The organism is Mycobacterium kyogaense, assembly GCF_036946525.1.
GTDB classification, from domain to species: domain Bacteria; phylum Actinomycetota; class Actinomycetes; order Mycobacteriales; family Mycobacteriaceae; genus Mycobacterium; species Mycobacterium kyogaense_A.
This window is the reverse complement of record NZ_JAQIIY010000011.1, coordinates 56,438-114,108: the sequence shown is the minus strand read 5'-3', so window position 1 is coordinate 114,108 and position 57,671 is coordinate 56,438. Positions and strand designations below refer to the sequence as shown.

At 68.2% G+C, this 57,671-nt stretch carries 45 protein-coding genes, 1 tRNA gene and 1 pseudogene (2 of these 47 running past the window's edge); 21 read left to right on the top strand and 26 right to left on the bottom strand.

Annotated features, from left to right (window positions below; translation table 11 throughout):
- Positions 1 to 712 carry the end of an NADH-quinone oxidoreductase subunit NuoN gene (gene nuoN, locus PGN37_RS09935; protein ID WP_335330863.1) on the top strand. Its footprint begins 863 nt before the window's first position, so 712 of the gene's 1,575 nt are visible here — the last part of the coding sequence; its start codon lies off the left edge, out of view; the stop codon is at positions 710 to 712.
- A 71-nt stretch (positions 713 to 783) separates the two neighbouring features.
- Here nuoN and PGN37_RS09930 read toward each other — a convergent pair whose 3' ends face one another.
- Positions 784 to 1,386 (bottom strand): TetR/AcrR family transcriptional regulator, encoded by a 603-nt coding sequence (locus PGN37_RS09930; RefSeq protein ID WP_335330862.1) that lies wholly within the window; start codon positions 1,384 to 1,386, stop codon positions 784 to 786.
- A 135-nt stretch (positions 1,387 to 1,521) separates the two neighbouring features.
- On the opposite strand from PGN37_RS09930, the gene PGN37_RS09925 reads away from it, so the two are divergent.
- Entirely contained in the window at positions 1,522 to 2,601 is a 1,080-nt protein-coding gene (locus PGN37_RS09925) for a phosphotransferase family protein (protein WP_335330972.1), read from the top strand.
- A complete protein-coding gene (locus PGN37_RS09920; RefSeq protein ID WP_335330861.1) occupies positions 2,601 to 3,716 on the top strand; it encodes a hypothetical protein in 1,116 nt (371 codons plus the stop codon). Before PGN37_RS09925 ends, PGN37_RS09920 begins: the two co-directional genes overlap by 1 nt.
- A gap of 72 nt (positions 3,717 to 3,788) precedes the next feature.
- Here PGN37_RS09920 and PGN37_RS09915 read toward each other — a convergent pair whose 3' ends face one another.
- Complete coding sequence (locus PGN37_RS09915; RefSeq protein WP_335330860.1) at positions 3,789 to 5,258, bottom strand: flavin-containing monooxygenase; 1,470 nt, start codon at positions 5,256 to 5,258, stop codon at positions 3,789 to 3,791.
- Positions 5,259 to 5,455: 197 nt separating this feature from the next.
- Here PGN37_RS09915 and PGN37_RS09910 point away from each other — a divergent pair, with 197 nt between their 5' ends.
- Genes PGN37_RS09910 through PGN37_RS09900 form a run of 3 tightly spaced genes read left to right on the top strand, consistent with a single transcriptional unit; the run spans position 5,456 to position 9,212 of the window.
- Positions 5,456 to 6,652 carry an acyl-CoA dehydrogenase family protein gene (locus tag PGN37_RS09910; RefSeq protein WP_335330859.1) on the top strand — a complete coding sequence of 399 codons (1,197 nt, stop codon included), beginning with the start codon at positions 5,456 to 5,458 and terminating at the stop codon, positions 6,650 to 6,652.
- Positions 6,649 to 8,106, top strand: a complete 1,458-nt coding sequence (locus PGN37_RS09905) for an aldehyde dehydrogenase family protein (RefSeq protein WP_335330858.1) — start codon at positions 6,649 to 6,651, stop codon at positions 8,104 to 8,106. Before PGN37_RS09910 ends, PGN37_RS09905 begins: the two co-directional genes overlap by 4 nt.
- Positions 8,103 to 9,212 carry a CaiB/BaiF CoA transferase family protein gene (locus tag PGN37_RS09900; protein ID WP_335330857.1) on the top strand — a complete coding sequence of 370 codons (1,110 nt, stop codon included), beginning with the start codon at positions 8,103 to 8,105 and terminating at the stop codon, positions 9,210 to 9,212. The genes PGN37_RS09905 and PGN37_RS09900 overlap by 4 nt, the downstream gene beginning before the upstream one ends.
- Here PGN37_RS09900 and PGN37_RS09895 read toward each other — a convergent pair.
- Both PGN37_RS09895 and PGN37_RS09890 read right to left on the bottom strand, forming a co-directional pair.
- The gene (locus PGN37_RS09895; RefSeq protein ID WP_335330856.1) at positions 9,176 to 10,690 is read right to left on the bottom strand and encodes a PucR family transcriptional regulator; all 1,515 of its coding nucleotides are present in this window, start codon (positions 10,688 to 10,690) and stop codon (positions 9,176 to 9,178) included. The genes PGN37_RS09900 and PGN37_RS09895 overlap by 37 nt on opposite strands.
- Before the next feature lie 29 nt (positions 10,691 to 10,719).
- The gene (locus PGN37_RS09890) at positions 10,720 to 11,709 is read right to left on the bottom strand and encodes a TIGR03617 family F420-dependent LLM class oxidoreductase (RefSeq protein ID WP_335330855.1); all 990 of its coding nucleotides are present in this window, start codon (positions 11,707 to 11,709) and stop codon (positions 10,720 to 10,722) included.
- 45 nt (positions 11,710 to 11,754) lie between these two features.
- Here PGN37_RS09890 and PGN37_RS09885 point away from each other — a divergent pair, with 45 nt between their 5' ends.
- On the top strand, positions 11,755 to 13,131 hold the full coding sequence (locus PGN37_RS09885; protein ID WP_335330971.1) for a flavin monoamine oxidase family protein: 1,377 nt from the start codon (positions 11,755 to 11,757) through the stop codon (positions 13,129 to 13,131).
- Here PGN37_RS09885 and PGN37_RS09880 read toward each other — a convergent pair.
- The gene (locus tag PGN37_RS09880) at positions 13,107 to 14,072 is read right to left on the bottom strand and encodes an alpha/beta fold hydrolase (protein ID WP_335330854.1); all 966 of its coding nucleotides are present in this window, start codon (positions 14,070 to 14,072) and stop codon (positions 13,107 to 13,109) included. The genes PGN37_RS09885 and PGN37_RS09880 overlap by 25 nt on opposite strands.
- Positions 14,073 to 14,178: 106 nt before the next feature.
- On the opposite strand from PGN37_RS09880, the gene PGN37_RS09875 reads away from it, so the two are divergent.
- Together PGN37_RS09875 and PGN37_RS09870 are read left to right on the top strand one after the other, a co-directional pair.
- Positions 14,179 to 15,153 (top strand): NADPH:quinone oxidoreductase family protein, encoded by a 975-nt coding sequence (locus PGN37_RS09875; protein WP_335330853.1) that lies wholly within the window; start codon positions 14,179 to 14,181, stop codon positions 15,151 to 15,153.
- Positions 15,154 to 15,219: 66 nt separating this feature from the next.
- On the top strand, positions 15,220 to 17,976 hold the full coding sequence (locus PGN37_RS09870; RefSeq protein ID WP_335330852.1) for a helix-turn-helix transcriptional regulator: 2,757 nt from the start codon (positions 15,220 to 15,222) through the stop codon (positions 17,974 to 17,976).
- Here the strand turns inward: PGN37_RS09870 and PGN37_RS09865 are convergent.
- Positions 17,973 to 18,755, bottom strand: a complete 783-nt coding sequence (locus tag PGN37_RS09865) for a glucose 1-dehydrogenase (RefSeq protein WP_335330851.1) — start codon at positions 18,753 to 18,755, stop codon at positions 17,973 to 17,975. The two genes, PGN37_RS09870 and PGN37_RS09865, sit on opposite strands and share 4 nt — an antisense overlap.
- A 97-nt stretch (positions 18,756 to 18,852) precedes the next feature.
- Here PGN37_RS09865 and PGN37_RS09860 point away from each other — a divergent pair, with 97 nt between their 5' ends.
- The gene (locus PGN37_RS09860) at positions 18,853 to 19,632 is read left to right on the top strand and encodes an SDR family NAD(P)-dependent oxidoreductase (protein ID WP_335330850.1); all 780 of its coding nucleotides are present in this window, start codon (positions 18,853 to 18,855) and stop codon (positions 19,630 to 19,632) included.
- A 9-nt stretch (positions 19,633 to 19,641) separates the two neighbouring features.
- On the opposite strand, the gene PGN37_RS09855 is transcribed toward PGN37_RS09860, so the two are convergent.
- Both PGN37_RS09855 and PGN37_RS09850 read right to left on the bottom strand, forming a co-directional pair.
- Positions 19,642 to 19,995, bottom strand: coding sequence for a Fe-S protein (locus PGN37_RS09855; RefSeq protein ID WP_335330849.1), 354 nt, complete (start codon positions 19,993 to 19,995; stop codon positions 19,642 to 19,644).
- Positions 19,996 to 20,035: 40 nt separating this feature from the next.
- The gene (locus PGN37_RS09850) at positions 20,036 to 20,284 is read right to left on the bottom strand and encodes a CDGP domain-containing protein (RefSeq protein WP_335330848.1); all 249 of its coding nucleotides are present in this window, start codon (positions 20,282 to 20,284) and stop codon (positions 20,036 to 20,038) included.
- A gap of 230 nt (positions 20,285 to 20,514) precedes the next feature.
- Here PGN37_RS09850 and PGN37_RS09845 point away from each other — a divergent pair, with 230 nt between their 5' ends.
- The gene (locus tag PGN37_RS09845) at positions 20,515 to 22,464 is read left to right on the top strand and encodes a flavin-containing monooxygenase (protein ID WP_335330847.1); all 1,950 of its coding nucleotides are present in this window, start codon (positions 20,515 to 20,517) and stop codon (positions 22,462 to 22,464) included.
- Between the two features lies 1 nt (position 22,465).
- A complete protein-coding gene (locus PGN37_RS09840; RefSeq protein ID WP_335330846.1) occupies positions 22,466 to 23,491 on the top strand; it encodes an alcohol dehydrogenase catalytic domain-containing protein in 1,026 nt (341 codons plus the stop codon).
- Here PGN37_RS09840 and PGN37_RS09835 read toward each other — a convergent pair whose 3' ends face one another.
- From PGN37_RS09835 to PGN37_RS09810, 6 genes are all read right to left on the bottom strand, one after another.
- Entirely contained in the window at positions 23,492 to 25,210 is a 1,719-nt protein-coding gene (locus PGN37_RS09835; RefSeq protein WP_335330970.1) for a sensor histidine kinase, read from the bottom strand.
- A 21-nt stretch (positions 25,211 to 25,231) separates the two neighbouring features.
- On the bottom strand, positions 25,232 to 26,251 hold the full coding sequence (locus PGN37_RS09830; RefSeq protein WP_335330845.1) for an Acg family FMN-binding oxidoreductase: 1,020 nt from the start codon (positions 26,249 to 26,251) through the stop codon (positions 25,232 to 25,234).
- A gap of 70 nt (positions 26,252 to 26,321) precedes the next feature.
- On the bottom strand, positions 26,322 to 27,599 hold the full coding sequence (locus PGN37_RS09825; protein WP_442932904.1) for a serine hydrolase domain-containing protein: 1,278 nt from the start codon (positions 27,597 to 27,599) through the stop codon (positions 26,322 to 26,324).
- A gap of 98 nt (positions 27,600 to 27,697) precedes the next feature.
- Positions 27,698 to 28,018, bottom strand: coding sequence for an STAS domain-containing protein (locus PGN37_RS09820; protein ID WP_335330843.1), 321 nt, complete (start codon positions 28,016 to 28,018; stop codon positions 27,698 to 27,700).
- Positions 28,018 to 30,513, bottom strand: a complete 2,496-nt coding sequence (locus PGN37_RS09815; protein ID WP_335330842.1) for a SpoIIE family protein phosphatase — start codon at positions 30,511 to 30,513, stop codon at positions 28,018 to 28,020. The genes PGN37_RS09820 and PGN37_RS09815 overlap by 1 nt, the downstream gene beginning before the upstream one ends.
- 94 nt (positions 30,514 to 30,607) lie before the next feature.
- Positions 30,608 to 31,180, bottom strand: coding sequence for a TetR/AcrR family transcriptional regulator (locus PGN37_RS09810; RefSeq protein ID WP_335330841.1), 573 nt, complete (start codon positions 31,178 to 31,180; stop codon positions 30,608 to 30,610).
- Positions 31,181 to 31,248: 68 nt separating this feature from the next.
- Here PGN37_RS09810 and PGN37_RS09805 point away from each other — a divergent pair, with 68 nt between their 5' ends.
- The 5 genes from PGN37_RS09805 to PGN37_RS09785 all read left to right on the top strand — a co-directional run bounded on the left by PGN37_RS09805 (position 31,249) and on the right by PGN37_RS09785 (position 37,979).
- Positions 31,249 to 31,650: a GlcG/HbpS family heme-binding protein gene (locus tag PGN37_RS09805; RefSeq protein WP_335330840.1), complete on the top strand. Its 402-nt coding sequence runs from the start codon at positions 31,249 to 31,251 to the stop codon at positions 31,648 to 31,650.
- 539 nt (positions 31,651 to 32,189) lie between these two features.
- The gene (locus PGN37_RS09800) at positions 32,190 to 33,470 is read left to right on the top strand and encodes a PucR family transcriptional regulator (RefSeq protein ID WP_335330969.1); all 1,281 of its coding nucleotides are present in this window, start codon (positions 32,190 to 32,192) and stop codon (positions 33,468 to 33,470) included.
- Positions 33,471 to 33,598: 128 nt separating this feature from the next.
- Complete coding sequence (locus tag PGN37_RS09795; protein ID WP_335330839.1) at positions 33,599 to 34,639, top strand: glycosyltransferase family 4 protein; 1,041 nt, start codon at positions 33,599 to 33,601, stop codon at positions 34,637 to 34,639.
- A complete protein-coding gene (locus PGN37_RS09790; protein ID WP_335330838.1) occupies positions 34,626 to 36,797 on the top strand; it encodes an amylo-alpha-1,6-glucosidase in 2,172 nt (723 codons plus the stop codon). The genes PGN37_RS09795 and PGN37_RS09790 overlap by 14 nt, the downstream gene beginning before the upstream one ends.
- A 213-nt stretch (positions 36,798 to 37,010) precedes the next feature.
- Positions 37,011 to 37,979, top strand: a complete 969-nt coding sequence (locus PGN37_RS09785) for a hypothetical protein (RefSeq protein ID WP_335330837.1) — start codon at positions 37,011 to 37,013, stop codon at positions 37,977 to 37,979.
- A gap of 5 nt (positions 37,980 to 37,984) precedes the next feature.
- Here the strand turns inward: PGN37_RS09785 and PGN37_RS09780 are convergent, their stop codons facing one another.
- The 9 genes and pseudogenes from PGN37_RS09780 to PGN37_RS09740 all read right to left on the bottom strand — a co-directional run bounded on the left by PGN37_RS09780 (position 37,985) and on the right by PGN37_RS09740 (position 46,538).
- Positions 37,985 to 39,010 (bottom strand): hypothetical protein, encoded by a 1,026-nt coding sequence (locus PGN37_RS09780; RefSeq protein ID WP_335330836.1) that lies wholly within the window; start codon positions 39,008 to 39,010, stop codon positions 37,985 to 37,987.
- A gap of 191 nt (positions 39,011 to 39,201) precedes the next feature.
- A pseudogene (locus tag PGN37_RS09775) lies at positions 39,202 to 39,741 on the bottom strand (type 1 glutamine amidotransferase domain-containing protein); the annotation flags it as partial.
- 72 nt (positions 39,742 to 39,813) lie between these two features.
- The gene (locus tag PGN37_RS09770) at positions 39,814 to 40,968 is read right to left on the bottom strand and encodes a low temperature requirement protein A (RefSeq protein WP_335330835.1); all 1,155 of its coding nucleotides are present in this window, start codon (positions 40,966 to 40,968) and stop codon (positions 39,814 to 39,816) included.
- Between the two features lie 17 nt (positions 40,969 to 40,985).
- Positions 40,986 to 41,561, bottom strand: a complete 576-nt coding sequence (locus PGN37_RS09765; protein ID WP_335330834.1) for a hypothetical protein — start codon at positions 41,559 to 41,561, stop codon at positions 40,986 to 40,988.
- A gap of 20 nt (positions 41,562 to 41,581) precedes the next feature.
- Positions 41,582 to 42,730, bottom strand: a complete 1,149-nt coding sequence (locus PGN37_RS09760; RefSeq protein WP_335330833.1) for a zinc-dependent alcohol dehydrogenase — start codon at positions 42,728 to 42,730, stop codon at positions 41,582 to 41,584.
- Positions 42,731 to 43,070: 340 nt separating this feature from the next.
- Positions 43,071 to 44,246 carry a zinc-dependent alcohol dehydrogenase gene (locus PGN37_RS09755; protein ID WP_442932895.1) on the bottom strand — a complete coding sequence of 392 codons (1,176 nt, stop codon included), beginning with the start codon at positions 44,244 to 44,246 and terminating at the stop codon, positions 43,071 to 43,073.
- Positions 44,243 to 44,518: a hypothetical protein gene (locus PGN37_RS09750; protein ID WP_335330831.1), complete on the bottom strand. Its 276-nt coding sequence runs from the start codon at positions 44,516 to 44,518 to the stop codon at positions 44,243 to 44,245. Before PGN37_RS09750 ends, PGN37_RS09755 begins: the two co-directional genes overlap by 4 nt.
- Before the next feature lie 213 nt (positions 44,519 to 44,731).
- Positions 44,732 to 45,307 carry a type 1 glutamine amidotransferase domain-containing protein gene (locus tag PGN37_RS09745; protein WP_335330830.1) on the bottom strand — a complete coding sequence of 192 codons (576 nt, stop codon included), beginning with the start codon at positions 45,305 to 45,307 and terminating at the stop codon, positions 44,732 to 44,734.
- A 52-nt stretch (positions 45,308 to 45,359) separates the two neighbouring features.
- A complete protein-coding gene (locus PGN37_RS09740) occupies positions 45,360 to 46,538 on the bottom strand; it encodes a glutathione-independent formaldehyde dehydrogenase (protein ID WP_111510799.1) in 1,179 nt (392 codons plus the stop codon).
- Positions 46,539 to 46,931: 393 nt separating this feature from the next.
- On the opposite strand from PGN37_RS09740, the gene glnT reads away from it, so the two are divergent.
- The 4 genes from glnT (at position 46,932) to PGN37_RS09720 (ending at position 52,648) form a co-directional block, all read left to right on the top strand.
- The gene (gene glnT, locus PGN37_RS09735) at positions 46,932 to 48,314 is read left to right on the top strand and encodes a type III glutamate--ammonia ligase (protein WP_335330829.1); all 1,383 of its coding nucleotides are present in this window, start codon (positions 46,932 to 46,934) and stop codon (positions 48,312 to 48,314) included.
- Positions 48,311 to 49,072 carry a creatininase family protein gene (locus tag PGN37_RS09730; RefSeq protein WP_335330828.1) on the top strand — a complete coding sequence of 254 codons (762 nt, stop codon included), beginning with the start codon at positions 48,311 to 48,313 and terminating at the stop codon, positions 49,070 to 49,072. Before glnT ends, PGN37_RS09730 begins: the two co-directional genes overlap by 4 nt.
- A 19-nt stretch (positions 49,073 to 49,091) precedes the next feature.
- Positions 49,092 to 49,829: a TetR/AcrR family transcriptional regulator gene (locus PGN37_RS09725; protein ID WP_335330827.1), complete on the top strand. Its 738-nt coding sequence runs from the start codon at positions 49,092 to 49,094 to the stop codon at positions 49,827 to 49,829.
- 218 nt (positions 49,830 to 50,047) lie between these two features.
- Complete coding sequence (locus PGN37_RS09720) at positions 50,048 to 52,648, top strand: helix-turn-helix transcriptional regulator (protein ID WP_335330826.1); 2,601 nt, start codon at positions 50,048 to 50,050, stop codon at positions 52,646 to 52,648.
- Positions 52,649 to 52,817: 169 nt separating this feature from the next.
- On the opposite strand, the gene PGN37_RS09715 is transcribed toward PGN37_RS09720, so the two are convergent.
- The 3 genes from PGN37_RS09715 to PGN37_RS09705 all read right to left on the bottom strand — a co-directional run.
- A tRNA-Met gene (locus PGN37_RS09715) sits at positions 52,818 to 52,891 on the bottom strand.
- Between the two features lie 142 nt (positions 52,892 to 53,033).
- Positions 53,034 to 54,416, bottom strand: a complete 1,383-nt coding sequence (locus PGN37_RS09710) for an FAD-binding oxidoreductase (RefSeq protein ID WP_335330825.1) — start codon at positions 54,414 to 54,416, stop codon at positions 53,034 to 53,036.
- A gap of 144 nt (positions 54,417 to 54,560) precedes the next feature.
- Positions 54,561 to 57,671 carry the 3' portion of a BTAD domain-containing putative transcriptional regulator gene (locus tag PGN37_RS09705; protein WP_335330824.1) on the bottom strand. The gene runs 363 nt beyond the window's last position, so the window shows 3,111 of its 3,474 coding nt (coding positions 364-3,474); the start codon falls outside the window, past its right edge; it ends in the stop codon at positions 54,561 to 54,563.

Sequence of the window (57,671 nt, the reverse complement as noted above, 5' to 3'; positions counted from 1 at the left end):
CACCAAGATCGCCGCGTTCGGTGCGATGCTGCGGGTGTTCTCGGTGGCTCTGCCCGGGCTGCACGATGATTGGCGCCCGGTGCTGTGGGCGGTCGCGATCGCGACGATGGCGGTGGGCACCATCACCGCGGTCACGCAGAACGACGTGAAGCGCATCCTGGCGTACTCCGCGGTTGCACACAGCGGGTTCATCCTGACCGGTGTGGTCGCCGGTACCGAGTCGGGTCTGTCCGCGACGCTGTTCTATCTGTTCGCCTACGGGTTCTCCACCGTGGGCGCGTTCGCGGTGGTCGGTCTGGTGCGTGACGCCGACGGCGAGGAGGACACCGCGCTGGCCCGGTGGGCCGGGCTGGGCAAGCGGTATCCGTTGGTGGGCATCGTCTTCTCGCTGTTCCTGTTGGCGTTCGCGGGGATTCCGCTCACCAGCGGGTTCGTCAGCAAGTTCGCGGTGTTCAAGGCCGCCGGCGAGGGCGGCGCGGTCCCGTTGGTGGTGGTCGGTGTGATCGCCAGCGCGATCGCGGCGTACTTCTACGTGCGGGTGATCGTGCTGATGTTCTTCACCGACCGCCCGGACGATGCGCCGACCGTGGTGGCGCCCAGCGTGCTGACGACGGGCGTGGTCGCGGTGACCGCGATCGTGACGTTCCTGCTCGGCGCTCTGCCCCAACCGCTGCTCGACATCGTCGACGCGGCGGGCCGATTCCTGCCCTGACGGGCCGCGAGCGCGCGCGACCTGCCAGCTGTGGCGGCGCGTCTGCGTGCAAACCCGCTCGCTCGCCGGGGCTAGGCGACCACTCCGTGCAGCAGGATCGAGGTGGTGCTGTCCACCCACGCCGGGCTCGCCAGGTAGTCGGGGGCCTGCAGCATCGCCAACATCGTTGCGCCGCCGATCAAATGGACCAACCCGTCGGGGTCGACGTCTTCGCGGACCTCACCACGTTCCACGGCGTCGCGCAGTCGTGACCGCACCGCGTCGAACAGGCCCGTGAACCGGGCGCTGACGCGGCCCAGCAACGCAGGGTCGGCGGACACATCGGAGATCAGCCCGGGCAGCGCGGCCGCGACGACCGGGCTGGTGAACACGTCGCGCGCGGCCGTCACCATGGCTCGCAGATCGGCGGCGATGTCGCCCGGCGGCGTGTCGATCGCCGTGGGCGTCACCGGGAAGACCGCCTCGTGGATGAGCTCAGCCTTGCTCGACCACCGGCGGTAGAGCGCGGTCTTGGTGGTCCCTGCCCGTTCGGCGACTGCTGCCATCGTCACGTTGGGATAGCCGATTTCGACCAGCAGATCAGCGGTGGCGCGCAGAATGGCGGCGTCGATGCGGGGGTCGCGTGGACGTCCGGCGCTCGGGGGCTTGTCAGCCGAGGGCAGGTCTGCTTTCATAACGCTACCCACCGTAACGTATTCGGGGTGCCGCGGCGTCGGATCCGTGGCGGGAAGGACATTCTCGTGCCCAGCCAGAACGGCGGCGACCCCGCGGTTGAAGACGTCGACCGGCTCCAGCGGTCCAGCCGCGACATGGCGGACGTGCCGGCCACCCTGTCGCGATGGTTGTCGTCATTGATGCCCGACACCACGCCGGAGATCACCGTCGACAGCGGCATCGACGCCAACGGCATGTCGTCGGAAACCATCCTGCTGTCGGGCCGCTGGATGCAGGGCGGCACCCAGGTCGAGCAGAGCTGGGTTGCTCGCGTCGCCCCGTCGGAGGCCGATGTCCCGGTGTTCGAGCACTATCGGCTCGACCACCAGCACGAGGTCATTCGGCTGGTCGGTGAACTGACCGACGTGCCGGTGCCGCAGGTGCGCTGGCTCGAACCGACCGGAGACGTACTCGGACGGCCGTTCTTCCTGATGGACCGCGTCGACGGGATCGTGCCTCCCGACGTCATGCCCTACACGTTCGGGGGCAACTGGCTCTTCGACGCCGACCCGGCGCAGCAGCGCCGCCTCCAGGACGAAACCATCGCGGTGCTGGCGAAGCTGCATGCGATCCCGAACGCGCAGCAGACATTCGGCTTCCTGCAGGACGTGGACCCGCCCGGCGAGACGGCGCTGCACCGGCACTTCGGCTGGTTGAAGAACTGGTATGAGTTCAGCGTGCCCGACATCGGCCGCGCACCCCTGGTCGAACGCGCTCTGGCGTGGCTCGACGAGAACTTCCCCGACGACGTCGCAGCCGCGGAATCCGTTCTGGTGTGGGGTGATTCGCGTATCGGCAACGTGATGTACCGGGACTTCTCCCCCGTCGCCGTCCTCGACTGGGAGATGGCGACCGTGGGCCCCCGCGAGTTCGACGTCGCGTGGCTGTCGTTCGCGCACATGGTGTTCCAAGAACTCACCAAACTCGCCGGCCTGCCCGGAATGCCGGACTTCCTGGCAGACGACGACATCCGCGCCACCTATGCCGAACTGACCGGCGTCGAGATCGGTGACCTGCGGTGGTTCCACGTCTACTCCGCGGTGGTGTGGTGCTGCGTGTTCATGCGGACCGGGGCGCGGCGCGTGCACTTCGGCGAGATCGAGAAGCCCGCCGACGTCGAATCGCTGTTCTACCACGCGTCGTTGCTCAAAAGACTGTTAGGAGAGACCGTCTGATGCTCGGACCCATGGATGAATATCCGCTACACCAGGTTCCGCAGCCGATCGCGTGGCCCGGGTCGTCGGACCGCAACTTCTACGACCGGTCCTACTTCAACGCCCACGACCGCACCGGCGACATCTTCCTGATCAGCGGTATCGGCTACTACCCCAACCTCGGGGTGAAGGACGCTTTCTTCCTGGTGAGGCGCGGCGACACCCAGACGGCCGTCCACCTCTCCGACGCCATCGACCAGGATCGGCTCAACCAGAACGTCGGCGGCTATCGCGTCGAGGTGATCGAGCCGCTCCGCAAGCTCCGCATCGTCTGCGATGAAACCGAGGGCATCGCAGCCGATCTCACGTGGGAGGGACTGTTCGACGTCGTCCAGGAGCAGCCGCACATCATGCGCCGCGGCACCCGGGTCACGTTGGACGCGCAGCGCTTCGCTCAGGTGGGTACGTGGAGCGGGCAGCTGTCGATCGACGGTGAGGACATCACCGTCGATCCCGCGCGCTGGATCGGCACCCGCGACCGCTCCTGGGGCATCCGCCCCATCGGCGAAGCGGAGCCGGCGGGACGCCCCGACGACCCGCCGTTCGAAGGCATGTGGTGGCTCTACGTGCCGATGGCCTTCGACGACTTCGGGATCGTGATCATCATCCAGGAGGACCCGCAGGGCTACCGCTCGGTCAACGACTGCACGCGCATCTGGAAAGACGGGCGTGTAGAACAGCTCGGCTGGCCGCGCGTGAAGATCCACTACCGTTCGGGCACCCGCATCCCGACCGGCGCGACCATCGAGGCGACCGGACGTGACGGCAGGGCCGTCCATCTGGACGTCGAGTCGAAACTTCCGGTGCCGATCCACGTCGGCGGCGGCTACGGCGGTGACTCCGACTGGCTGCACGGCATGTGGAAGGGCGAACGCTTCACCGAACGGCTCACCTACGACATGACCGATCCGGCGATCATCGGCCGGGCCGGATTCGGGGTGATCGACCATGTCGGCAGGGCCGTGTGCCGGGACGCCGACGGCACCGAGCGCGAGGGATGGGGCCTGTTCGAACACGGCGCGCTCGGCCGCCACGACCCGTCCGGCTTCGCCGACTGGCTCTCCGTCGCGCCCTAGTCTGCGCCGAGACTGCATCCAGCGCGCTCCTGAGCCCCAAAAAGGCGCGCGGAATACAGTTTCGGCGAGAAGTCAGGCGGGGTGACGCTCGCGCACGGGCGCGCGGCCGAACACCATCGACTCCTCGATGCGGTCGAACCGGTGATCGATGACGTCGAGCACGTAGTTGTGCCGCACGTTCCACGGCCGGCGGGTGCCGGACCGAGGGAGGGCGTGCGGTGCGCGCTTGATGTAGCCGGCTTCCAGATCGAACGTCGGCTTCTCGGTGATCGGGGCGTTCCCGCGATGCGGATAGGCGTGCGTGTAGCCGTGAGTTCGCATGTGCGCGATGAGCTTTGCCACGGCCTTCGCGGTCATGTCGGCCCGCAGCGTCCACGACGCGTTCGTGTAGCCGATGCACCACGCCATGTTGGGCAGGTCCTCGAGCAGGTACTCCTTATAGACGAACCGTTCGGTCGGCTCGATCTGCGCACCGTCGACCAGCACCCGGATGCCGCCGAGCGCCTGCAGCTGCAGGCCGGTCGCGGTCACGATGATGTCGGCGTCGAGCCGCCTGCCGGAGCGCAACACGATGCCGGTCGCATCGACGTGGTCGATGGTGTCGGTGACCACCTCGGCCCGCCCCGCGCCGATGTTCTCGAACAGGTCGTGGTCGAGCACCAGACACATCCGCTGATCCCACGGGTTGTAGCGCGGCTTGAAGTGCACGTCGACGTCGTAGCCGGGTGGGAGTGCGGCCACCGTGCGGTTGCGGATCAGCCAGCGCCCGAATCGGGGCGCCTTGCGGAACATGAAGTACGTCAGCACGTGGAACAACGCGTTCCGGAATCGCACCACCGAGTGGGACAGGCGGCGCGGGAGGAGCTTGCGGATCGCGTCGACCATCGGATCGATCCGCGCCATCGACATCATGTAGGTGGGTGACCGCTGCAGCATCGTGACGTGCGCGGCCCTGTCGCTGAGCGCCGGGATCAGGCTGATCGCGGTGGCGCCGCTGCCGATGACCACCATCCGCTTGCCGGTCAGGTCGAGATCCTCGGGCCAGAACTGCGGGTGGATCACCGGCCCGCCGAAGGTGTCCAGGCCGGCAATGTCGGGCCGGTAGGGGTCGTCGTAGCTGTAGTAGCCGGTGCCGCAGAACAGGAACCGGCCGCGGAACACCCGCTCCTGCCCGTTCTGCTGGGCCCGGACCGTCCAGGTGTCGCTGCTGGAGTCCCACTCGACCGAGGTGACGTGGGTGTCGAACTGGATGTGCCGGTCGATGCCGTGCTTGCGGGCCGTCTCGGCGAGGTACTCCCTGATGTGCCCGCCGTCAGCCACGTTCTCCCGGCGGGTCCACGGCTCCCACGGGAACGACAGCGTGAAGATGTCGCTGTCGGAACGGATTCCGGGATAGCGGAACAGGTCCCATGTGCCGCCGATGCGGGAGCGTCGCTCGAGGATCGTGTACCGCACGCCCGGGTTGCGTTCCGCGACGCGATAGGCCGCGCCGATGCCGGAGATGCCGGCACCGATGATCACGACGTCGGAGAAATCCTCCACCCGTACCTCCTGTGGTCCGCAGGCGTACCACCCACTCTAGGAGATCCACACCACACCGCGGCGGCGATCTCCCGCGATCCCGTCGAGCCATCCTGTACAGGGTCATCTCGGTGGGTGTACATCCTGGACATGTACCACGACGGCCGCGGTGTCTACCGTGGAGTCGAGCGCGACCCTGAAGCCCGAACGGAGTCCTCATGACCACGACCGCCCCCGCAGCGAAGAAGAGCACCTACGCGCCGTTGGAGTTGTTTGACATCGCGCGCCTGCTCGACGACGAGGAGCGTGAGATCGCGGCGACGGTCCGCTCCTTCGTCGACAAGACGCTCCGGCCGGAGGTCGAGGACTGGTTCGAATCGGCCACGCTGCCCAAGGAGTTGGCCAAGGAGTTCGGCTCGCTCGGGCTGCTGGGCATGCATCTGGAGGGGTACGGCTGCGCGGGCACCAACGCCGTCAGTTACGGGCTGGCCTGCATGGAGCTCGAAGCCGGTGACAGTGGGTTCCGCAGCTTCGTCTCGGTGCAGGGGTCCCTGTCGATGTTCTCTATCCACCGGTACGGCTCCGACGAGCAGAAGGACGAGTGGCTGCCCCGGCTCGCGACCGGAGAGGCCGTGGGCTGCTTCGGCCTGACCGAACCGGACTTCGGCTCCAACCCCGCCGGCATGCGTACTCGTGCCCGCCGCGACGGTTCAGACTGGGTGCTCACCGGCACGAAGATGTGGATCACCAACGGCAACCTCGCCGACGTCGCGACAGTGTGGGCGCAGACCGACGACGGCATTCGCGGCTTCCTGGTGCCCACCGACACTCCCGGCTTCACCGCGAACGCCATCCACCGCAAGCTCTCGCTGCGCGCATCGGTCACCTCCGAGCTGGTGCTCGACGAGGTCCGTCTGCCCGCCTCGGCGCAGCTGCCGCACGCCAACGGTCTCGGCGCGCCGCTGTCGTGTCTCAACGAAGCCCGCTTCGGCATCGTGTTCGGTTCGCTCGGCGCGGCGCGCGACTGCCTGGAAACCACCATCGCCTACACCCAGTCGCGCGACGTGTTCGACAAGCCACTGTCGAGCTACCAGCTCACGCAGGAGAAGCTCGCCAACATGACCGTGGAACTCGGCAAGGGCATGCTGCTGGCTCTGCACCTGGGCCGGATCAAGGACAGCGACGGTGTCTCGCCCGAGCAGATCAGCCTGGGCAAGCTCAACAACGTGCGCGAGGCGTTGGCGATCGCACGGGAATGCCGAACCCTGTTGGGCGGCAGTGGAATCACGCTGGAGTACTCACCGCTGCGGCACGCCAACAACCTGGAATCGGTGCTCACCTACGAGGGCACCTCGGAGATGCACATGCTCTCGATCGGCAAGGCGCTCACCGGGCACGCCGCGTTCCGGTCATGACGGCAGCCATCCGGCATCTCATCGCCGGGCAGTGGGTGCCCGGCCGCGGTGAGAACATCCGCAGCGTGAACCCGGCCCGGCCGGACGTGGTGGTGGCCGACGGGGGCGCAGCCCTGATCGACGACGTCGACGCCGCCGTCGGCGCCGCCTCGGATGCCGCGAGAGCGTGGGCGGCGACACCGATCCATCAGCGCGGCGGGGTTCTGGTGGCCGCGGCCGACATCGTCGACGGCAACGCGGCAACGTGGGGCCTCGAACTGGCCGCCGAGGAAGGCAAGACCAAGGCCGAGGGCATCGGCGAGGTGCGCCGCGCGGCGCAGATCCTGCGCTACTACGGCGCCGAGGGCGACCGGCAGGCCGGCGAAATCTACGCGTCTCCACGCGCCGGGGAGCAGATCATGGTGACCCGCAAGCCGGTCGGCGTCGTCGCCTGTATCACGCCGTTCAACTTCCCCATCGCGATCCCGGCGTGGAAGATCGCTCCCGCGTTGGTGTTCGGCAACACGGTGGTGTGGAAGCCCGCGAGCACCGTGCCGCTGCTGGCGCTTCGACTGGCCGACGCGCTGAGCTCAGCCGGACTGCCGGACGGCGTACTCAACCTGCTCGTCGGCGAGTCTGACATCGGCGACGCACTGGTCAACCACCCTGACGTCGACGCGATCACGTTCACCGGCTCCACCGCGGTCGGGCGGCGGATCGCCGCGGCGGCGGCCGCACGCGGTGTCCCGGCACAGGCCGAGATGGGCGGCAAGAACGCCGCGATCGTGCTCGACGACGCCGACCTCGACCTCGCGGTGGAGCAGGTTCTGCTCGGCGCGTTCCGCTCGACCGGCCAGAAGTGCACCGCGACCTCGCGACTCATCGTGACCGCCGGCATCGCGGACCGCTTCGTCAGCGCGGTGTGTGAGCGCGCTGCGGCACTGCGGGTCGGCGATCCCACCGAGGACGACGTTGAGATGGGGCCCGTCATCAGTTTGCCTGCGCAGCAGAACATCTCAGCGGGTATCGCGACGGCCACCGAGCAGGGCGCCACGGTGCTGACCGGTGGCGCGCTCTACTCGGACGCCCGCGCCGACGGCTACTTCGTCGCCCCCACGGTCCTCGACCTGGGCGCCGCAGATGCCGACGTGTGGACCGAGGAGTTGTTCGGTCCCGTGCTCGCAGTCAAACGGGCCGCCGATGCAGAGGAGGCGTTCGCACTGGCCAACGACAGCGAGTTCGGACTCTCGGCAGCCGTGTTCACCCAGGATCTCACCCGGGCGCTGCACGCCGTCGAACACATCGATGTCGGCGTGCTGCACATCAATTCGGAGTCGGCGGGCGCCGATCCGCACGTGCCCTTCGGTGGGGCGAAGAAGAGCGGCCTCGGCCCCAAGGAACAGGGCACCGCCGCCCGCGACTTCTTCACCCACACCACCACCGTGTACCTCCGCGGCGGCAGGCCGCGCGCGTGACACCGGGCGCACTCGACGGCATCGTCGTCGTCGACTTCAGCCGCGTGTTGGCGGGCCCGTACGCGACCATGATGCTCGGCGACTTTGGCGCTGAAGTGATCAAGATCGAGCGGCCGCAGACCGGTGACGACACCCGCCACTGGGGGCCGCCCTACGACTCTGACGGCGTCGCCACCTATTACAACTCCGTCAACCGCAACAAGCGATCCGTGGCGCTCGATCTCACCGACCCCGCCGACGTACAGCGCGCCCGCGACCTCGTCAGCGGCGCCGACATCGTCGTCGAGAACTTCCGCGCCGGAACGATGGAGAAACTGGGGTTGGGCTACGACGACGTGCACGCGCTGCGCCGCGACGTCATCTACTGCTCCATCACCGGATTCGGACGCGGCCAGGGAGCCGACCTGCCGGGCTACGACCTGCTGCTGCAGGCCGTCGGCGGGCTGATGAGCGTCACCGGCACCGAGCCCGGCGATCCCACCAAAGTCGGTGTGGCGCTGGTCGACGTCCTCGCCGGCCTGCACGCGCTGAGCGGCATCCTGGCTGCCCTGGCCCACCGGGATCGCACCGGCGAGGGCCAGCGAGTGGACACCAACCTGCTGTCGGTTCTGTTGTCGTCCCTGGTGAATCAGGCCTCGGGATACGTGGGCGCCGGAGTGGTACCGGGCATGATGGGCAATCGCCACCCCAGCGTCGCGCCGTATCAGACGTTCGACACCGCCGACCGGCCCATCGCGGTGGCCGTCGGGAACGACAAGCAGTTCCGCGCCTTCGCCGCCGCGCTCGGTCAGGCGGACTGGGGTGAGGACCCACGGTTCGCCACCAACCCCGCGCGTGTACAGAACCGAGAGGTGTTGTGCGCGTTGATCGACAGCGAGATGCGCCGCTGCGGCGCCGACCACTGGTACGCCGAGCTGACCGCCGCGGGCGTACCGGCGGGGCCGATCAACGACGTGGCCGAAGCATTCGCGTTCGCCGAGAGGCTCGGCCTGCACGCAACGGTGGCGATGCCCGACGGCGGCGCGCCACAGGTCGCCAACCCGATCACGCTGTCGGCCACCCCGGTCAGTTATCGGTCGGGTCCGCCCCGGCTGGGTGGTGGATGAGGTCGGTCGGACAATAGCTGCCTGGCCCTGATCGAGAGCCACAGCCGTGTGCGGGTGTCGGCGTCGTCGAGGTCGTCGTCGAGGGCATCACCGATGCGCCGCATCCTGTGGCGCAACGTGTGGCGGTGCACGCCGGTGGCGGCCGCGGCGCCCTCGAGGTGGCCGTTGTGCCGCAGAAACGCCTCCAGTGTCGCCACCAGCTCCGCATTCAAGGCCGCCAAAGGCGCAGCGAACACGGCCAACTCGGCCGTGGTGCGCCCGGCGAGCAACACATCCAGGGGTCCCAGCTCGGCGAAGTCGGCAAAGCGCACTCCTCCGGCATGGCAGGCGATGCGGGCCTGCTCGAGGCCCACGGCGATGTCCCCCAGCGGCACCGGGCCGCTCGCCCCGCCCGCGGGTGCGCGGACGAGGTCCGCCCCGATCTCGGCGATGCGGGCACCGGCCGCGCGGGGCACCACGATCGCGAGTTCCGAGCCCGTCGTCGTCAGGTGGGCCATCAGGTAAGGCCCGGCCGCACCGAGTCGCCGGGCCCAGTCCTGCTGCGCGGCCAGCATCGGCCCGACATCGTTGAGCAGCACCACGACCACCTCGTCGTGCGGCGCGAACCCGAAGTACCGCAGCACTCCATCGTCGATGAGACCGGACCCCTGTAGCAGCTGGCGTGTCACGGCGCTGCGCAGGCGCTGCTCGGCCTCGACGACACCCGCCGGCTTTTCCAGCGCGATCGAGATCAATGAGACGGCATGGCCGACGAGCAACCGGTCCGGGTTCGACAGCGGGGCGGTCGAGCGCACCGCCAACCGACCCCGATGAGGTTGTGCCGCAGAAAGATTCTGCACAGTGACGTACGCGTCGGCGTCCCCGGTGACATAGGCACCCCGCCGCGCCGCGGGCGTATTGTCGGTGAGCGCGGCGAGCAACCGGGTCCGCTGCGGTCCCGCCGCCGCCAGCACGCTGCGATGTGCGTCTAGCACGACCACTGTCGCTGCCAGCCGGTCGGCCAGCGCGTCGACCACCCCCGGGATGCCGCCTGTGACCGTAGCCCGGGCGAGCACCTCCTGGCCCTCGACCACCTGCTGCACCGCACGCAGTTCGTCGTCGGCCAGCGCGTCGATCACCGTCTTGGTGATCGCGATGAAGGGCGTCGACGGAGGGACCTCGAGCACGGGCAGGCCGGCGGAGCTGCCGGCAGCGAGCACACCGGCTGGGATCTCGGTCAACGTCGTGCCGGTGTCCACGGCCAGCGCGGCGCTGCCCGCTGCGGCCAGCCGCGCGACGTACGCGGACTGAGCCACGGCGTCGGCACCAATGTTGATCCCGGTGGTCATCACCAGCTCGCCGCCGGCGAGATAGGGCGTCGGGTCGGCCAGCTCGATCGCGTGCGCCCAGGCGATCGGACGGTCCGCCGCGGATTCGCCCGCGACCAGCCGCAGCCCGAGACCGTCGACCCTGGCCAGTTCCCGCACGGTGATCGCCACGGCGGCAGCCCTATCCGAGACCGAACCGGCTAGGTCCGGGCGTCGACCGACAAGGCGTCGACGATCTGACTCAGCGTGTCCACCGGGATCGGGCCGGGCTGATACAGGCAGACCCGGTCGGCGACACCGGCGGTGCGGTCACGGATGTGCGCGGCGATGTCGGCGGGTGTGCCACACGCGGCGATGGTGTGCAGCACGTCGTCGTCGATGAGGCCCCCCATCTCGGCCCAGCGGCCCTGCTTGGACAGGGCGTTGAGCTCGGGCTGAAGATCCCCCCAGCCGTGCACGTCGAGCACGGGCCGATAGGCGGGCGTGGATCCGTAGAACGCGAGCAGCCGCCGCGCGGACGCGTGATCCGGATCGGATTCCGCGTCGGAGACGATCACCTCCGGCACGATCGCCAGATCCTCGCGGCGCCGCCCGGCCGCGGCCAGCCCGGCATCCACATTGGGCAGCGTGACCTCGGTCAGGAAGCGTCGCGATCCGAACGGCATCACCAAGAGCCCGTCGGCGGTCTCGGCAACCATGCGTGTCAGCCGCGGCCCGAGGGCACCGACATAGATCGGGATCGGCGCGAAGTCGGCCGGCGGGCTGAATGTCGGCGTCATCAGCGTGTGTCGGTAGAACTCGCCGCGGTAGGCCAGCCGTTCGCCGGTGCGCCATGCGTCGAAGATGGCCCGCAGCGCGCCGATCAGATCCCGCATCCGCTCGACGGGTTTGTCGAACTCGGCGCCGAAGCGTTTCTCGATCTGGGTGCGGATCTGTGTGCCCAATCCCAGCGTGAACCGTCCGTCGGTCAGCAGCTGATGGTCGACCGCCTGGTGCGCCAGGTGAATCGGGTTGCGCGGGAACGCGATTGCAACGTTGGTCATCAGGTCCAGGCCTCCCACGGAGGCGGCCAGCGTCAGCGGGGTGAACGCGTCGTGCGGGCCTTCGAAGGTGAACACGCCGCTCGCACCCGCCTCGCGCAGCGCCGCGGCCCGCTGCGCCGCGCCGATCGGACTCATGAGCGCCGTCATCACCTGCACAACGGCCGACCTTAGCGCGACTTCGGCGTGCAAATCATCGCCACGCGACGACGAGCACGCCAGAATCGCTTCATGGCAGACGTGGTGATCGTGGGAGCCGGCTTCGCCGGACTGTCGGCGGCGCGGGAGCTCACGCGCCTGGGGCGCGATGTCGTGGTGGTCGAGGGCCGCGACCGCGTGGGGGGTCGCTCGTACACCGGCGAGGTGGGCGGGGTGCCCGTCGACCTCGGCGCGACGTTCGTGGGGCCGACGCAGGATGCGGTGCTGGCGCTGGCCCGGGAGCTGGGATGCCAGACCGTGCCCACCTACAGCCACGGCAGGAACCTGATCCGGTGGCGGGGCCGGGTGCGTACCTACCGCAGCACCATCCCTCGCCTGTCGATACTCGAACTTCTCGACGTCTCCCGCATCCAGTGGCGGTTCGGCCGGATCAGCCAGAAGGTGCAGGTCGCCGATCCGTGGTCGTCCCCGATCGCCGAGCAGCTCGACGCGCTCACCCTCGATCGGTGGTTGCGGTCGATGCACGCGGGCGCCTCGACGCGCGATCTGATGGCGATCATGGCGCGGGTCACCTGGGGATGTGAGCCGGACGCGGTGTCGATGCTGCATGCCGTGCGCTACGTCAAGGCCGCCGGTGGCCTCGACCGCATGCTCGACGTCAAGGGTGGCGCGCAGCAGGACCGCTTCCTGGCAGGCACGCAGCAGATCGCGGTCCGGATGGCCGCTGAACTCGGGGAGCGCGTGGTGCTCGGCGCCCCGGTCCGGCGCATCGAACGCCGCGAGGGTGGCTTGACCGTGGTCTCCGATCGTGGCGAGTTCACCGGCGCCGCCGTGGTCGTCGCGGTACCGCCCGAGCACCGCAGCACCATCACGTTCGATCCGGCTCTTCCCGACGGCTACGACGCGCTGGTCCGCCACTGGCCCCAGGGGCATCTGAGCAAGGCCTATGCCGCCTACGAGCGGCCGTTCTGGCGCGAGAACGGCTATTCGGGGGAAGCCCTGTCCGACGAGGGCCCGGTCTTCATCACGTTCGATGTCAGCCCCGGCGACGACGGGCCCGGGGTGCTGCTCGGCTTCACCGACGCGCGGCTGTTCGACCCATTACCGCCCGAGCAGCGCCGGGAGGCCGCGCTGTCGAATTTCGTCGCTCTTTTCGGCAACGCCGCGGCGAACCCGGTGGACTATCTCGACCACTGCTGGGGCGCAGAGGCATTCGCACCGGGCGGGCCGACAGCGGCGGTGCCGCCGGGATCATGGACGGCACACGGCCGGTTGTTGCGGACCCCGGTCGACGGGATCTTCTGGGCGGGCACCGAAACCGCGGACACGTGGCCGGGATTCCTCGACGGTGCGGTGCGCTCGGGGCAGCGTGCGGCCGCCGAGGCGCATCAGGAGCTGACGCGCCGCTCCTGAGTTTCGCCGATCAGCCAACGCAGTTGCTGGTTGACCTCGACAGGCTGCTCGAGGATCGCGCAGTGGCCGCCCGGCACCTCGACGAAGCGCGCCAGGTTCGGCGCAGTCGCCGCGATGCGCCGCGACGAGACCATCGGCAGGAGGCGGTCTTTCGTGCTGCCGATCACCATCGTCGGCACGGTGAGGCTCTTCAGGTTGATGTGTTGAGGCCCCATGTGATCGACCAGGACGCGCGCCCAGCCACCGCGTCCGGCGGGCGGCGTGTTGTGGAACAGCTCGAAAACGAAGTCGCCGACGGCCGATTCGGCGTCTCGGCCTACGGCGATCATCTTCACGAACCGTCGGCTGGGCCCGTCGGTCACGCGCATCAGCGGGGCTCCGCCGAAGGTCCGCAGCAGCGTGCCGCCCGCCCGCACCCGCGCCTGGGCCAGCGACGGCGGAACCGGCAGCAGGTTCACGTGCCGCAGCAGGTCGCCGGTCGTGGTGTTGATCAACGCTGCCGCGGCGGCGCATTCGGCCACGCGGTGTGGATAGCGCTCCGCCCACGAGCTGATCGCGATACCGCCCATGGAATGCCCGGCGATCACGGCGCGCTCACCGGGGGCCAGCGTCGCGCGCAGCACCGCGTCGAGATCGCCGGCGAGATGGTCGATGCTGTAGCCGCCCCGCCGCGGTGGAACCCCGCTGCGGCCGTGCCCGCGATGGTCGAACGCGATCACGCGGTGGTCGCGGGACAGGTCGGCGATCTGGTAGGCCCACACACGCAGAGAGCACGTGATGCCGTGGGCCAACACCACCGGCGGGGCGTCCTCGGGGCCGAACACCTCGGTGTGCAGGCGGACCCCGTCGCGGGATCGCACGTCGACGATGCGGCCTGGTGCCAGGTCACGGGCGGGCGCAAAGCACGTGCCCTGCATCCGGCCACCACTGCGTGCTGCCATACCTGTCCCCCGGTTGCGTCGTTGCATCCGCGCCATTCTGCCGTGGGAGACTGTACCGCCGCGGCCGCGACTCCCCGGCGCGAACCGGTGCGGTTCAATGGTCGGCATGCGTGCAATCCACATCCGCAGTCTGGACGGGCCCAGCGCGGCCGAGCTGGTCGAGATCGACGAGCCGGCGGCCGCGGAGGGCTCCGTGGTCGTCGAGGTGCACGCCGCGGGCGTCGCTTTTCCCGATGCGCTGCAATCCCGTGGGCTCTACCAGTACAAGCCCGAACTCCCCTACGTCCCGGGGGCCGAGATCGCCGGAGTGGTGCGCAGCGCACCCGACGGCGCGCATGTCCGCGCCGGCGATCGCGTGGCCGGGTTGACGTTGCTGTCCGGCGCGATGGCCGAAGTCGTTGCGCTGCAACCGGAACGGGTGTTCGCACTGCCTGATGCGGTGTCCTTCGAAGCCGGTGCGGGGTTGCTCTTCAACGACCTGACCGTGCATTTCGCGCTCCGCACCCGCGGCCGGTTGCGCGATGGTGAGACGGTGCTGGTGCATGGCGCCGCCGGGGGCATCGGCACCTCGACGCTGCGGCTGGCGCCCGCCTTCGGCGCGTCGCGCACGATCGCGGTCGTCAGCACGGACGCGAAGGCCGAGGTGGCCCGCGCCGCCGGCGCGACGGACGTGGTGCTCGCCGACGGGTTCAAGGACTCGGTGAAGGACCTGACCGGTGGCCGCGGCGTCGACATCGTCATGGACCCGGTGGGCGGTGATCGCTTCACCGACTCTCTGCGGTCACTGGCGCCCGGTGGGCGACTGCTGGTCGTCGGTTTCACCGGTGGCGAGATCCCGACCGTCAAGGTCAACCGGTTGCTGCTGAACAACGTCGACGCCGTGGGCGTGGGCTGGGGCGCATGGTCGATGACGCATCCGGGATACCTCACCGAGCAGTGGGAAGAGCTGGCGCCGTTGCTGGCCTCCGGCGCAGTGCGTCCGCCGGAGCCCCACGTCTTCCCCGTGGAACGCGCCGGCGAGGCCATCGCCTCGCTGGAGGACCGGACCGCGCGCGGGAAGGTAGTCGTGACGCTGCGCTGAGTCGTGCGACGCACCGCGAACCTGCGGTCTTTGCGCACTTCTTTGCCCGCTGCGATAGTGGAAACCATGGCGCCCGCTCCCCGAGGATCGACGGCCGATCCGCAGGTTGCTGGCTTTCTGCATGCGGCATCCCAGCGATCGACCGGCCTGGTCATCGAGGGTGAAGCGGGAATCGGCAAGACCACGGTCTGGCTGTCGTTGGTCGACCAGGCACGCGCTGATGGCTTCTGCGTGCTGACCGCGCGGGTGGGGCAGGCAGAAACGGTGATGGCGTTCGCCGCGCTGGCCGACCTGCTGGCCGACGTGGACGCCGGCGTCCTCGCCGCACTGCCGCCCCTGCAGCGGCTCGCGCTGGACCGGGTGCTTCTGCGCGCGGGCGACGACGGCCCGGCGACCGATCACCGGGTGGTGGCCGCCGCTCTCGTCGCGGTTCTGCAGGCCCTGGCCGAGGCCGGTCCCGTCCTGATCGCCATCGACGATGTCCAGTGGATGGACACTTCGAGCCGCACGGCGGTCGCGTTCGCCGCGCGCCGGATGCAGGGGCGATTCGGTGTGCTGGTCACCGAACGCTGCCACCCGGGCGACGGCACGACGACGATGTGGCTGGCGCTGAACAGACCCGACGGAATCCACCGCAGTGCGGTGCATCCGCTCGACAGCGCCGCACTGCACACGTTGATCTCCGAGCGCACGGGCCGCACGTTCTCCCGGCCGACGGTGTTACGCATCGCCGAGATCTCCGGCGGGAACCCACTTTTCGCCGTGGAGCTGGCTCGCGCGATCGGCGCGGGACACGCCGTGACCGATCAGGCGCTGCCCCCCACCCTCACCGAGGTGGTGCGCGCCCACATCGGCTCGCTCGACGATGGAATGCGGGAATTCCTGCTGAGCGTGGCCTGCCTGGCCGACGCGCGCGTGGACGTGCTGGCCCTCGCCAACGACATGGACCGTGACGAGGTGATCGAACTCGTCGAAGGAGCCGAAGCGGCAGGCGTTCTCACGGTGGCCGGCAACAAGGTGCGGTTCATTCATCCCCTGCTGGCCAGTGGGGTCTACGCCGACGCGGGATCGCCGGCTCGCCGGGCCATGCACCGCAAGCTAGCGGCCGCGGTCACGCTGCCGGAGGTCCGTGCCCGTCACCTGGCGCTGGCGTCGGCGACCGGCACCGAGGAGATCTTCTCTGCTCTCGACGCCGCAGCCGACTCGGCTCGGTCCCGCGGCGCACCCGCCGCAGCCGCGGAACTGGTGGACCTGGCGATCGGACTGGGCGGCGACACCGCCGTGCGGCGCCTCAAATCCGCCGAGAACCATTTCCTGGCAGGCAACGTCACCCGCGCGGGAGAGCTTCTCGCCGACATCGGACCCGGCGAGCCGGACATCGTGCGCGCATTGGTGGCGAGCTTGCTCGCCACGGTGCTGATGTACCAGAACGAGCACAGCGAGGCGGTGGAGCTGTTGCGTGGCGCGGTCGACGACGCCGCGGGCAACATCGCCGTGCTGATCCAGGTGTTGCTGCGATTGTCGTTCGCACTGAACAACATCGGCGAGCCCGACGATGCGCGCAGGCATGGCCGCGACGCGGTGAAGCTCGCCGAGGAACTGGGCGTGCCCGCGATCATCAGCCCCGCGCTGGCCTGGTCGGTGTACATCGATTTCCAGAACGGACGGGGACTGGACCAGCGGGCGCTGCGCCGCGCGCTGGAGTGCTACGACAGCGCGTTCGACGTCCCGATCATCTTCCGGGCACCACTGGTGCAGGCGCTCACGCTGTCCTGGACGGGCAAATTGGCGCAGGCACATGAGCAGTTCACCGAGCTGAGGGTGGTGTGCGCGGAGCGCGGCGCCGAAAGCGACATGATGGCGATCGCGGGTTTCCTTGCGATGAACCACATCTGGCGTGGCCGCTTCGCCGACGCCGCTGCGGAGGCCGCGGACGCCGTGGAACGGGCCGAGCAGCTCGGCGGCGAGGACGTCCTGATCATCCCGCTGACCGTGCGTGCGGTGGTGTCGTCCTTCCTGGGCCACGAGGACGACGCCCGCACCGATGCCAGCCGCGTCGTCGCCGCCACCCGCGGTCGCACTGCATCACACATCGCCGACTGGCCGGGCATGGCGCTCTGCTTCCTCGAGGAATCGCTGGGGCGGCACCGGGAGGCGCTGGCTGCACTCGACACGTCGTATCTGGGCGAACCCGGTCTGTCCACCGAGATCGCCTACGGTTGGCACCTTCCCGATGTCATCGAGGCGATGGTGGCGGTGGGCCGCCTCGCTGACGCCGACAAGCTGACCGCCGCGCTGGAACGCGATGGCGCAGAACATGATCGCGCATGGATGAAGGCGGTCGGCACCCGGTGTCGCGCCGTGGTGCTCGCCGCCGAGGGGCAGGTGGGCGCCGCTGAAGAGGCCGCGCACCGGGCGCTGGCGGAGCACGACAGGCTGCCGATGCCCTTCGAACGGGCCCGCTCCCACCTGGTCCTCGGCCAGCTACAGCGCAGGTTGCGGCAGAAGCAGCTCGCTGCAACGACGTTGACCGAAGCGCTGACGACTTTCGAGCAACTCGGAACCGCGCTGTGGGCTCGGCGGGCGCGCGCCGAGCTCTCCCGCACGGTGGTGGCGCCGTCGGACGACCTCACGGCGTTGACCCCGTCCGAGCGCCGCGTGGCGGAGATGGCCGCGTCCGGAGCGACGAACAAGAACATCGCGGCAGCGATGTTCATCAGCGCCAAGACCGTGGAGCACAACCTCACCCGGGTCTATCGCAAATTGGGCATCACGTCGCGGGCGGAGTTGGGCCGACGAATGGACCGCCCGCCGGCCGACTAGGTGATCCAGTCGGGCTGGGCGTCGACGTCGACGGCGGAGAAGTCCTTGTGCGCGAGACCGGCGATCGTGCCGCCGTCGACCACGAATTCCGCGCCGGTCGAGTAGCTCGACTCGTCGCTGGCCAGGTACACCACGAGGTGGCTGACCTCGACGGGTTGGGCGATGCGCCCCAGCGCGGTGGTGAAGATGTCCTCGGGCACCCAGTCCGCCATCGGCGTCTTCACCAACCCGGGATGCACGGAGTTCACCCGAATGCCGAAGGGCCCCAACTCCAGTGCGGTGGATTTGGTCAGACCGCGCACGGCGAACTTGGTGGCGGTGTAGCCGTGGCTGGCGATCGTGCCGGCCATCCCCTCGATCGAGGAGATGTTGATGATGGACCCGCGGCCGGCCGCCTTCATCGGGCCCGCGGCTGCCCGGATGCCGAGGAAGACCCCGGTCAGGTTGATGTCGAGGATGCGCTGCCATTCGGCCATGTCGTAGTCCTCGATCGTGCCGATGTTGAGGATTCCGGCGTTGTTGACCAGGACGTCGAGGGAGCCGAACGTGTCTGTCGCGGTGGCCACCGCGGAGCGCCAGTCATTGGGGTCGGTGACGTCGAGGTGCACGTAGCGCGCGGCGTCGCCGAGCTCCGCGGCGACCTGTTCGCCCTCGGCGTCGAGGATGTCGCCGCACACCACGGCGGCGCCGTGGGCCACCATCTCCCGCGCGTGGGAGGCGCCCATTCCCCGGGCGGCTCCGCTGATGAGCGCGACCTTGCCGGCCAATCGAGCTGTCATGAGGTCTCCTGCTTCGGCGTGGCGCGATGAGCATCGTCACCATAGGCGATCACAGAAGGTGGATGGTCGGGAATCGCGACGCTGCCATACTGTGCCGATGAACGGGCTTGCAGGAAAAGGGATTCTGGTCACCGGCGCGGCGTCGGGTATCGGCGAGGCCACCGTGCGGCGGTTGACCGACGACGGCGCGATCGTCGTCGGACTGGATCTGGCCGCGGATGCTCCCGGCGACTACGTGCGTGCCGACGTGCTGGACGGCGCCGCGGTAGCGGACGCGGTGAGCCACGTCGTCGAGGTCGCCGGGCGCCTCGACGGCGTGGTGCACTCCGCGGGCGTGGGCGGGGGCGGTCCGATCCACCTGCTGCCCGACCAGGAGTGGGACCGGGTTGTCGACGTCAACCTCAAAGGCACCTTCGTGGTGTTGCGGGCGGCACTGGCCCAGATGGTCACGCAGGAGCGGGTCGACGGCGAACGCGGCGCGCTGGTGACGCTGTCGAGCGTCGAGGGCATCGAGGGCACGGCGGGCGGCAGCGCCTACAACGCATCGAAGGGCGGGGTCGTCCTGCTCACCAAGAACGCGGCGATCGACTACGGGCCAAGCGGGATTCGCGCCAACGTGATCTGTCCCGGTTTCATCGAGACGCCTCTGTTCGAGTCGGTGATGGGTCTCGACGGGATGGCCGGCCCGCGCGAGGGGGTGCGCCATGAGCACAAGCTGCGCAGGTTCGGTCGGCCCGAGGAGATCGCCGCTGTCGCGGCGTTCCTGCTGTCGACCGATGCCAGCTTCGTCAGCGGCCAGGCGATCGCCGTGGACGGCGGCTACACGGCCGGGCGCGACCACCAGGTGACCGAGTTGATGGGTCTCGGTGAGCAGTGAGACCCGCGGTCACCAGATGACGGCGACCGCGGCAGCGGTCAACGCCAGCACGCCCACCGAGAGAAACAGCGGGCGCGGCACCGGCTTTCCGGTGCGCCGCTGGCGGGCGTTGCCCATCCCGAGTACGCCGCCGAGGACGACGAGGATGACGAGCTTCACGCCGATCTTCGGATAGTTCAGCTCGATGCCTGCCGGCCAGGGCGCAGCAAGCACGAGCCCGCTCAGCAGCGAGACCAGCAGGCCGTAGTCCATCAGCCGCGTCGTGGTGTATCGGCGGGCCACCGCTTCGGCGACCCACGCCCCGAAAGTCACCGCGAACCCCACCAGGTGCAGCAAAACCACTACGGAGCGTAGTACTTCCATGCGGTGAGGCTACAACAGCGGGTCCGCGGACTCGCGACAATCAGGTGGGCGGTGGGCCGACCGGCACCTGGTAGCAATTGGTGCCGCCGATGCCCATCACGTACACGGTGTCGCAGCGCTGGAAAGTGCCGTCCGGCCCGGGCAGGGAATCGCAACGGCCCCCGCCGTTTCCGAACACCACCGCATTGCTGCACGGTTGCGCGGACGCCGGTGCCGCCGGCGCCATCGTCGCCAGTCCGGCTCCCGCCAGTACTGCCGCCGCCCCCGCGATCATCCACTTCGTCGTCATGTCGTTCCCCCTTCTCCAGCTCCGCGCGCCGACGCGGACCTGCCGGAGGAGAGGACCCATGCGCCCGACCTCCGGCACATGACGTCCTCGATTGTGCGCCCGCCACCGACCTGCGCGCAGGCGATTTACGTCACGCTTTTCGTCAGGACACCCTGGAGGAGAGCCATTGCGCCGACCGAGCGCCGACAGTTACGCTACGCAACGTTGCGATATGGCGATCGGGAGGTTCAGTGACACGGACGGTGCACGCTGCCGCGCGATTCGACACCTCGACCGACGACATCGCCGCCGCCCTGGCCGAGGTCAGCATCCCCGCACTCCTGCTGTCGATGGTGCATCTGACCGGTGATCCGCGCTTCATCCGTGATTTCGCCCAGGCGGGTCTGTTCCTCAACGAGATCCAGGGCTTCATGAGCGAGGAGGACAAAGCCCGCGCCCGGGCCGCGGCGCTGCCCGTGATCGTCGACTATCGCGACCGGGGCTGTCCGCCGCTCCCGCCGCTGCCGGCGGACCTGGTCAGGGAGATGCTCGACTGGGCGGCCTGCGAACCCGTCGACGACGCCAACATCCCGCTCGTCCTCGAGGAGCTCGACCTCGAGGGCACCGATCCGCGTCGTCCCCCGCCCGTGGACCACGACCGCGCGGCGGGCCGGCGGGTGCTCGTGATCGGCTGTGGGGAGTCGGGCATCCTGGCCGCGATTCGACTGCAGCAGGCGGGAATTGCGTTCGAGATCATCGAGAAGAACGCTGGTCCGGGTGGGACGTGGTGGGAGAACCGCTATCCCGGCGCACGGGTCGACGTCGCCAATCACCTGTACTGCTACAGCTTCGAGCCGAGCAACCACTGGCAACACTTCTTCGCCGAACAACCCGAGCTGGCCGCCTACTTCAGCGACGTGATGGATCGCCACGGCCTGCGCGAGCACGTGCGCTGGAACACCGAGGTGCTCTCGGCGCGCTGGGACGACGAGTCGGCGACATGGCACGTCGAGGTGCGCACGGGTCAGCACACTCAGACGCTGACCGCCGACGCGGTGATCACCGCGGTCGGTCAGCTCAACCGCCCGGCTCTGCCGGATCTGCCCGGACGAGAATCGTTCGCAGGACCGTCTTTTCACTCGGCGCGATGGGATCACGACCTCGACCTGACAGGACGTCGGGTCGCGCTCGTGGGCGCCGGCGCCAGCGGTTTCCAGATCGTGCCGGCGATCGCCGACACGGTGGCCCAGCTGACCGTGTTCCAGCGCACGGCCCAGTGGATGTTCCCGAATCCGATGTACCACGAACCGGTGCCCGACGGCGCGCGGTGGGCGCTGCAGAACCTGCCCGGTTACGCCCGCTGGTATCGCTTCCTGCTGTTCTGGCCCGGGGCCGACAAAGGCCTCGACGCCGCCCGCGTCGATCCTGCCTATGCAGATCAGCAGCACGCGGTCAGTGAGATCAATGCGTTGGCGCGCATGATGTTCACCGAGTGGATCACCTCGCAGGTCGGCGACGACGAGGACCTGCTGGCCCGGGTCCTGCCCGACTATCCTGCGACCGCGAAACGGACCCTGCAGGACAACGGGAGCTGGCTCGCCGCGCTGAAACGGCCCAACGTCACACTGGTCCGCACACCGCTGCAGGAGGTGACCCCCGACGGTCTCGTGACGGCGGACGGCACGGTCCACGACGCCGATGTGATCGTCTACGCCACCGGTTTTCGCGCCACCGATCTCCTCGTGCCGATGACGGTGACCGGCCGCGACGGCGCTGACCTGCACGACGTGTGGGGACAGCGGCCGCACGCCTATCTCGGCATCACGGTGCCCGGCTTCCCCAACTTCTTCATGACCTACGGGCCGGGAACGCATCTGGCGCACGGCGGCAGCCTGATCATGCACTCCGAACTGCAGATGCGCTACATCAACGCCTGCCTCGCGCATCTCATCGATCAGGGTGCGCGCGCGATGGAGCCGCTGCCCGACCCCACCCGGGAGTGGCACCGGCGCACCCAGGAGCGGATCACCGCGACGGTGTGGGCACACCCGGCGGTCGAGCACTCCTATTTCAAGACCAGCAGCGGGGAGATCCACACCGTGAGCCCTTGGCGCCTCTGCGAATACCACGACGCGGTGGCCGCACCCGACTTCACGCACTTCCGCATCGACGGCAACAGCGACCACGACGGGGTGGCCTGAGATGCGCGCGGTGGTCGTCGACCCCGATGGCACGGTGCGCGTCGAGGACCGTGCCGATCCGGTGCTACCCGGGCCCGACGGGGCCGTCGTCGAGGTCACCGCGACGGCGATCTGCGGATCGGATCTGCACTTCTTGGAAGGTCACTACCCGATGGCCGAGCCGGTGTCCGTCGGCCACGAGGCGGTCGGCATCGTGCGCGAGATCGGCGCCGACGTCCGAGGTGTCGCGGTCGGCGACCGGGTGCTGGTGTCGTCGGTGGCGGGCTGCGGCCGCTGCGCGGGATGCGCCACATCGGATCCGGTGCGCTGCGTGTCCGGCCCGCAGATCTTCGGTTCCGGCGTACTCGGTGGCGCGCAGGCCGAGCTGATGGCCGTCCCTGCCGCCGATTTCCAACTGCTGCGCGTACCCGACGGCATCGACACCGAGGCGGCACTACTTCTCACCGACAATCTCGCGACCGGCTGGGCGGCGGCCAAACGTGCGGACATCCCCGTCGGGGGTACCGTCGCGGTCATCGGCGCGGGCTCCGTCGGCCAATGTGCGGTACGCAGCGCGCTGTTCCTGGGTGCCGCAACAGTTTTCGTCGTCGATCCGGTGGAGTCCCGGCGGGAGCGGGCCGCGCTGGCCGGCGCCACTGCGGCCCCGCCGCCTGCCGCAGCCACCGTCATGGAGGCGACGAACGGACTCGGCGCGGATGCGGTGATCGACGCCGTGGGCACCGACACCACACTCGACGACGCGATCGCCTCCGTCCGGGTCGGCGGCACGGTGTCGGTGGTCGGCGTGCACGACCTGCAGCCCTACCCGTTCCCTGCGCTGATGGGCCTGCTGCGCAGCCTGACCGTCAGGTGGACCACGGCGCCGGTGCAGCAGACGTGGCCGGAGCTGATCCCGTTGCTGCGCGCCGGTCGCCTCGACGTCAGCGGCGTCTTCACCGCCACCCTGCCGCTGGCCGACGCCGCCGACGGCTACGCGGCGGCGATGTCGAGATCAGCGGGGCACATCAAGATCCAGCTCACACCCTGACTAGCCAAGGGGCACCGCCCATCTCAGACGTGTACCGCCGCCGCCGGCGGGTTCGATCGTCATCGACCCGCCCGCATCCATGGCCCGCCGTTCCAAATTGGCCAACCCGGACCGGGTGATCGGGCCGGTGATGCCGCGGCCGTTGTCGACGATTTCGATGGACAACTCGTCGTTGACGGCCACGATGATGGCCAACGAGGTGGCATCGGCATGACGGACGGCGTTGCTGACCGCTTCCCGAACCACGGCCTCGGCGTGGTCGGCCAGGCCCGCATCGATCACCGATAGCGGTCCCGAATACTGCACGGTGGTCCGCATTTTCGACGTCGCGAACCCGGCGATTGCCTCGTCCAGACGTTGCCGCAAGCGGGTGGCACCCGACTGGCCGCCGTGCAGGTCGAAGATCGCGGTGCGGATCTCCTGGATCACCTGTTGCAGGTCGTCCACCGACGCGCTCAGGCGCTGCTGCACCTCCGCGGTTCGAGCCCGCGGGATCGTGCCCTGCAGTGCCAGCCCGACCGCGAACAGCCGCTGGATCACATGGTCGTGCAGATCGCGGGCGATGCGGTCGCGGTCGGAGAGGACGTCGAGCTCGCGCAGTCTGCGCTGCGTGGTGGCCAGCTGCCACGCCAGAGCCGCCTGGTCCACGAACGCGGCCATCATGTCGAGTTCGCCGGCGTTGAACGCGCGTACACCGTTCGGCCGCAACGCGATCAGCACACCGGCAACGGTGTCGGTGGCACGCACCGGCACGACCAGCGCGGGCCCGTCGGCCACGCAACCGGGCGCCAACTCCAGCACGTCGAACCGACCGGGACGCTGCTCGACGAACACCGTTCCGACGTCGGTGCCCGACACGGGGATCGACTGCACGTCGGTTCCGGGCCCGGACCCTGAGGTGGCGGCGACGATCAGCTCGTCGACGTCGCCGACCGGCTCGTCGAGGTCGGCCCGCACCGCGACGATCGATGCCACGGCGCCGCTGAGCGAGCGGGACTCCTCGGCCATGAGCCGGAAGACCGCGGCCGGATCGGTGCCGGCCAACAATTCGGTGCCGATGTCACGGGTGGCTTCGATCCACGACTGCCGGATCTTGGACTGCTCGTAGAGGCGGGCGTTGTCGATCGCGATGCCTGCTGCCGCCGCGAGCGCCTGGACCAGGACCTCGTCGTCCTCGCTGAACGGTTGCCCGTCGGCCTTCTCGGTCAGATACAGGTTGCCGAACACTTCGTCCCGGATGCGGACCGGGACACCGAGAAACGTCTGCATCGGCGGATGGTTCTCCGGGAAGCCCACCGACGCTGCATGGTGCGAGATGTTGTCCAGCCGGATCGGCTTCGGATCGTCGAGCAGCACTCCGAGCACGCCCCGCCCCTCGGGCAGGTGGCCGATCAGCTCGCGCGCTTCTTCGTCGATTCCCTCGTAGATGAACTCGAGCAACTCATGGCCGTCACCGCGCACCCCGAGCGCGCCGAAGCGGGCGTCGACCAGGTCGATCGCCGTGTGCACGATCGTCTTCAGCGTCTCGTCGAGTTCCAGCCCGGAGGTGACCACGAGCATCGCCTCGACCAGGCCGTCGAGCCGATCGCGCCCCTCGACGATCTGCTCGACACGGTCCTGCACCTCGGTCAGCAGCTCCCGCAGTCGAAGTTGCGACAGGGTGTCACGCAGCGGCCGCGCACCCGGGTCGCTGTTCGCGCTGCCCTCCCCGGGTGTCACAGAATTCACGTCGTCATCTTGTCACCGTCGGCGGCGGACGCCGGGGTGTTCGTCGACACCGCGGTCACCGTCGACAGCGACGACCTGATCGAGCGGCCTGCGCGGAGTGACGGGCAGAGGCTCCGCGGACTCCGGCGCCCACCCGATGCGCAACAGCATCTGGGTGTGTCCACCCGAGCCGAACACGTCGCGGCCGACGGCGGCCCTGATGTCCGGGAACTCCAACGGTCCGGTGATGGGGCAGCTCGCCAGTCCCGCGGCGGTGGCGGTGAGCAGCACCAGGCTGGTGGCCTCCCCCGCGCGCAGCTGGGAGAGCCGGTCGTCGGCGACGGTGCCCAACGCGATGACGGCGGCGTTGTCCTGCGACGGCTCGGAGTCGGCGGGCTGCTCGAGTGCTGCACCGGCGAAGGCACGGGCGGGAATCACCGCACCGGGGTCAGGTCGCGGTGTGCTGCGCGCGGGGATGCCCGCGGTGGAGTCGTAACGGCCGCTCCACACGGCCAATTCAGCGACGTACTCAGGATCGCTGTGGTGTCGGGCTTCGGCGTCCATCACCCGGCGTCGGAGCGTGGTCAGCGCGTCGAACCGACGGAGCATGACACCCGCTCGGGCGGCGCGGGCGCCCATCATCGCGATCGCGGCGGCGGATACCTGCCGACTGCTGTAGTTGCGTCGATCGGTGCGACGCCGCGAGATCGCCGCCGCGAGCACGGTGTCGGTGTGCGCCGGCGGATAGCGACGCAGCTCGATCTCGGCGAGGTGGCCGGGCGTCGCGGGGTCGGGGAACCGATGGATCTTCGCCTGCCACCCCAGCGCGGCCAGCGCGATCTGAGCGTGGTTCAGCGATGCACCGCAGCTGAGGATCAGATCGCGCGCGTCCGGGTCGGTGCCGGGAAGCGCCAGATCGGGATTGGCGTGGAGATGGATACGTCGCCGGCCCACCCGCCACAGCCACGGCTGAGAGTTGTGCACCGACGGTGCCCGCACGGCCAGCGTGAGCGCCCACCGCAGCGTCTCGGTACTGGGGAAGTGCGAGGTCATCATCCGCTCCAACAGGTCGTCACAGCCGTCTGCTTTCAGGATGACGCCCGCAGCGACGACGTAGGAGGGTCTAAAGGCCTGCAGGCGGGGGTCCGATGCCCATCGCGCGGGCGGCGGCGGTGGCCACCGCACCGGCCAGTCGGGCGATCGGCGGGCTGCCAGGGGTGTGCACGGCGTTGGACAGCACCACCACGTAGGTGTCCGACGCGGGATCGATCCACAGCGAGGTCCCGGTGAAACCGGTGTGCCCGAAACTGCCGACGGGGAACAGGCTTCCACGCGATCCTGAGTATCCGGTGTCGATGTCCCAGCCGAGGCCGCGCACCGCGTGGACGGGTCCGGGGACGCTGGGCCGATTGGGCGCCGTCATGGTCTGCAGCGTCTCCCGCCGGAGCGGAAAAGCACTGGGGCGTCCCGCAAGCCGGTCCAGCAGCGCTTGGGCGAACAGCCCGATGTCCGCCGCGGTGGAGAACACGCCGGCGTGGCCGGCCACCCCGCCCATGCGCCGCGATGTCGGGTCGTCGACGACGCCGCGCATCACCGTGCCGAAGTGCGGATTCGTCCACGGTCGGCCTTCGGTGTCCAGCCGTGTCGGGGCGATCCTGCTCAGCAGCGCCCGGTTTCGCGCCACAGGTCCGGCCGAGGGCAGGTACCGCGTGTCGGTCATGCCCAACGGGGCGAAGATGTTCTGCCGTACGTAGACGTTCTCCGGCTCACCGGTCACCGCCTCGATGAGTGCGCCGAGGAGTTCGAAGTTGATGTCGGAGTAGCGAAACACCGTTCCGGGGGGCATTTCCAGCGGCGCGGTGAGCGCTCGCCGCATGCCTTCGGACCTGTCCGCGCGCACCAGTCCCCACGGGTCGTCGAGGTTCACGTCGCCGGGCAGACCCGAGGTGTGCGTGAGCAGTGTTCGCACGGTGACGGCCGTCCGATGCGGATCGTGCGCGGGGTTGAACGCCGGCAGATACGTCTGCACGGGATCGTCGAGGCGCACCCTGCCCTGCTCGTGCAACTGCATGACCGCTGTCGCCGTGGCGAGAACCTTCGTCAGCGACGCCACGTCGAACACGGTGTCGGTGGTCATCGGCTCTGCCGGGGTGGCGACGCCGTCGACGCCCGGCTCGCCCGCCGGTTTGCGCACCCCGTAGGCCCGCAGCAGGGCGGGCTGACCGCGATGGCCGATCATCACCACAGCGCCGGGCAGATGGCGGGCTGCGATCGCCGAGGTCATCAGCGCCGAGACGGCGGGTATGTCGGGCGTCTCGGGCGTCGATGGGCCGGTGTACCCGTAGGCGGGAGCGGCGTTCGCGCGGGGAGCACCGATGTCCACCGCCAGCGTGCCGACCATGCCGGCCACCAGCGCTGCGGCGAGCGCGGTGGCGGACGGGACGCGGGAGGGCACCTACCGAGAGTGCCAATGCCGGTGCGCCCAGGCAAGGCGCGGGGTCAGGTCACCGGATCGGCGGCGGTGACGTCGATGACCTCCGCGAGGCCGCTGACCCGCAGGGTCGTCATGAGCAGCGATGGGGCGACGAGAACAGTGATGTCATCGGCCGCGCCGTAGAGCGCGTTGATCGCGGCGCTGTCCAGGTACTGGACGGCAGCGAGGTCGACGGTCAGCGGGGCCCCCGAGCGCGTCGCCTCGGCGGCAGCGTCCGCCAGGGCCTGCCGGAAGGCGCCGATGTTGCTGAGGTCGATCTCTCCCGCCGCAACCAGGCGGAGGCGGCCGTCGCGGGCCGTGAGGTCGAACGAGAGCTGTGTCGGCATCAGATGATCCTCGCGGAGAGTGCAACGGTGGTTCCGTCGTCGCTGTGGTCGATTGTGATGTCGTCCATCAGCAGGCGCATGAGGGCCACCCCGCGGCCGCGCATCGGGTCCGGCTCGGTGGCGGGGGTCTTCCAGTCACCGGTGTCGGTGATGGTCACCCGAATTCGGCCGGCGACGGCGGTGGCCTGGAGCGCGACCGTCCCGGCCGAGCGATCGCGGTGACCGTGTTCGATGGCGTTGGCCACCGCTTCGCCGGTCGCGACGAGGATGTCGACCAGCTGGTGCGGGTCGACACCGGCGCGATGCAACCAGTCCCGCAGCGCCGTGCGGACGGGTGCCAACTGGTCCGGGACGGCGGGGAACGTCCGCTCCAGCGGGGCGGTGGGACGGTAGAGGAGCAACACCACGTCGTCCTGATAACCACCTGGCGGAGCCAGTCCGGTCATGACGCCGTCGACCACCTCGTCGAGCGGCGTGTCACGGTGCTCGCTGACCACATCGAGGGCGCGAAACATACCGTCTTCCAGATCCTTTCCGCGTCGCTCGACGAGGCCGTCGGTGTAGAGCACCAGCGTGGCGCCGGCGGGGACGGCGATCCGCGCTTCCGGACGCGGGTGGCCGATGCGGACCCCGAGCGCGATCGTGTGTCCATCGTCGAGCACCTCGACGGAGCCGTCGGCGTACACCAGGGCCGGCGGAGGGTGACCGGCGCTGGAGTACACCAGCTCACCGGTGAGGGTGTCGAGGATCGCGCACACGGCGGTGGTGCACTGCGCGCCGGGAAGACGCGCAGCGAACAGGTCCAGCCTCGACAGCGCCGCGGCCGGACTCGGGTTGTCGAAAAGCAGGGCACGGCAGGCACTTCGAACCTGACCCATGATCGTGGCTGCGATCAAGCCGTGGCCCACGCAGTCACCGACGATCAGTGCGACGCGCCCGTCGTCGAGGTCGACGACGTCATACCAGTCCCCGCCGACCTGCAGAGGCCGGCTCGCCGCCTGATAGCGGACCGCGAAACCCTGTGGCAGATGGGCCGGCCCGAGGATCGCATGCTGCAGAGCGAGCGCGGTCTCCCGCTGCTGGTCCACCTGGTGTACACGGTGCAACCCCTGACTCAACCGGCCGGCCAGCACGGTCAGCAGGGTCTGGTCCTCCAGCGTGAAGGCACGCGCACCGGACAGCTCGATCCGCACCACGAGCACGCCGTCCGGATGCTGGATGGCCACCGCTGCCACACCGGGTGCCGGCATCACCGGGGTGAGCAGATCACCGCCCCGGATGACGCGCAGCTGGTCCCGCACCTCAGCCGCCAGGTCAGACCACCTCACCGGATCGGTGCAGGCAACCACCTGTGGGTCGACACCACTGTCGGCGAACGTCACCGCCATGACCCGCTGGGCCCGCCACAGTCTGCGCAACTCGTCGACGGCTGCCCGGAGCGCGTCGTCGACCGTTTCCGCCTGTGCGAGTTCGCGATTGAGTGCGTGTTCCCGGCCCGCCGCCAGCGCGAGGGCAAGGGCAGCGTGGCGAGCAAAATCGCTGACGAGCTCGAGATAGTCGTTGCCGAAAGGCGGTTGGTGCGGACGGCGGGCGACGGCGATGACCCCGAGCACCGTGTCATCGGCGATCAGCGGCATCACGATGGCCGACCGCTCCCCCACGTCGGTGAATCCCTCGATCGGATACTGGAAGGAGTCGGTGATCATCGGCAAGCCGCGCCGCGCGACACCGCCGGTCGTCGAACCGTCCATGGGCACCGCACGGCCGATCACCTCGTCCGCGTACCGGCCCGCGGTGGCGGCCACGACGAGCGTCGCCACGTGGTCGGCCGGCAACTCGGGTTCGCTGGGAACCAGCAGGATGGCCTGTTCGGCATCGGCGAGCTCGAGGGCGAGATCGACGATCAACTGCAGCGGCCCGGTCTGCGGGTCACCGGACAGCAGCGCGGTGGTGATCTCGCGGCTGGCCTTGGTCCACTTGGCGGCTTCGCGTTCCCGCTCGAAGAGCCGCGCGTTGTCGATCGCCGAGGCCGCGGCGGTGGCCATGGCACGCACCGCCGTGTCCTGGAGATCGGTGAAGGTCCGTCCCGGCTCGTCGTGGAGTAGATACAGCGTGCCGAAGTGTTTGTTCCGCACCGTGATCGGCACGGCCAGCAAGGCGCTCAGCGGCTCTGTGGCGATACGCAGATCGAGGTAGCGACTCTGGCGGGACAGATCATCGAGCCGCAGCCCGTCCCCGACCGTCACCAGGGTGAGCCGCCGAAGGACATCCTGGTGAGAGCTCTCGTCGAATCCCTCGCAGACGAACGCGGGCGTCCTGCCGTCGCCGTCGCGGATGGCCAGCACCCCGTAGCGCGCCCCGCTGAGCTCCACCGCTGCGCTGACGATGCGGTGCAGTGTGACGCCGAGGTCGAGGTCAGAGCCGATACCGACGATGACACGCACCAGCTGGGTGGCATCGTCGCGCGCGGCGACGAGCTCCTTCCTGGTGCTCATCGGTCACTGCCCCCTGAACTGCGACGCCACCCCGACCACGGTACCCACTGCCAGGGCCGAAAAACACTGGGACACGGGTTTGCCAGCGAATGCGTCAACTGCACGTCTGATCGACCAGAATCGCTATCCGCTCCGTCGCCCGGCCGGGCCGAATCCTGCGTCCGCGGTCGAGCACGGCCAGTCCGTGCAGTGCCGACCAGAACACCTCCGTGAGGTCGTCGGGGTCGCGTCCGTCGGTGACATCCGCGACAGCACCGCGCAATTCGTCGAAGGCGGCCCTCAGCGCCGGCGGCGTCTCCTGCGCGGCGAAGCGCAGTGTCGTGGCGCGGGTGAACATCGCGTCGTAGAGCGCCGGGTGGGCGCGGGCGAAGCCGAGATAGCGCTGGGCGATTCCGGTCAGCGCGTCGCGTGCACTGGTCGCTGTTTCTCTCGCAGCTGTGAGCGCGTGGGTGAGTTCACCGAAGCCCTCGACGGCGACGGCTTCGGCTATCTGGTCCATACCGTGAAAGTGCTTGTACAGCACCGGTTGGCTGTATTCGATCTCGTGGGAGAGCCGACGCGTGGTGACGGCATCCCAGCCCTCGGCCTCGGCGAGAGCGCGTGCGGTGTCGACGATCAGCTGCCGCCTGGCCGCGCGTTCGCGTGCCCGGCGATCTTCGATGGCCATGGCGAACGGTACCACCACTAGCTGATGTAGCGGCGCTAGCCAGGCCGGTGAGCAGTATGTTCTCTCCCATGACGATCGAACTGGCGACCGCGCTGCGCATGGTCGCTGCCGCCCACGCCGAAGCCGAGCGGCACGCCGTCCTGGTCTCGGCCGCGGTGGTGGATGCGGGCGGGCACCTCGTCGCGTTCGGCCGGATGGACGGCGCCGAGATCGCCGGGCCGACGCTGGCGGTCGACAAAGCGTTCACCGCCGTCGCGAACCGGATTGCCACGTCCGAACTCGCGCGGCTGGCTGCGCCCGGAGGAGAACTGTTCGGTCTGCACGCCAACGCGGGCGGGCGGTTCGTGATCTTCGGCGGCGGGGTGCCGGTGACTGTCGACGGGGCCGTCGTCGGTGGCGTCGGGGTCAGTGGTGCGAGTGCGGCGCAAGATGAGGCGTGCGCGCTGGCGGCGCTGGGGTGCCTGCCGTAGGGCCGGAGCTCCTGACGGGTGCTGCCCGCTTGAATTCGTTTGGACGTCACCGCTGCGGGTAGGCCAGTCAAAGTACGCCGAGCCACGGCGAATTGACGAGCACCGCGGCTCGCGGGAGACCTGTCAAGAAGCGGCGGTTCACTATGAATGATTCTCGTGGGGCGAATGAAAGCGCGACCACCGCGCCGCGCGGAATCGGTCCGCTGTCAGGAGAGCTGGCGGTGCTCACCGCACTCGCTTTCCAGTTGTACAGCGCCGCAGACGTTCTGGCTGAGGCAGCGGCCGCAGTGCCTCGGTTGGGACCGTGCCGCTCAGAAGCCGCATACCGGTGCGTCGACAGTTCATGGGATCGGTTGCCCGCCAGCCCGGACGACGTCGACATGGATCGGTTGGTCAGCGACTGTCGGGGTGACGGCTCGGTGGAGATACCTGGCCGCCGGTGGGGGTGGGCATTTCCCCTCCGACATCGCAACGTCGTCCAAGGCACGCTTGTTGTCAGCTGCGCCGATCGCCCGTCGAGCGACGAGATCCAACTGTTGATGGTGCTCGCGAACCAGACGGGGGCTGCGCTTGCGTGCGTCGCACTTGCGGGCCGCGGCGAACGGTGCTCCGAAGAACTGGACATAGCTACCAGCGAGCTGGCCGCCGCACGTCGGCAATTGCGTAACCGGTCGTTGGTGCACGAAACCATAGAGGCCGCCCTGGGCAGTGGCGGCGGCGAGCAGGCGATCACCGATGCTCTCCATGAGCTGACCAGTTTGCCGATCGCTTTGGAGGACCGATTCGGCAATCTTCGTTGTTGGTCCGGCCCTGGCCAGCCGACACCCTATCCGGAACCGGTTCCACAACGGCGTCAGCGCCAGCTCGCCGTCTTGGCTGCTCGCCACGGTCCCATGCGCATGAAGGAGCGCGTCGAAGTCCTTGTAGCGCCCCGGGGTGAACAGCTCGGAGTCCTGGCGATCATCGACCCTCGGCTTCTGGTGACCGACGACGACATCTTCGCGTTGCACTTCGCCTGCACGCTGCTGGGCTACGAATTGTCGCATCAGCGGAGTCTCGTCGAGCGCGAAGAAAGCGTCAGGCGGGAGCTCTTCGAAGACCTTCTCGCGGGGACCGACGACGAGGGAGCGGTGGCGAGAGCGGAAGCTCTGGGCCACGACCTTCGCCGTCCGCACTACGTGATCGTTGCGCAGAGCGCGGCCAGCGCCGACTCCCTCGCGGCTGCCGCTGCTCGTGGCGCGGCTGCATTGAACCTTGCCACGCTTCGGGGACGACGAGGCCAACTGATCGTTCTTCTCGCTGCGAGCCGGCCGGACCCGCGGGCGCTTCACCGGGCCATGAGCGAGCAGCTGGGCACGGCGACGTGCGCCATCGGAATCGGAGCCCGGTGTGACACTCCGTCCGGTATCCCCCAGTCGTTCACCGAGGCCCAACGAGCGCTCACGGTGCGACTTCATTCTGCAATGCCAGTGGGCGCATCTGCATTCGAAGACCTCGGGTTCTATCGTCTCATCGACGCGGCCCACACGCGGGGAGCTGTCGAAGATTTCGTCCGGGAATGGCTCGGTCCACTTATGGACTATGACGCGGCCAGGAAGTCCGAACTGGTTCTCACGCTGAGCAAGCACCTCGAAAGCGGCGGGAACTACGACGAATCCGCCAAAACGTTGCACATCCATCGCAGCACGCTGCGCTACCGACTGGCACGTATCGGTGAGCTCACCGGCTACGACCTACGCGACGTCGACGTCCGGTTCAATCTCCACGCGGCAACTCGGGCGTGGCGATTCCTTCACCCCAAGCCTGCACGCTCGTCATGATCGTCCTTCGAGAGAACCAATTGCAGAGGGACATTGGGGGCGTACTGCCCCGGCGGTACTAGCGGTCCGGGTGCATTTGGCGCTGATGGGTCGGTGTCTGTACTGCCGCGCGAATCCACCATGGCGCTATGACAATCGGACCTTTGAAGATCGGCATCAGCGCTCCCCCGTGGGCGTCGGTGCCACCTCCCGCCTACGGCGGCACGGAGTCGGTGGTATCAGAGCTAGTGGTGGGGCTGGCAGCCGCCGGCCAGGAGGTCATCCTGTACGCCACCGCCGACAGCACTGCTCCCGTACCTCTCGTGCGCGCCGCCGCGCGGCCGACGTGGGATCGAATAGGCCGCGGAGAAGTCGAGTTGCCCCACGTGATGGAGGGCTACGAGGCGCTCACCGGTTGTGACATCGTCCACGATCACACTCTGCTGGGCCCATCATGGGCTCTCGCCAGCGGTCTGCACCGTGTTGTCACCACCTCGCACGGACCTCTGTGCGGCGAGCTCAGCGTGATTTACCGTCGGTACGCCAAGCGCATACCCGTTGTCGCCATCTCTCGTGACCAAGCTCAGCGGGCACCGGAGGTCATGGTGGACCGAGTGATTCATCATGGCCTCGACCCGGCGTCCTACCCGGTCGGTAAGGGCGATGGCGGATTCCTGCTGTTTCTCGGGAGGATGACACCAGATAAGGGCGTACGGCAGGCCGCGGTGGCCGCGCGCACTGCGGGCCGGCGCCTGGTTGTTGCCGCCAAGTGTCGTGAGAAGTCTGAGCAAGCGTACTTTCATGATCAGGTGGAGCCGCTGCTCGGCGACAACGTCGAATTCATCGGGGAGGTCGGCGGACAGGAAAAGTTGGCGCTATTGGGTTCGGCCACAGCACTTCTCAATCCCATTCAATGGCCAGAACCGTTCGGGCTCGTCATGATCGAAGCTCTTGCCTGCGGTACGCCGGTGATCGCCTGCCCAACCGGGGCGGCACCCGAAATCGTCGACGACGGGGTCACGGGGTACCTGTGCGGCGACGGTGACGCGCTGGTCCGCGCCATCGACAACGTCGATCACCTCAGCCGACATGCGTGCCGCCACGCGGTGATCGAGAGGTTCTCCACCGATCGCATGGTCAAAAATCACCTCGCGCTGTACCACGAGTTGGTGAGCGATGGCGTTCGTTGACGGCGAAGAATGTGCCTCCGGCGCATGGGCGTCGGGCACGGGCCCACCGGTCACGACCGAGGTCGGCGCGGTCACCTTGTTGGAAGGCAGCACGTTCTGCATCTCATCCCGGTCTGGCGACGTTGCGCGTGACCGACCGCACGGACTGTTCATCGCGGACACCCGCGTCGTGTCGTGCTGGCGGCTGGCGATCGACGGTCAGCAGGTCGAAAGCCTGTCCACAGTGCAGGAAGTCACCGAGCCGTACCGGGCCACCTTCATCGGACGCACACCGCCTCGGCGGTGGGCCGCCGACAGCACCATGCTCGTGCTGCGTACCCGCCATATCGGCGACGGGATGCGGGAGCAGATCGTGCTGCGCAATTTCGGGCAAGAACCCGCAGGAGTCGCACTGACGGTCGTCGTCGACAGCGACTTCGCCGACCTGTTCGCCGTCAAAGAGGGACGCGTCACCGCACCGCACGGGATCGCCGTGGATCTGGGGTCGGACTCCATGACCTACACGATGACCGCAGCGGGCCACTCTCACGTCGCCCACATCTCGGCAACCGGCGAACCGACCGTCACGCCAGGCAGATTCACATTCGAGGTCGTGGTGCCAGGACGTGCGGAATGGTCTGCCGCCCTGGATGTGACCACCGCCTCACCGCGCAGGCAGGCCGGAGACCCACACCGTTCCCCTCAACCGCTCGACGTGAGCGCGCCAGAACGCAGGCTGCAGGCGTGGCGACTGTCCAACCCGGTGGTCACCAGTCCCGATGAGGTCTTCAGCGCAGCCCTGCGGGCCGGAGCCGAAGACCTGGGCTCGCTTCAGATCGACGACCCCGACCAGCCGGGGTGTCCGATTCTGGCCGCCGGCGCGCCGTGGTTCATGGCCCTCTTCGGACGTGACTCGCTGTTGACGGGGTGGATGACGCTGGGGCTCGATCCGCGTCTGGCGTTGTGCACGCTGCGGACGTTGGCGCGCTTGCAAGGCACCCGTGTCGATCCACGCAACGAAGAACAGCCCGGTCGAATCCTTCACGAGGTTCGCCTGGGCAGTGAAGCGAAGATCGCATTGGGCGGCGGAACCACTTACTACGGAACCGTGGACGCCACACCACTGTTCGTCATGCTGCTGGGTGAACTCGACAGGTGGGGCGCGCTGCCGGATGAGGATCGTCGTTCCTTGGTCACGGCCGCCGACCGTGCGCTGGATTGGATCGCCGAGTACGGCGACGCGGACGGCGACGGGTTCGTCGAGTATCAACGGCACACGGACAGCGGATTGCTGAACCAAGGCTGGAAAGACTCGTTCGACGGCGTCCCGCACGCCGACGGTCACCCTGCGGTGCCGCCCATCGCGTTGTGTGAAGTTCAGGGCTACGTGTATGCGGCGTACCTGGCGAGAGCCGGCCTGGCCGAACACGATGATGACCACGACCTTGCTGCGTCGTGGCGCGTGCGGGCGACCCACCTCAAGGAGGCCTTCAATCGAGCGTTCTGGATGCCCGAGGTCAGCGCATACGCACTGGCACTCGACGGCTCCAAGCGTCACGTCGATGCCGTCTCGTCCAACATGGCCCACTGCCTGTGGACCGGCATCGTCGACGACGACAATGCAGCTGCGGTGGCGGCGCATTTGATCAGTCCTGCGATGAGTTCGGGCTTCGGCCTACGAACGTTGTCTGCGAACATGACGGCGTACAACCCGATGAGCTACCACAACGGCTCCATCTGGCCACACGACAACGCGATAGCCGTGGCAGGTCTGGCCCGTTACGGTTTTCTCGAAGAGGCACAACGCATTTCCCTTGATGTGATCGACGCCTCTGAACACTTCGGTGGCCGATGGCCTGAGTTGTTCTGCGGTTTGGATCGCCTGACGTTTGCTCGACCGGTGCCGTATCCGACATCATGCTCGCCGCAAGCGTGGGCGTCCGCGGCACCCCGACTCTTGTTGAGAAGCTTGCTGCAATTCGATCCTGATGTCCCGCAGGGCATACTGCACGTCTCCCCCGCTCTTCCTGCTCGTCTCCTCCCGTTGCGTCTGGAAGGTATGCCGCTGGCGAGTGCACGCATCGACATCGCCGTCGCCGTCGACGGAAGTGTCGAGATCGATGGTTTACCGGCCGGTATCGAACTCGACACCCATCGGCGTCACCAGAACCACCGCTGAGTCACTGCACCCCGTCCCGTGAGGCCAAAACAACACCGAACAGATGGTGTCCCTGGGCCGGTGCACCGCGAGACGGAGATCGCGACCATGGAGTCTGTGAGTCACAGTCATGCACGCCACGTGTCACGAGGCCCGAAGGTCGCAGTGGTCTGCGATCCAGAAGGTGCTTCCGCCGAGATTGCTGAGCACCTCTGTCGAGAGTTGCCGGCGCGGATGACCGAACTGCACGGCAGCGCAGCTTCTTTCGACATGTACATGCACCGGGAACGGCTCCCCATCGGCAAACAGGGTGGTCAGCAGGCCTTGGTCAAGCACGCGGAGGTGATGAAGCGGCAGCGCGGCTGGGACGCCGCCGTATGCGTGACGGACCTGCCCCTGTGCGGCGAGAACAGCGAGCCGTTGGTCGCCGACGTGAGTGTTGACAGCCGCGTGGCACTCCTGTCGCTTCCCGCATTCGGCGCCCCCAGACTGCGACGGCGGGTCACGCAGGTGACAGCGCACGTCTTGCGCGAGTTGTTCCCCGCCGATCACGAACAGGTGCCGTTCACCCGAGGGGACCTTCCCAAACCCTTTCGTCTCATCAGGCCAGAGAGCCGAGAGATCGACGCGCAGGTGGTCTCCACGCGCGGGCTGTGGCGGCAACTCGCGGGCATGGTCAGGGACAACCGGCCATGGCGGTTGCTGCTGGGATTGCGGCGAGGTGTCGTCGCTGCGCTGGCCTTCAGCGTTCTTCTGCTCATCAATCCGACGGTGTGGCAACTCGGTATCGGCCAGAGCTCTTATCGCCTGCTGACCATCTCCCTGTGTGTCATTGCTGCGATGGTGGCATGGCTGATCTTCTATCACCATCTCTGGGTGTTCGGCGACGGGCCTGAGGAACGTCGGCGGATCTTCCTGTTCAACGCATCGACTGTCCTCTCCTTCGCGTTCGGCTTGAGCTTCGCATTCATCGCCCTCGGTGTCGTCAATTTCGTCGGCGCGCGAATGTTGCTCTCCGACAGCGTGTTGGCGCATCAGTTCGGTTCGCCACCGGGCATCATCGACTACGTCAAGCTCAGCTGGATGTCTACCGCAGGCGCATCAGTCGTCGGCGCGCTCGGAACCGGGTTCGAATCCGAGGACGATGTCCGAGAAGCTGCCTACAGCCAGCGGGAGGCCGAACGAGGCAAAGAGTGGCGGTGAGTGCATCAGCTGTCGGCCCCACCGTCATCTCCGTCGAACCGCTGCTTCTGGCGCGCACCATACGCCGCTTGCTTGACCGCCTTGTCATCCTCGAGACCCGATCCCAGTGCCCCGCCGAGCGTGGCGATGGCGGCCACCAGCCAAGCCAATCGCAGGAATTCCCGCACACCGACGGGGTGGCCGAGGTTCTGCTGCAACATCTGTGGAGGCAACGTCCACCACGCGGTGAGAAGAAGCAACACGAAACACGTCGCGTGCAGGACGACGACGCCGATCGTCAGTGTGAGGACGGTGGATGCGTTGTACAGGGCGGCGCGCTCTCGCTCGGTCGGGGAACTCGGCCGCTCCCACAGCTTGTGGTTGACGATCAACCACCCCACCATCGCGGCTGTGGCCAACACCGTTGTGACGCCGATCCGCCAGGGACCCATCGTCGATGACAACTGCCAGATCGTGGGATACGCCAAACTGACTGCGCCCGTTGCGAATGTCGCCATCAGGACGCGCGACAATCCGGCCGCTAACTTCCACGGTCGGTTCGCGTAGACCATGCCCGTGAGCATTCGCGCCCGCGCGAACCGGGGCGGCGCGGCATAGCGCACCGCGCCGTCGCCCTCGGTTCTTGTCAGCCGGCCGGGAACAGTGGGAGCACCGTCGATCTCTTCGGCGACTTCGGCGATGATCGATTCGACTATCAGTCGCACTCGCCGGCCGACGAACAGACCTCCCACGCTCGGCACTGAGATGACGCCGAAGCGCTGCGGGATGCTGATGTCTGCGACCACCGGTTGAGTGCCGTCACGACGCGGCAGATCGGTCACGTACACGACGATGTCTTGCCGTTGACTCGCTGGATCGACCTCGTGGACAACGTCGCTCAGCGAGGCCTGCTCGGTGAGACGATACGCGCCTGTGTGCACCGATACCGCCCCGTCCTCCGAGGGCCCCTTACGGGTCAGCCTCTCGCGCAGATCTTCTGCCAGTGCAGCGGGAGCGCCGGGATCGGCCACCAGCAGAACAGTCGACGCCACTAAGCCACCTTTCGGATCAGTTTCCGCGCGCGCAGAGGTGTCGCCAGCGCGGCAGCCGCCGCGCTGGCCAGTGCTGCGGCCGAAGGCTTTGGCGACCATCTCAGTGCAGCCACCGCCCATCCGACCGGCCTGTCCAGTGCCGGGTCCGAGCCGGCCACAATCGGCGCGGCCTGCAGCTGGCCCGCCCCTTCGGCGAAGGCGTCGAGCATCGCCGGCACGAAGGCCCTGAGGTCCTGGGGCCCACGGCTCGTGACCAGATTACGGTCCCGAACGACCTCACGGTCGAGCCATATCGCACCCGCGTTGACCAGATCATCACGGATGCCCGGCCAGGACGTCAGCGTGCGCCCGGCGAGCAACCCCGCCGACGCCAGCACCCACGGGCCGTGGCACAGCGTGGCGATCGGCTTTCCGCTGTGGTCGAACGCACGCACGAAATCTCGCGCGTCAGATGATTGCCGGAGGAGATCCGGGTTGATGAAGCCCCCGGGAAGGAGCAAGCCGTCGTAGCCGCCCGGGTCAGCATCGGTGACCACTTTGTCGACGCCGACCCGTGTGGCGGGCATGTGAAGGTTCACCCCGCGGATTCGGCCTTCGCGCAGAGAGACGATGTCGACCTTCGCGCCGGCCAACTGCAGGGCACGCATCGGAATGATTAGTTCGACTTTCTCGAACCCATCAGCGGCCAACACCGCGATCTTTCGCCCGGAAAGCCGTCGTGAGAGTGTCATCATCGTCCTTTCGAATGGTCTACGTCAGTGGTGATTTCGATTGTCAGATCGTGTCGCGACGAAGTGTTCAGGTCAGCGCACCTGCCCGGCCACACCCGTGCCGATGCGAGGCTTCTTCCACAGTTCCCTGGCGAGCCGCACCCATCCGATGCCGGTGAGCAGCACCAGCGATGCCACCGCAGGAACGTGGAACAGCACAGGCAACACCGCGGCGGCGGCACATCCCGTCGCGGCACGATCGACAGGCACCTGGCGGTGATCCCGCCACCGGTACGCGACATCGCCGAGGTAGAACAGCGCCATACCTCCCGAAAGTGCAATCGCAGGCAGCGTCGGGAGCGGGTCCGAGGTGTGGGCCACGGCGGCGTGAGCGCCCACTGCGAACAAGATGACGCCGGCCACCATCGGTAAATGCAGGTAGCTGTACGCGTCGCGCGCCAAGTCGGCCCGTTCGTCACCCGTGGTCTGTTCGAGCCGCTTCTCGGCTCCCTCCGCCAGACCAAAGTAGGTCCACCAGAAAGTTGCCATGATGGCAACCCCCATGACGAGCGCAGCGATCACCGCAGCATCATGCAGATCCTCTGCCCCCGAACCCAATTCGACAATCGCCTCACCCAGGACGATGATGATGATCGACCCGTGACGGGAAACGAAGTACGACGGCGACACGCGAAATCCGCCCATGCCGAACACAGCCGGCGCACCGTAGTCGATCACCGCCGCCGCGACCCACAGCACCTCGCGGCCAGGCGAGTCGACGAACGCGGCCGCCACGATGCAGGCCGGTGCGGTGATCAAGCAGGGCGTCAATCGCCACACACTGCGCCGCATCCCCGCGTCTTCGCGCGACGAGTACGCCACGAGCTTTACGACGTGAATCAACCGGACCACCAGCAAGGCCAGCCCGAAGACCAGCGCAGCGGACGAAAATGCCATCGGTAGCGCCGCCGCCGCAACAAGCATTGCGGCCATCGCCGCGATCACCACCGACTGGTGCCGGACTCCCTGACTGTCGAAGGTGTTGATCAGCCAGGTGTATCCGACCCAGGCCCACCACACGGCGAGCAGCGCAAGCGCCGCCCGGCCGAATCCGCTCGGCGACAGGTCATGCAGCATGAGCTGCGTGACCTGAGACATGGCGAAGGAAAACACCAGATCGAAGAAGAGCTCGAGGTTCCCCTCAGACGTGGCCTCCTGCGTCGCGGAGTCCGAGCGATCGTCAGACACGGCTGAGCTCCGCCGCCCTACTTGCGGCGCCGGAAGAGTCTGCGCAGCAGATAGATTCCAAGAACCCAGGGACCCGCCACGATGAAGGGGTCGATCCACATGTGCTTCCCGTCGACACGCTTGTTTGCGGTTCGGGACTTGACGCCGTTGTGGGTGAATTCGGCTGTGAAGCCGGACTCGGTGATCGGGTTGTCGGGCCGAACGGACAGAAGCGAACGCAGGTGGTGTTCGGCCGCGTCGACACGATCGGCGTACAGCAGGATCATCCAGTGCGCGGCGCGGCCCTCGCTGAACTTCTTGTATGCGAACTTGCGCAGTGCTCCGGCCAACCCACTGGGTGGCTGGGCTGTACCGAAAACCGGTGTCAGGAAGCGGTGTTCGACCGACCGCTCCCGTGGCCACTTCTCGGGTTGGCGCTCCGGGAAGTCCCAATGCGCACCAGTGTCGAGGAACTTCAGCTTGGGCACCGAGGGTCGATCGGCTTTGTCGAGATCGGCGCCCCATCCGGGAATGCGCTTCCGGAGCGCGTCGCTGTCCGGTATCGGCGGATGGTCGGCGGTGTATGCGGGCACTCGTGGCGATGTCTGAGTCATGAAAGTTCTCCCTAGTCGAATCAGTTGTGGTTGACGACGACGACCGGCTTGATGATGTTGTCCAGCTTGGAGGAGAAGATGTGATACCCCTCGGCGATGTGATCCAGCGGAATGCGATGAGTAACAATCTCGTTCGGTTTGATATAGCCGTTCTCGATGTGTGACCACAGCCGGGGCCACTGTCGCTTGACCGGGCATTGGTTGGTGTGGATGGTCAGGCCCTTGTTCATGGCGTCGCCGAACTTGACCGCACTGAACATCGGCCCGTAGGCACCGATCACCGAGATGGTGCCGCCCTTGCGTACCGAATCGATGGCCCAATTCAGCGCAATGGGAGATCCGCCCTGCATCTTGAACTTCGCCGTGGTGACGTGCTGGAGCAGATTGCCGTCGGCCTCGGCCCCGACCGCGTCGATGGCAACGTCGGCGCCCAGGAAATCGGTGGCTTTCTTCATCTCCAACACGATGTCGCCGTACTCGCCGAAGTTGTAGGTCTCGGCGTGGGCGAAGCTGCGCGCCTTGTCAAGCCGGTGCTCCAAGTGGTCGATCACAATCACGCGGCCGGCTCCCATCAGCCACGAACTCTTCGCGGCGTAGAGGCCGACCGGCCCCGCTCCGAACACGATGACGGTGTCCCCTTCGACGATGTCACCGAGTTGGGCACCGAAGTAGCCCGTCGACAGGGCGTCGGTACACAGGAGAGCGTCTTCGGCCTCCATCCAGTCCGGGATCACCGACGGACCGACGTCGGCAAACGGCACCCGCACGAACTCGGCCTGACCGCCGTCGTATCCACCGCAGGTGTGCGAGTAGCCGTAGATGCCGCCCACCGCGGTGGCGTTCGGGTTGACGTTGTGGCAGTTGGAGTACAGCCCCCTGGCGCAGAAGTAGCACGATCCGCAGTAGACGTTGAACGGCACCATCACCCGGTCCCCCGGCTGCAGGTTCTCCACGGATGATCCGACCTTCTCGACGACACCGATGAACTCGTGCCCGAAGGTGTGCCCGATGCGGGTGTCGGGCATGAGACCGTGGTAGAGATGCAGGTCTGATCCGCAGATCGCGGCCAGTTCCACCCTGACGATGGCATCGTTGGGATGCTCGATGGCCGGAATGTCTTTCTCCTCGACACGGACTTTGTAGGGACCGCGGTATGTCATTGCCTTCATTGCGCCTCCTGGCGAATCGATGTTCGGCGCGGCGCATACCCGGCACTCATGCGGGAAAACGGACCTCCGGTGGCGAAAAGCAGCCCGGAACTTCGACCTGGCGGGACGTGGACCGTCGGCGGGACCTACCTACGAGCGGGCTGTGTGGCTGTGGTCAGCGCGCTAGCGGTGGGCGTTCTGCCCGCTGGATTTCGCGTGCACAGTTTCGGCCACGCGTGCGTCGCACGCGTGGCCGAAACATGCACTTGTGACTCGCGAACAGCCCGTGGTTGAAAGTGCTGTCACGCAGTCGAACTCACCGAATCCCCGTCTTGCTCCCGCTAGACGGCTTGCGTCGTCGTCACTTGCTGGGCTGGAAGACCGCGCGAACGCAGCCGTCTGTCTTCTCCTTGAACATCCGGTAGCCCTGCGGGCCCTCGTCCAGCGGCATGACATGGGTGGCGAGATGTTCGGTGTCCAGCTCCCCGTCCGCCATGTGCTGCAAGATCCTGGGAATGTAGCGCTGACCATGCTGCTGCGCTCCACGCACAGTCATGGACTTGTTCATGATCGCGCCGACCGGGAACTTGTCGACGACACCACCGAAGACGCCCAGGATGAACATGCTGCCACCCTTGCGGCACGCGTACGCGGCCTCACGGAGCGCGGTGGGGCGATCGCTCTGCAGGCGCAGCTGCTGCTTCACCTGATCGTAGAGATACGCCGGCCCGGTGCCGTGTGCCTCCATGCCGACGGCCTCGATCACCACGTCGGGGCCACGGCCGCCGGTGCGCTCCTTCAGCTCGGCCAAGACGCTGTCCTTTGAGTAGTCCAGCGTTTCAGCGCCGATGTATTGACGAACCTGCCCAAGCCGTTCCGGGAACCGGTCGATGACGATGACCTGCTCTGCGCCCATGAGCATTGCGCCGCGCGCAGCCATCTGCCCCACCCCGCCGGCGCCCCACACGGCGACGATGTCGCCGGGAGCGACGCCGGCGCCGTCGGCGCCGGTCCACCCGGTGGGGGCGGCGTCGGAGGCGAACAGCGCCGCCAGGTCCGAAACTCCGTCCGGCACGGTGAATGCGCCGTGGTCGGCGTACGGCACGCGAATGTACTCGGCGTGACTGCCGGCGTAGCCACCCAGCGCGTGGCTGTAGGCGAAGCAGCCGCCGATCGCAGAACCCCACATCGCTTCGGTGAGCGCAGGGTTGGGATTGCCGTTGTCGCACAACGAGAAAAGCTGATTCTGGCAGTACCAGCACTGGCCGCAGGCGACGAACGAGCAGACGACGACCCGGTCACCCACCTGATGGTTGCGGACTGCCGAGCCGACCTCCACCACCTCGCCCATGAACTCGTGTCCCAGTACGTCGCCGGCGCGCATGGTCGGGATGTAGCCGCCGAGCAGGTGGAGGTCCGACCCGCAGGTCGTCGACAACCTGACCTGGAGGATGACGTCGTGATCGTTGAGGATCGTGGGATCGTCAACGGTCTCCACCGACGTCTCGTTGACTCCTGTCCAACAGAGGGCCTTCACAGGACTCCCTCCCCACCCGCGCGGCGGGTCGCCAAGTCGACCAGTTTGCCGGTCGGGGCGGCGCTGCGGGTGCCGTGCGGTACGGGGTCGACCCGCAGCACCTCACCCACCTCGATGAGCTGTTTGGCTTGGCGCAACGCCGATCGGAGCTGTTGGCGCGGGTCCTCCCCCGACACGCGGCTGGCGACCGAGCCGAGCCCGCCGGGCTCCGCCTGGCGCAGCCGGGCGGCGAGTTCCGTCCCCTTACCGCCGGGGGCTGTGCGGACATGCACCTCGATGCGGTCGCCGAGCGCACCTCGATGCGGGCACCCGGCCGCCCGGCATGACCTCCTCCGCAGGCCTGTTGATCGTCACACTGCGCCACCGCGATCGCGGCTCGGGGTCCCCGGCCTTAGACGTTTCACCCCCGAGTCTGCGCTGCAGCTGGCGGGCCAGCTGACCGGCGGCGTCCAGACCGGCCTGCGCCACCTTGCCGACAGGGGTGCTCACGAGCCGCTCCCCGCGCCGACGGGCTGTGCGGCCGAACTGAACAAATCCACGATCGCCGCGCAGAAGGCCGGGAGGTCGTCCGGGGACCGGCTGGTGACCAGGTTCCCGTCCCGAGCCACCTCCTCGTCGACCACGTTGGCGCCGGCATTGCGCAGGTCGGTGCGGATGCTCGGGTAGGAGGTGAGCGTCCGGCCGCTCGCGACGCCGGCCTCGATCAGCGTCCATGGTCCGTGGCAGATCGAAGCGACCGGCTTGCTCGCGGACATGAAATCGCGGACGAACGCGACCGCTGCGGAGTTCATTCGCAGCTGGTCCGGATTTACCGTGCCGCCGGGCAGCAACAACCCGTCGTAGTCGTCGGCCGATGCCGACTCGACCAAGCCGTCCACGGAGAACGTCCCTGCCGATTCCAGGTCGTGGTCACGCGCTTGAATTTCGCCGTCGTGCAACGACAGCAGATCGGTGGTACCTCCGGCGTCGTGTACAGCCTGTCTCGGCTGTTCCAGCTCTACCCGTTCCACGCCGTCCGCCGCCAGGATCGCTATCCGCTTGCCGCGCAATTGGTCTGCCATTGTGAGTTCCTTTCGTTGTCTGTTGTCCGTACTGGTGAGTCCGGTCGACGCGTCAGTGCGCGCCGGCCCCGACCTTCTGCTTGCTCGAGCCGTTCGGGTGCAGCACGACCTTGGTCCAGCCCTCGTCCCGGCTGTCGAAGTGCTGGTACGCGTCGGGGCCCTCGTCAAGGGAGAGGTTGTGCGAGACGATCCAGGACGGCTTGACCTTGTCGCCGGCGATGAGGTCGCGCAGGCGCCGGTTGTACCGCTTGACCGGACACTGTCCGCTACCCAGGGTCTGGCCCTTGAACCAATGCAGCCCGTAGTCGAAGGCCACCTCGCCCTTCTTGGCCAATTCGTCCGCGCCGCCGGGATCCTGCGGGACGTACACGCCGACGGAGCCGATGCCACCGGTGAAGCGAACCGACTTCACCAAACTGTTCAGCGTCATGTTTGGATGCTCGGTGCCCTCGGGATCGTGCGCCTGGTAGCCCACGCACTCGCATCCGCGGTCCGCGCCCAGGCCCATCGTTTGATCCATCACGAATTCCACCGGGTCGACTTTCGAATCGTCGATGGCGATGGCGCCGATCTCCTCCGCGAGCCGCAGCCGGTCAGGATGGCGATCCACCACCATCACCTTGGAGGCGCCCTTGACCGTCGCGGAGAGGGCCGCCATGAGACCGACCGGTCCAGACCCATAGATCACCACAGAGTCACCAGGAACCACCCCGGCCAACTCGGTGGCGTGATATCCCGTCGGGAAGATGTCCGCCAGCATGACGTAGTCGTTCTCTTTGTCCACCGAATCTTCGGGCAACCGAAGGCAGTTGTGATCGCCGTAGGGCACGCGCAGGAATTCCGCCTGGCCGCCCTGCCACGGCCCCATGTCGGCGAAGCCGTACGCCGCCCCGGCCATCTGCGGGTCCGGCTGGGTGGTGAGGCAGTAGTTGGTGAATCCTCGCTCGCAGTTCTTGCAGAACCCGCACGACACGTTGAAGGGTATGGCTACCCGCTCACCGACCTTGACCTTGTCGACACCGTCGCCGACCTCGACGACTTCGCCGAGGTTCTCGTGGCCGAAGCAGCGGCCGGTCTCGAAGTCGGTCCTGCCTTCGTACATGTGCAGATCCGAGCCGCAGATGTTGGTTGCGGTGATCTTGACCAACACGTCGGTGGGCCGTTCGATCTTTGCGTCCGGCACATCCTTCACGCTGACCTGGCGCGGTCCGTCGTACACGATTGCTTTCACAGCGAGCCTCCTCGGTTTGGATTGCGGCGGGCAGATGCCCGGCCGTAGAGGCCGCAAACGTCCGATATGCGCATGCTCTTCACCGTGGGTTGTGGACCGCCCCGGAAAACCAGGACGAGCCTGATACACCACTGCGGTGGCCGGAGACGGCTGATCAAGCGTCTTTCAATAACTTATCGATGTAATACCCATTTGCTTTGTTCAGAGGCCAAATAACGGTTACAGACCCCTGAGTAATTTCAATGATCCATTTACTGTCGCGAAACAATGCAGCAACAGAGCGCGCTTAGCGTCTCCGTTGTCGGGGTTGTGGCAGTTCTACAGGTACCTCGGCCGTGAGCTCGGAATGGACAACAGCACAGCTGATCTCGCATCGGCCGGATAGGAGAACACATGACTGCGACGCTCAGCGGGCGGTCCGCGCACACCGACAGCGGATCCGAAGTCGCCGAGGTCGCCGAGCGGTTGACCGCGGCGGGAGTGAAGTACGCCGCGATCAGCTTCGTCGACATGCACGGCAAGCCGAAGGCCAAGATGGTGCCGCTCGGGCACCTCGGACAGGCAGCGCGCGGGTCGGAGATGTTCACCGGCGCAGCCCTCGACGGGGTGCCGCAGGACGTCAACGACGACGAAGTCGCCCCGCACCCCGACCTCGCCGGGGCGATCATCGCGCCGTTCAACCGCGAGGTGGCGTGGTTCCCCGGCGACCTCTACATCGGCGACACCCCGTTCGAAGCCTGCAGCAGAGGCATTCTCAAGCGAGTCACCGCCGAGGCGGCCGCGCTCGGTTACACCTTCAACCTGGGTATCGAGACCGAGTTCTTCCTCCTCAGCGACGCCACCGGCACACCGGCTCCCGCCAGTGCCGACGACACCCTCGACAAGCCCTGCTACGACCTGCGCGGGCTGCTGCACAACTATGCGGTGGTCGACGAGATCGTGTCGGCGATGAACGACCTGGGTTGGGACGTCTACTCCTTCGACCACGAGGACGGCAACGGTCAGTTCGAGACCGACTTCACCTACACCGACGCGGTCACCATGTCCGACCGACTGGTGTTCTTCCGCATGATGGTCGGCGAGATCGCCCGTAAGCACGATCTGTTCGCGTCATGGATGCCGAAACCCTTCGCCGACCGCACCGGCAGCGGAGCGCACTACAACATCTCGCTTGCCGACAGCGACGGTCGAAACCTGTTCGCCGACAACGATGACGCGCGCGGGTGTGGCCTGTCCGAACTGGGTTATCAGTTCACCGCCGGGGTCCTGCGCCACGCGTCGGCGATCTGCGCGGTGGTCGCCCCGACGGTCAACAGTTACAAGCGGTTGGTCAAGCAGGGCAGCATGTCCGGGTTGACCTGGGCGCCGATCTTCGCCTGCTATGGCGACAACAACCGCACCAACATGATGCGGATCCCCAGGGGCGGCGGACGCATCGAGTGCCGTGCCGCCGACAGCGCGAGCAATCCCTACCTCGGTGCCGCGCTGATGTTGGCGGCCGGCATGGAGGGCATTCGCGAAGGCCTCGACCCCGGAGAGCCCAACCGCGACAACCTCTACAGCCTGTCGGAGGCGGAGTTGGCCGCCCGCCAGATCGGTTGGCTGCCCCGCTCGCTGGGCGAGGCGATCGACGCGCTCGAGGCGGATCCGTTGGTTCGCAACGTGTTCGGTTCGGCGATGTTCGACTCCTACGTCGCCGAGAAGAAGGCGGAGTGGAACTCTTTCACCGCCCACGTCTCATCGTGGGAGACCGACCGCTACCTGAGGTTCTGGTGAGTGGCAACGCTGGGGTGAGGCACCGCTGGGAGGAACACACCTCGACGCAACTGGCGCATCGGCTGGCCGCCGACCCGGACTGCGTCGCGCTCATCCCGGTGGGCGCGACCGAGCAGCACGGCCCACACCTGCCGGTCGGCACCGACACCATCCTCGCTGCCGCGGTCGCTGATGCCGCTGCTGGCGACATCGCGCTCGTACTGCCGCCGATTGCATTCGGCTCCAGCATGTTCCACGGCACGGCAATGGCCGGAACGGTCGCGTTCAGTGGTGAGGACACCGCCGCGACCGCCTACCGGGTCGCCCGAGCCTGCGTCGACTCCGGCGTGCGGCGTGTGATGTTCGTCAACGGGCACGTCGGAAACGCCGCGGCGCTGTGGATCGCCTGCGATCACTTCCGGCGCGACCTGCCCCGGGCGCGCATCGGGGTCATGCAGTGGTGGGACCTCACCGCCGACATCGCGCAGCGCGCCACCGCCGACGCGCTCGACTGGCACGCCAACGCGGCCGAGACCTCGTTGATGCTGGCCGTACGGCCGGATCTGGTGGACGTCGAAGCGATGGCGCGCGCCGACGATCCGGACCGCACCGAGGGACTGGTCTTCCGCTATCCCGTAGGGTCGGTGTCGACGAACGGGGTGACCGGCCATCCGTCGCGCGCGTCCGAGAGCTTCGGGCTCGAGCTGTGGGCCGATGTTGTGACCGCAGCACGCGACGTCGTCAGCCGCGCCCACGTCGAACAGCCGCCGCTGAGCTGACCGCCGTAGAGTGACCCCCGTGCCACCACCCGAGCGGCGCGCGCACGTCCGCGCAATCGGACGGCCCCGCCGCGACGCCGAATCAGCACCCGCGGGATCGCCCCGCGCGGGCATCGTCAGCGCCGCGACTCGGCTGTTCAGCGAAAAGGGCTATGCGCAAACAACAATGAGCGACATTGCCCGTGCGGCGGGACTGCAACAGTCGTCGCTGTACTACTGGTTCCGCAACAAAGAGCAACTGCTGGGCGAGACGCTATTGGTCAACCGCGCACCGCTGAAGTTCATCGCCGAGGTCGGCGCCGGCTCCGGGTCACCGGCACTGAAGCTCTACCGGCTCTTGCGGTTCGACACCATGCAGCTGGCGGTCTCGCCGATCGACTTCAACGAGATCCAGCGCATCGCTCACGCGCAACGCGACGACTTCCACCAGTTCTGGGCCGACTACGAACGGCTCAAGAACTGGGTGGTCGACCTCATCGGCGCCGCGATCAGCGAGGGCAAGTTCATCGAGTGCGACCGCGAAGAGACCGCCGGGCTCCTGCTCAACTTCGACGAAGGCGCGCAGAAGCGCACGCGGCTGCACACCGACCACGGCGACCGCGCGGAGGAAGCGGTGCGAGTGGGCGAGCAGGTCGCCATCATCGCGGTACGCGGCCTGCTCAAACGGCCCAGTGAGATCGCCCGGATTCAGGAGCAGGCGGGTCGATTCGACGATGCGGCCATCGCGCTGCGGGCTGCCGAGCCGTCGGCGGACTGAGACGCAGAACGCCCCGCCCAAGCTTCACTCACCGGCCGGGTTGCCCGGCTTTTCCTGATTGCTCGTGCCGTTCTTGCCATCGGCGCCCTTCTGGCTGCTGCCCGGATCGCCGTTTGGTGCCGACCACGGGCGCCTTTCGCGTTGAGTTCGAGCCTGCGATTCATGACGTGGGCGGTGATCTCGCGCATTGCTCAGAGGGGTCCAGCTAATATCCGGCCATGCCACAGCAGTGGCCCCTCATCGGGCGAGACGACGCTCTGTCCGAGGTCATGGCTTCGCTCGATGCCCTCGGCGTGGACGGGATCGTCCTCGCTGGAAACGCGGGCGTCGGGAAATCCCGGGTCGCCCGCGAGGCGGCACGACGCGCCACGGATGCCGGATGGAGCCTGCGCACGATCGCGGCGACCGCAACGAGTAAGGCCGTTCCGCTCGGGGCCTTCGCGCAGTGGACCGACGACCACGGCGGGGCGCCGGCCACATTGGTGCGGCGCGTCGGTGAGGCCATCGTCCGCGGCGCCGAACCCGGCCGGGTCCTGCTTCTGGTCGATGACGCCCATCTGCTCGACGAACTCTCGGTTCTGGTGGTGCAGCACCTGGTCGACTCGGGAACGGCCAAGGCGGTGGTGACCATTCGTGCCGGGGAGCCGATCCCCGCCGCCCTGTCCGTGTTGTGGAAGGACGGGAGGGTGGTGTGGCGCGAGCTCGGCGCGCTGTCACGCGAGCTCCTCTCCGAAGTGCTCGAAAAGGCCTTCGGGGCTGCGCCGGAGCGGCGATGCCTACGACGGCTCTGGGATCTGACCGAGGGGAACATGCTGTTCGTCCGTCAGTTGGCCGAGCAGGAGGCCGAGGCGGGACGGCTGATGGTCACCGACGGGTGGTTGCGCTGGCATGGCGACGTCGCGATCGGTGGTTCGCTTGCCGAGCTCGTCGACACACAAGTCGGTGCGCTCCCCGAACCCGTCCTCGAGGTCATCGACATGGTCGCGATTTCCGAGCCCATCCACTGGCGCTGCTTGGCAACACTCGCCCAGCACGACGCCGTGGAGGAAGCCGAGCGGCGTGGGCTGATCAGGGTCTCTGGCGACGACGTATTTGTGGGCCACCCCCTGTTCGCCGAGATTCGGCGTGCGCGTTGCGGTTCGATGCGTCTGCGACGGCTGCGTGGCGAGGTCGCCGCCGCAATGGAGGACAACGGTAGTGCGGCGAGTGTGGTCAAGCAGGGGCTGCTGTGGCTCGAGTCCGACCTGCCCGCGCGACCCGACTTGCTGCTGTCGGCGGCACGGGCGGCGAACTCACTGCTCGACTTCGACTTGGCCGAGCGGCTTTTCGCCGCTGCGGCCGACGCCGGCGTGGGGGCGCGCGCGCACGTGTCGCGTGCGTGGTCGCTGTTCATGATGGGCGACGGCGACTCCTCCGACCACGTGCTCGCGAAGATTGCCTCTGCGCAGGACGACGTCGAACCCGGTTTTCGCAACGATGTGGTGCTACGCGCATCGAATGCGTTGTGGGCCAAAGGTGAACCGGCGGAAGCCACGGACATCATCGACGAGGCGCTCGCGGTCGAAACAGGCGAACGCCGTCAGCAGATTCTGGTGTTCCGGTCCACTCAGCTCGCCCTCGCCGGGCGGACGCTCGACACCCTGAAGACCTTGGACGACGTCGATGACCGACAACTGGGGTCCTATGGCACCGCGATGGCCTGCATCGCGGCATGCATGGCCTACGGGGAGCTGGCACAACTGGATCGGGCGGCCGCCACCGTCGCGGCGTCCGCACGAGCGCTCGAATCGACACCAGAGGGGGCTCATCTGCACGGCCCCATCACCGAGGTCTACACCGGTGCGCTGGCCGCGTCGGGACGCATCCACGAGGCCCTCGAGATCGCCCAGCAGTTCGCCCTCAGCCGGTTCGGGCAGGCAGTGGCGATGCGCGACGTGGCGGAACAGATCCTCGGGATGGCGCATCTGGCGGCCGGCGATCTCCGCACCTCGCTCGAGCACCTGCCCGAGCGCGTCGACTCCAGTTCATGGGTCGGGCGGGGATTCCACAATGCCAACAGTTTCCCCAGATTCCACCTGATGCGGGCGCAGGCGTTGGCACGCGTCGGTGAGGTCGACTCCGCACGGCAGGCACTCGATCTCGCCCGGGAGATGCGGCAGCCTGCCTATCGCTACTACAACTCGTCCGACCTCGTCGCCGAGGCGTGGATCGCTGCCGTCGCATCACGATTCGGCGACGCCCGGTGCTTGGCGCTCGCCGGTGCCGACTTCGCCCGGCAGCACAGCCAACCGGCGCGTGAGGTGTGGTGCCTGCAGACGGCGGTTCAGTTCGACGACCCCGCGGGCGCCGCGCGGCTACGTCAGCTCGCTGACTCACTGGGCACTCCGCGCGCCACGGTTGCCGCGGACTATGCGCAAGCCCTCGACAGCGACGATGCACAGGGACTCGATGCGGCGTCGAACGCTTTCGAAGCAATGGGTGATCGCCTGGCTGCCGCCGACGCCGCTGCTCAGTCGGCGACATCGCATCGACGGGCCGGACGCACCGGTAGCGCCAAGACCGCGGCGGCGCGCGCGAGACGCCTGGCCGCACTGTGCGGTGGCGCGACCAGCCCAGCTCTGATCGCCGCCGAGTTCGCGCCGCCGTTCACCAACCGGGAGCGAGAGATCGTCGTCCTGGTTGCCCGTGGACTGACCAACAAGCAGATCGCCGAGATCGAGTCGGTGTCGGTGCGCACCGTCGAAAGTCACATCTACCGCGCGAGCACCAAGGCCGGTGTGAATGGCCGCGCAGGCTTGCGTGACCTGATCGTCAAGTGACGTCCCGGTCAGGGAGGCCGTCGGGCAGAGCGCAGTGTCACGCCCCACGAAATGGGCACGCTCCGGCCATCATTCGTCGCGCCACAGTGCGCGCCAAGCGCGTGCGTCGTAGAGGAGAAGCGACACGAAAGCGGCCCCCGGAGTTTCCTCCGGGGGCCGTTTCACTTAGTAGCGGGGACAGGATTCGAACCTGCGACCTCTGGGTTATGAGCCCAGCGAGCTACCGAGCTGCTCCACCCCGCGACGGGTGAACGCTAGGTTACCGGGGTGGTCGGCAAGGCTCCAAATCGCCTGCTCACCGGCCGGAAACAGGCCCCGCGAGCGTGCGCGAAGTCGCCATTTCTGAGGGCGTGTTCGCCGCAGACACGCACGCTCGCGGGGAACGCTACGCCCGGATGACCTGGCCGGTCGCCAGCACGCGCGCCGGGTCGTAGCGGTCGGCCAGCGCGGCGAGCCAGTGCAGCGTGTCCTCGCTGTAGACCCGGGCCGCGCGGGCGTGGTCGTAGGACGGCGCGAAGTTCGGCATCTGCCCGCCCGTCGACCACGGCGCGACGGCCGCGACCACCCCGTCGGCGTGCTGCGCGACCATGTCGACGATCTCGGGCACAGCCAGCCCGATCGTCGCCACGCAGAACGCTGCGTCCCGGTGGCAGAACGCGCTGCGGTGCCGCGGTTCATGCGCCAACGCGCCGCCCAGCATCCGCAGCTCCACGATCGCCTGCGGCGAGCCCGACCCCGGGCCCGCGACCGCAAGCAGGGCGTCGACGGCGTCGGGCGTCAACTCCGAGAGCAGCGTGTGGTTCTCGGTGACCGGCATCGGATCTGCCGGGTCCGCATGCACCGCACCGATCGCCGCGTACGGCATCACGCCGACGGTGTCCAGAAGGACGGGGGCAACCGCGCGCATCGGCGCCAACAGCCGCTCCCCCTCGGCCATATCGCCCACAGCGGTGTACCGCACTGCCACGGTCATCTTGCCCGCCAACGGTTCCGGCACACCGGGCAGCGGCGGCAGCTGCTGAATCGCCAGCGACGTGTTCACCGTCTCCGGCAGGCCGGCACTCCAGGCCGCCCACGCATGCAGCACCGCAGCCGCGTCTGCACCGTCGAAAAACACTGCCCCGCCATAGAACTCGGCGATCGGCAGCAGATCGATCTCCACGGCCGTGACGATGCCCAGCGTCGCCTTGCCGCCGCGCAGCCCCCAGAACAGGTCCGCGTTCTCGTCCGGCGTCGCGCGCAGCAGCCGCCCCTCGCCCGTCACCACGTCGAAGGCCCGCACATGATCCGACGACAACCCCACAGTGCGCACCAGTGGTCCGATGCCCCCGCCGGTCAGGAAGCCCACGACACCCACGCCGGGCGCTGAGCCGCACAGCGGCGCCAGACCGTGCGGCGTCGCGACGTCCAGCACGTCCTGCCACCGCGCACCCGCCTCGACGCGAGCGGTCCGATTGGCGACATCGACGGTGCAGTGCTTGAGCGCCGCGGTCTGCACCATGATCGTGGTCGGCCCGACGCCGACCGCGCCGTGACCGGTCGCCTGCACGGTGACGGTGAATCCGTGCGTCCCGGCGAACCGCACCGTCGATGCCACGTCTTCGGGCGAGGTCGCCAGCACCACCGCGGCGGGCGTCACCGGCGCGGCCACGTTCCACGGCACGCACCGCTCGTAGCCGGGCTCCCCGGGCAGCGCGACATGGGTGGCGACGTGGTCGCGCAGCGTGCGCAGCACGTCGTCGCGCGTCACGTCGGTGGTGATGGTCATCGGAGTCCCTCTCGTCAAGCCCTGGTGGCGCGATGAGCATCACCGACGGTGCTTGGCGACGGCTTGGTGCGCGTCACCAAGAAAAGTTCAAGCGTCAGTATCGGCGCGCTCGCTGGCCACGAGCGCGCTCGCGATGCACGCATGTCACGGCGTGTCGGTGTGCAGACCCGCGCGCTCGCCGGACAGGAGTCTCGCGGAGGTGGCGACGCCGTGCATGCCCGCGCGCTCGGCGTCGACTGCCAGGGCAGACGCCGCCGCCCCCCGCTGCGCCGACGCCGCCATCAGCTCGCATTCCAGCAGTCGGCACCGCAGCAGCGTGGGCGCTCCCCCGGTCCGCTCAGCCAGTGCACGCGCCGTGGTCAGATCCGCCCGTGCCGGGTCGACGTCACCGAGCGCGACATGGAGCCTGGCCGTGGCCAGGGCCACCGGACCGGCCAGCCCGACCTGCCCGATCACCGCGATGCGCTCCCGGTGCGGCGCCAGCTGGCCGAGAAGAGGTTCGGCGAACTCGGTTAGACCGTGGTCGGCCGCCAGGTGTGCCAGCAGTGTCTGATGGCCCAGCGTGGTCCAGATGTGGCCCCGGTCGACGGTGTCGGACCATTCGCGCAGCATCGCCAGTGCCTGCGCCCGCACGTCAGGGCTGGGGATCATCGTCAGAAGCGCGGCGCGGACTACACCCACCATGCCCTGCCCGCCGGTCTCGGTGTCGGCCCGCAGATCAGTCCAACTCGGGTCCAGCGCTTCCCCGGTCTCCCGCAGCAACGACGCCGAGGCCAGCAGTCCGCTGCCGGCCTCGTAGAGCTCGGTCTGCTCGTGCACATGCGCCGCGATGGCGTGGTGGCGCTTCGCCTCGGCGAAGTCGCCGGTCCACGTCGCCAGCACCGCCTCCATCCAGCGCAGCTGGGCGCGCAGCACCGGCAGCTGCAACTCCTCGCTACCCGCGATGCCGGCCCGCAGATGCGCCCGGGTGCCCGCAACGTCACCCAGGTACATCGACGCCATCGTCGCCACCGAGTGGGCGATCACCGCGTCTTCGCGAGAGCGACTGTGCCGCAGGCGTTCCAGCTGCTGAACCCACGTCAGGATCTGCTCGCTGAGCGTGCTCACACCGGAGTAGGTGATCAGCCGGCCGATCAGCACATCGGCCCGCACGTCGGTGTCATCGGTCTGTTCGGCCACCTGCTCGGCGCGCTGCAGCAGACTGGTCGCCACGTCCGGATCGGGGTGATAGCAGTGTCCGACGGCCAATGCCGGCAGCACCCGCGCCGTCGCCGCCGGGTCGTCACCTGCCAGCGCTGCCGCCTGCGACAGCAGACCCAGAAGCTCACCGGGGTCGCGCCCCGGCGCCAGCCACGGCCACCCACCGCTGGCCCGCAGCAGCGCACTTGCCACCCGGCCCGCCGTCGCCGCACGCCCCGCCCGCACGGCCTCACCCAGGGACCGCTGCACGCTGTCGAGCACCAACTGACCCCGACCGGCACGCGAATGTGATTCCAGCAGTTCGACAGTCAGCGCGTCACGCTCGGTGTCGTCACGCGCAGACGCAGGCAGCCGGTCGTAGGCATCCAGCGCCGCCTGCCACCACCGCGCGGCGATGTCCGAACTCCACTGCGCCGTCGCCTGCTCGGCCGCCAACCGGCACGCCCGCACGACGGCCGCCGGCTCCACCAGAGGCTGCGCGGCGATCAGATGCTGCGCCCGCCGGGTCGGCGCATCGGGTTCCACACTGTCGGCCAGGACGTCGGCGACCTTGGCGTGCAACCGTTGTCGACGCAAGGCGGGGATGCCGGCCAGCAGTTGGTCCCGCAGCAGTCCGTGGGCGAACTCATAGCCGTCGGTGGTGTGCGCCGCGACGACGATGCGCTCATCGGCCGCCTCGTCGAGATGGTCGGCGAGTGTGTCGAGATCCAGCCCGGTCGCGGCGGCGAGCACCGGGACCGCGGAGGCGTCGATCACGTCGCCGATCACCGCGGCCGTGCGCAGCACGGCCATCACGGCCGGATCGAGAGCAGCGAGCCTGCGATCGAGCACCGACCGAACGGCCCGGGGTATCTCGTTGGCCGCCCGCTCGTCCCGCGGCAACCGCGCGTACTCGGACACGAAGAAGGGGTTGCCACCCGTGCGGGCGGCGAGTTCGGCGGCCTCGGCGGCCGTGACGGGATCCTCGGCCACCACATTGGCCAGCGCCGCGACGTCTTCCGACGACAATGCGGGAACCGCGATGTGGCGGTTGTCCTCACCGCGCGCCACCGTGCTCAGCAGGCGCGCCACCTCCGCGGCGTGCTCCCCGTCGCGCACCGTCAACACGACCAGCACGCGTCGATCGCGCAGCGCGCTCGCGATGTAGGCCAGGCAGCTCGCCGACGCAGTGTCGGCCCACTGTACGTCGTCGACCACCACGGTCAACGGTCGCTGCGCATCTTCGAGAAGCGATTGAACCCGTTCGTAGACAAGGAATCTCGCAGTGTCCGGATCGGCATGCGGAGGCACTCTCAGCGCGTCGTCCGGGTCGGCGCCCAGAGCGCGCACCAGTTGACGCATCGGCCACCACGGCGGAGTGGCCCGCTCGTCGGGGCAGTTCACCCACACCACATCACCACCACCGGCCGCGGCCATCGCGCCGACCTCTTCGGCCAACCGGGTCTTGCCGATCCCCGGCGGCCCCGAGAGCACCAGCCACCGCGTCGCGCCCGCGGACACCCGGGCCAGCACCTCGCCCACCCGCGACAGTTCCCGGCGCCGACCCACCAGCGGCGACCTGGCCGGCACCTCGGCGGCGGGCACGACATCGTGACTGGCCGCAGCCGGCACCGGAATCGTCGTGGCACCGGTCCATTCCGCCTGCCGCGGCCAGCCCGCCAATTCCGGAGCCTGACGCAACACCGCGGTCTGCAGCTCCCGCAGCTCGCGTCCCGGCTCCAATCCCAGCTCGTCGTCGAGGCGCTGGGCGTGGCGCGCATAGGTGTCCAGCGCGTCCGCGGTCCGCCCGGCCCGGTACAGCGCGAGCATCTGCAGCCGGCATCCGCGATCGGCGAACGGGTCCAGTGTCCGCAGTGCTGCCGACTCGGTCACCGCCGCCGCCACCTTGCCGAGGGCGAGTAGCGCGACCACCTTGTTCGCGACGCATTCGATCCGCAGTTCGGCGAACCGTGCCGCCTCGTCGCGCAGCCACGGCGCGTCGGCCATGTCGTGGAGCAGGGTGCCGCGGATCAGTCCCAGTGCGGTGTCAGCGGCACCGGCCGCCGTCTCCCAGTC

Coding starts and splice junctions, on each gene's coding strand:
- PGN37_RS09930 (WP_335330862.1), bottom strand. CDS start 1,386: ATGAAAGCAGACCTGCCCTCGGCTGACAAGCCCCCGAGCGCCGGACGT.
- PGN37_RS09860 (WP_335330850.1), top strand. CDS start 18,853: ATGAACGGGCTTGCAGGAAAAGGGATTCTGGTCACCGGCGCGGCGTCG.
- PGN37_RS09910 (WP_335330859.1), top strand. CDS start 5,456: ATGACCACGACCGCCCCCGCAGCGAAGAAGAGCACCTACGCGCCGTTG.
- PGN37_RS09710 (WP_335330825.1), bottom strand. CDS start 54,416: ATGACCATCACCACCGACGTGACGCGCGACGACGTGCTGCGCACGCTG.
- PGN37_RS09830 (WP_335330845.1), bottom strand. CDS start 26,251: ATGACCTCGCACTTCCCCAGTACCGAGACGCTGCGGTGGGCGCTCACG.
- PGN37_RS09815 (WP_335330842.1), bottom strand. CDS start 30,513: ATGAGCACCAGGAAGGAGCTCGTCGCCGCGCGCGACGATGCCACCCAG.
- PGN37_RS09850 (WP_335330848.1), bottom strand. CDS start 20,284: ATGACGACGAAGTGGATGATCGCGGGGGCGGCGGCAGTACTGGCGGGA.
- PGN37_RS09760 (WP_335330833.1), bottom strand. CDS start 42,730: ATGAAGGCAATGACATACCGCGGTCCCTACAAAGTCCGTGTCGAGGAG.
- PGN37_RS09800 (WP_335330969.1), top strand. CDS start 32,190: ATGGTGCTCGCGAACCAGACGGGGGCTGCGCTTGCGTGCGTCGCACTT.
- PGN37_RS09890 (WP_335330855.1), bottom strand. CDS start 11,709: ATGACGGCGCTCATGAGTCCGATCGGCGCGGCGCAGCGGGCCGCGGCG.
- PGN37_RS09805 (WP_335330840.1), top strand. CDS start 31,249: ATGACGATCGAACTGGCGACCGCGCTGCGCATGGTCGCTGCCGCCCAC.
- PGN37_RS09925 (WP_335330972.1), top strand. CDS start 1,522: ATGGCGGACGTGCCGGCCACCCTGTCGCGATGGTTGTCGTCATTGATG.
- PGN37_RS09875 (WP_335330853.1), top strand. CDS start 14,179: ATGCGTGCAATCCACATCCGCAGTCTGGACGGGCCCAGCGCGGCCGAG.
- PGN37_RS09865 (WP_335330851.1), bottom strand. CDS start 18,755: ATGACAGCTCGATTGGCCGGCAAGGTCGCGCTCATCAGCGGAGCCGCC.
- PGN37_RS09790 (WP_335330838.1), top strand. CDS start 34,626: ATGGCGTTCGTTGACGGCGAAGAATGTGCCTCCGGCGCATGGGCGTCG.
- PGN37_RS09795 (WP_335330839.1), top strand. CDS start 33,599: ATGACAATCGGACCTTTGAAGATCGGCATCAGCGCTCCCCCGTGGGCG.
- PGN37_RS09920 (WP_335330861.1), top strand. CDS start 2,601: ATGCTCGGACCCATGGATGAATATCCGCTACACCAGGTTCCGCAGCCG.
- PGN37_RS09855 (WP_335330849.1), bottom strand. CDS start 19,995: ATGGAAGTACTACGCTCCGTAGTGGTTTTGCTGCACCTGGTGGGGTTC.
- PGN37_RS09840 (WP_335330846.1), top strand. CDS start 22,466: ATGCGCGCGGTGGTCGTCGACCCCGATGGCACGGTGCGCGTCGAGGAC.
- PGN37_RS09720 (WP_335330826.1), top strand. CDS start 50,048: ATGCCACAGCAGTGGCCCCTCATCGGGCGAGACGACGCTCTGTCCGAG.
- PGN37_RS09820 (WP_335330843.1), bottom strand. CDS start 28,018: ATGCCGACACAGCTCTCGTTCGACCTCACGGCCCGCGACGGCCGCCTC.
- PGN37_RS09810 (WP_335330841.1), bottom strand. CDS start 31,180: ATGGCCATCGAAGATCGCCGGGCACGCGAACGCGCGGCCAGGCGGCAG.
- PGN37_RS09870 (WP_335330852.1), top strand. CDS start 15,220: ATGGCGCCCGCTCCCCGAGGATCGACGGCCGATCCGCAGGTTGCTGGC.
- PGN37_RS09765 (WP_335330834.1), bottom strand. CDS start 41,561: ATGACTCAGACATCGCCACGAGTGCCCGCATACACCGCCGACCATCCG.
- glnT (WP_335330829.1), top strand. CDS start 46,932: ATGACTGCGACGCTCAGCGGGCGGTCCGCGCACACCGACAGCGGATCC.
- PGN37_RS09880 (WP_335330854.1), bottom strand. CDS start 14,072: ATGGCAGCACGCAGTGGTGGCCGGATGCAGGGCACGTGCTTTGCGCCC.
- PGN37_RS09745 (WP_335330830.1), bottom strand. CDS start 45,307: ATGGCAGACCAATTGCGCGGCAAGCGGATAGCGATCCTGGCGGCGGAC.
- PGN37_RS09825 (WP_442932904.1), bottom strand. CDS start 27,599: ATGGTCGGCACGCTGGCGGTGGACATCGGTGCTCCCCGCGCGAACGCC.
- PGN37_RS09905 (WP_335330858.1), top strand. CDS start 6,649: ATGACGGCAGCCATCCGGCATCTCATCGCCGGGCAGTGGGTGCCCGGC.
- PGN37_RS09785 (WP_335330837.1), top strand. CDS start 37,011: ATGACCGAACTGCACGGCAGCGCAGCTTCTTTCGACATGTACATGCAC.